The organism is Mycobacterium sp. E1214 (assembly GCF_001666755.1).
In the GTDB taxonomy this organism is placed as follows: domain Bacteria; phylum Actinomycetota; class Actinomycetes; order Mycobacteriales; family Mycobacteriaceae; genus Mycobacterium.
In genome coordinates this window covers 1-43,971 of the sequence record NZ_LZJC01000002.1, presented here as the reverse complement: position 1 = coordinate 43,971, position 43,971 = coordinate 1, and the positions used below count along the sequence as shown (strand labels likewise).

42 protein-coding genes and 3 pseudogenes are annotated in these 43,971 nt (G+C 70.0%); 20 read left to right on the top strand and 25 right to left on the bottom strand.

The window, feature by feature from the left end; translation table 11 throughout:
- Positions 1 to 272: pseudogene (locus A5700_RS00275) on the top strand (SDR family NAD(P)-dependent oxidoreductase); the annotation flags it as partial.
- Positions 273 to 314: 42 nt separating this feature from the next.
- On the opposite strand, the pseudogene A5700_RS24800 reads toward A5700_RS00275, so the two are convergent.
- The 3 genes and pseudogenes from A5700_RS24800 to A5700_RS00265 all read right to left on the bottom strand — a co-directional run.
- Positions 315 to 443 (bottom strand): annotated as a pseudogene (locus tag A5700_RS24800) (short-chain dehydrogenase); the annotation flags it as partial.
- Positions 443 to 1,660 (bottom strand): cytochrome P450, encoded by a 1,218-nt coding sequence (locus tag A5700_RS00270; protein WP_068071735.1) that lies wholly within the window; start codon positions 1,658 to 1,660, stop codon positions 443 to 445. The pseudogene A5700_RS24800 and the gene A5700_RS00270, both read right to left, overlap by 1 nt.
- Positions 1,657 to 2,304 carry a TetR/AcrR family transcriptional regulator gene (locus A5700_RS00265; RefSeq protein ID WP_068071733.1) on the bottom strand — a complete coding sequence of 216 codons (648 nt, stop codon included), beginning with the start codon at positions 2,302 to 2,304 and terminating at the stop codon, positions 1,657 to 1,659. The genes A5700_RS00270 and A5700_RS00265 overlap by 4 nt, the downstream gene beginning before the upstream one ends.
- Positions 2,305 to 2,513: 209 nt before the next feature.
- On the opposite strand from A5700_RS00265, the gene A5700_RS00260 reads away from it, so the two are divergent.
- From A5700_RS00260 to A5700_RS00245, 4 genes are read left to right on the top strand one after another with little or no spacing between them, the layout of a single operon-like run.
- A complete protein-coding gene (locus A5700_RS00260) occupies positions 2,514 to 3,983 on the top strand; it encodes an aldehyde dehydrogenase (protein WP_068071731.1) in 1,470 nt (489 codons plus the stop codon).
- A 17-nt stretch (positions 3,984 to 4,000) separates the two neighbouring features.
- Positions 4,001 to 4,750 (top strand): SDR family oxidoreductase, encoded by a 750-nt coding sequence (locus tag A5700_RS00255; protein ID WP_068071729.1) that lies wholly within the window; start codon positions 4,001 to 4,003, stop codon positions 4,748 to 4,750.
- On the top strand, positions 4,747 to 5,604 hold the full coding sequence (locus A5700_RS00250; protein ID WP_068071727.1) for an NAD(P)-dependent oxidoreductase: 858 nt from the start codon (positions 4,747 to 4,749) through the stop codon (positions 5,602 to 5,604). The genes A5700_RS00255 and A5700_RS00250 overlap by 4 nt, the downstream gene beginning before the upstream one ends.
- Complete coding sequence (locus A5700_RS00245) at positions 5,605 to 6,039, top strand: carboxymuconolactone decarboxylase family protein (RefSeq protein ID WP_068071725.1); 435 nt, start codon at positions 5,605 to 5,607, stop codon at positions 6,037 to 6,039. It abuts the gene before it with no gap.
- 3 nt (positions 6,040 to 6,042) lie between these two features.
- Here the strand turns inward: A5700_RS00245 and A5700_RS00240 are convergent, their stop codons facing one another.
- Positions 6,043 to 7,128 carry an aldo/keto reductase gene (locus tag A5700_RS00240; RefSeq protein ID WP_068071722.1) on the bottom strand — a complete coding sequence of 362 codons (1,086 nt, stop codon included), beginning with the start codon at positions 7,126 to 7,128 and terminating at the stop codon, positions 6,043 to 6,045.
- An 83-nt stretch (positions 7,129 to 7,211) separates the two neighbouring features.
- Here A5700_RS00240 and A5700_RS00235 point away from each other — a divergent pair, with 83 nt between their 5' ends.
- Entirely contained in the window at positions 7,212 to 7,628 is a 417-nt protein-coding gene (locus A5700_RS00235) for a MarR family winged helix-turn-helix transcriptional regulator (protein WP_068071720.1), read from the top strand.
- Positions 7,629 to 7,644: 16 nt separating this feature from the next.
- Positions 7,645 to 8,913, top strand: coding sequence for a phosphoribosylamine--glycine ligase (gene purD / locus A5700_RS00230; protein ID WP_068071718.1), 1,269 nt, complete (start codon positions 7,645 to 7,647; stop codon positions 8,911 to 8,913).
- On the opposite strand, the gene A5700_RS00225 is transcribed toward purD, so the two are convergent.
- Both A5700_RS00225 and A5700_RS00220 read right to left on the bottom strand, forming a co-directional pair.
- The gene (locus A5700_RS00225; protein WP_068071716.1) at positions 8,910 to 10,493 is read right to left on the bottom strand and encodes a gamma-glutamyltransferase family protein; all 1,584 of its coding nucleotides are present in this window, start codon (positions 10,491 to 10,493) and stop codon (positions 8,910 to 8,912) included. The genes purD and A5700_RS00225 overlap by 4 nt on opposite strands.
- A 77-nt stretch (positions 10,494 to 10,570) precedes the next feature.
- Positions 10,571 to 11,488, bottom strand: coding sequence for an alpha/beta hydrolase-fold protein (locus tag A5700_RS00220; protein WP_068071714.1), 918 nt, complete (start codon positions 11,486 to 11,488; stop codon positions 10,571 to 10,573).
- Positions 11,489 to 11,561: 73 nt separating this feature from the next.
- On the opposite strand from A5700_RS00220, the gene A5700_RS00215 reads away from it, so the two are divergent.
- Entirely contained in the window at positions 11,562 to 12,179 is a 618-nt protein-coding gene (locus tag A5700_RS00215) for a TetR/AcrR family transcriptional regulator (RefSeq protein WP_068071712.1), read from the top strand.
- Between the two features lies 1 nt (position 12,180).
- Here A5700_RS00215 and A5700_RS00210 read toward each other — a convergent pair whose 3' ends face one another.
- Positions 12,181 to 12,918, bottom strand: a complete 738-nt coding sequence (locus tag A5700_RS00210; RefSeq protein WP_068071710.1) for a DUF429 domain-containing protein — start codon at positions 12,916 to 12,918, stop codon at positions 12,181 to 12,183.
- A gap of 204 nt (positions 12,919 to 13,122) precedes the next feature.
- Here A5700_RS00210 and purB point away from each other — a divergent pair, with 204 nt between their 5' ends.
- Together purB and A5700_RS00200 are read left to right on the top strand one after the other, a co-directional pair.
- Positions 13,123 to 14,541: an adenylosuccinate lyase gene (purB, locus tag A5700_RS00205; protein ID WP_068071708.1), complete on the top strand. Its 1,419-nt coding sequence runs from the start codon at positions 13,123 to 13,125 to the stop codon at positions 14,539 to 14,541.
- Complete coding sequence (locus tag A5700_RS00200; protein WP_068071705.1) at positions 14,538 to 15,773, top strand: cytochrome P450; 1,236 nt, start codon at positions 14,538 to 14,540, stop codon at positions 15,771 to 15,773. Before purB ends, A5700_RS00200 begins: the two co-directional genes overlap by 4 nt.
- Positions 15,774 to 15,806: 33 nt before the next feature.
- On the opposite strand, the gene A5700_RS00195 is transcribed toward A5700_RS00200, so the two are convergent.
- Entirely contained in the window at positions 15,807 to 16,424 is a 618-nt protein-coding gene (locus tag A5700_RS00195) for a hypothetical protein (RefSeq protein WP_068071703.1), read from the bottom strand.
- A 61-nt stretch (positions 16,425 to 16,485) separates the two neighbouring features.
- Between A5700_RS00195 and A5700_RS00190 the strand changes: the two genes are divergently transcribed.
- Both A5700_RS00190 and A5700_RS00185 read left to right on the top strand, forming a co-directional pair.
- On the top strand, positions 16,486 to 17,391 hold the full coding sequence (locus A5700_RS00190; RefSeq protein WP_068071701.1) for a phosphoribosylaminoimidazolesuccinocarboxamide synthase: 906 nt from the start codon (positions 16,486 to 16,488) through the stop codon (positions 17,389 to 17,391).
- Positions 17,388 to 19,508 (top strand): S9 family peptidase, encoded by a 2,121-nt coding sequence (locus tag A5700_RS00185; protein ID WP_068071699.1) that lies wholly within the window; start codon positions 17,388 to 17,390, stop codon positions 19,506 to 19,508. The genes A5700_RS00190 and A5700_RS00185 overlap by 4 nt, the downstream gene beginning before the upstream one ends.
- Here the strand turns inward: A5700_RS00185 and A5700_RS00180 are convergent.
- Both A5700_RS00180 and A5700_RS00175 read right to left on the bottom strand, forming a co-directional pair.
- Positions 19,505 to 21,124, bottom strand: a complete 1,620-nt coding sequence (locus tag A5700_RS00180) for a DHA2 family efflux MFS transporter permease subunit (RefSeq protein WP_068071697.1) — start codon at positions 21,122 to 21,124, stop codon at positions 19,505 to 19,507. The two genes, A5700_RS00185 and A5700_RS00180, sit on opposite strands and share 4 nt — an antisense overlap.
- Positions 21,125 to 21,243: 119 nt before the next feature.
- A complete protein-coding gene (locus A5700_RS00175) occupies positions 21,244 to 22,857 on the bottom strand; it encodes a DHA2 family efflux MFS transporter permease subunit (protein ID WP_068071695.1) in 1,614 nt (537 codons plus the stop codon).
- 173 nt (positions 22,858 to 23,030) lie between these two features.
- Here A5700_RS00175 and A5700_RS00170 point away from each other — a divergent pair, with 173 nt between their 5' ends.
- Both A5700_RS00170 and A5700_RS00165 read left to right on the top strand, forming a co-directional pair.
- The gene (locus A5700_RS00170; protein ID WP_068071693.1) at positions 23,031 to 23,735 is read left to right on the top strand and encodes a DUF2334 domain-containing protein; all 705 of its coding nucleotides are present in this window, start codon (positions 23,031 to 23,033) and stop codon (positions 23,733 to 23,735) included.
- 45 nt (positions 23,736 to 23,780) lie between these two features.
- Positions 23,781 to 25,448, top strand: coding sequence for an FAD-binding dehydrogenase (locus tag A5700_RS00165; protein WP_068071691.1), 1,668 nt, complete (start codon positions 23,781 to 23,783; stop codon positions 25,446 to 25,448).
- Positions 25,449 to 25,482: 34 nt separating this feature from the next.
- Here A5700_RS00165 and A5700_RS00160 read toward each other — a convergent pair whose 3' ends face one another.
- Complete coding sequence (locus A5700_RS00160; protein WP_068071689.1) at positions 25,483 to 26,121, bottom strand: MBL fold metallo-hydrolase; 639 nt, start codon at positions 26,119 to 26,121, stop codon at positions 25,483 to 25,485.
- Here A5700_RS00160 and A5700_RS00155 point away from each other — a divergent pair.
- The 3 genes and pseudogenes from A5700_RS00155 (at position 26,098) to purQ (ending at position 27,805) form a co-directional block, all read left to right on the top strand.
- A pseudogene (locus A5700_RS00155) lies at positions 26,098 to 26,833 on the top strand (ATPase). The gene A5700_RS00160 and the pseudogene A5700_RS00155 overlap by 24 nt on opposite strands.
- 61 nt (positions 26,834 to 26,894) lie before the next feature.
- A complete protein-coding gene (purS, locus tag A5700_RS00150) occupies positions 26,895 to 27,134 on the top strand; it encodes a phosphoribosylformylglycinamidine synthase subunit PurS (protein ID WP_068071686.1) in 240 nt (79 codons plus the stop codon).
- Positions 27,131 to 27,805 carry a phosphoribosylformylglycinamidine synthase subunit PurQ gene (gene purQ / locus A5700_RS00145; protein WP_068071685.1) on the top strand — a complete coding sequence of 225 codons (675 nt, stop codon included), beginning with the start codon at positions 27,131 to 27,133 and terminating at the stop codon, positions 27,803 to 27,805. Before purS ends, purQ begins: the two co-directional genes overlap by 4 nt.
- Here the strand turns inward: purQ and A5700_RS00140 are convergent.
- The 3 genes from A5700_RS00140 to A5700_RS00130 all read right to left on the bottom strand — a co-directional run bounded on the left by A5700_RS00140 (position 27,772) and on the right by A5700_RS00130 (position 30,684).
- Positions 27,772 to 29,187: a wax ester/triacylglycerol synthase family O-acyltransferase gene (locus A5700_RS00140; protein ID WP_197502876.1), complete on the bottom strand. Its 1,416-nt coding sequence runs from the start codon at positions 29,185 to 29,187 to the stop codon at positions 27,772 to 27,774. The genes purQ and A5700_RS00140 overlap by 34 nt on opposite strands.
- Positions 29,188 to 29,207: 20 nt before the next feature.
- Complete coding sequence (locus A5700_RS00135; RefSeq protein ID WP_068071682.1) at positions 29,208 to 30,023, bottom strand: lysophospholipid acyltransferase family protein; 816 nt, start codon at positions 30,021 to 30,023, stop codon at positions 29,208 to 29,210.
- Between the two features lie 193 nt (positions 30,024 to 30,216).
- Positions 30,217 to 30,684 (bottom strand): YbjN domain-containing protein, encoded by a 468-nt coding sequence (locus A5700_RS00130; protein WP_068071680.1) that lies wholly within the window; start codon positions 30,682 to 30,684, stop codon positions 30,217 to 30,219.
- Between the two features lie 206 nt (positions 30,685 to 30,890).
- Between A5700_RS00130 and A5700_RS00125 the strand changes: the two genes are divergently transcribed.
- Complete coding sequence (locus tag A5700_RS00125; RefSeq protein WP_068071678.1) at positions 30,891 to 31,289, top strand: VOC family protein; 399 nt, start codon at positions 30,891 to 30,893, stop codon at positions 31,287 to 31,289.
- Here A5700_RS00125 and A5700_RS00120 read toward each other — a convergent pair.
- The 8 genes from A5700_RS00120 to A5700_RS00085 all read right to left on the bottom strand — a co-directional run bounded on the left by A5700_RS00120 (position 31,283) and on the right by A5700_RS00085 (position 38,017).
- Positions 31,283 to 31,750, bottom strand: a complete 468-nt coding sequence (locus A5700_RS00120) for a cupin domain-containing protein (protein WP_068071677.1) — start codon at positions 31,748 to 31,750, stop codon at positions 31,283 to 31,285. The two genes, A5700_RS00125 and A5700_RS00120, sit on opposite strands and share 7 nt — an antisense overlap.
- A 3-nt stretch (positions 31,751 to 31,753) precedes the next feature.
- A complete protein-coding gene (locus tag A5700_RS00115; RefSeq protein WP_068071676.1) occupies positions 31,754 to 33,208 on the bottom strand; it encodes an NAD(P)/FAD-dependent oxidoreductase in 1,455 nt (484 codons plus the stop codon).
- Positions 33,209 to 33,248: 40 nt separating this feature from the next.
- Positions 33,249 to 33,938 (bottom strand): haloacid dehalogenase type II, encoded by a 690-nt coding sequence (locus A5700_RS00110; protein WP_068071675.1) that lies wholly within the window; start codon positions 33,936 to 33,938, stop codon positions 33,249 to 33,251.
- Position 33,939: 1 nt separating this feature from the next.
- Entirely contained in the window at positions 33,940 to 34,533 is a 594-nt protein-coding gene (locus tag A5700_RS00105; RefSeq protein WP_068071674.1) for a TMEM175 family protein, read from the bottom strand.
- Positions 34,534 to 34,565: 32 nt separating this feature from the next.
- Positions 34,566 to 35,612, bottom strand: a complete 1,047-nt coding sequence (locus A5700_RS00100) for a zinc-binding alcohol dehydrogenase family protein (protein WP_068071673.1) — start codon at positions 35,610 to 35,612, stop codon at positions 34,566 to 34,568.
- Between the two features lie 87 nt (positions 35,613 to 35,699).
- Positions 35,700 to 36,374 (bottom strand): TetR/AcrR family transcriptional regulator, encoded by a 675-nt coding sequence (locus tag A5700_RS00095; RefSeq protein ID WP_068071671.1) that lies wholly within the window; start codon positions 36,372 to 36,374, stop codon positions 35,700 to 35,702.
- A 6-nt stretch (positions 36,375 to 36,380) separates the two neighbouring features.
- Complete coding sequence (locus A5700_RS00090; protein ID WP_068071669.1) at positions 36,381 to 37,076, bottom strand: TetR/AcrR family transcriptional regulator; 696 nt, start codon at positions 37,074 to 37,076, stop codon at positions 36,381 to 36,383.
- A 68-nt stretch (positions 37,077 to 37,144) separates the two neighbouring features.
- Positions 37,145 to 38,017 carry an alpha/beta fold hydrolase gene (locus A5700_RS00085; protein WP_068071667.1) on the bottom strand — a complete coding sequence of 291 codons (873 nt, stop codon included), beginning with the start codon at positions 38,015 to 38,017 and terminating at the stop codon, positions 37,145 to 37,147.
- A 214-nt stretch (positions 38,018 to 38,231) separates the two neighbouring features.
- Between A5700_RS00085 and A5700_RS00080 the strand changes: the two genes are divergently transcribed.
- Positions 38,232 to 39,920 carry an MOSC and FAD-binding oxidoreductase domain-containing protein gene (locus A5700_RS00080; RefSeq protein WP_068071665.1) on the top strand — a complete coding sequence of 563 codons (1,689 nt, stop codon included), beginning with the start codon at positions 38,232 to 38,234 and terminating at the stop codon, positions 39,918 to 39,920.
- A 4-nt stretch (positions 39,921 to 39,924) separates the two neighbouring features.
- Here the strand turns inward: A5700_RS00080 and A5700_RS00075 are convergent, their stop codons facing one another.
- From A5700_RS00075 to A5700_RS00065, 3 genes are all read right to left on the bottom strand, one after another.
- Positions 39,925 to 40,665 carry an SDR family NAD(P)-dependent oxidoreductase gene (locus tag A5700_RS00075; RefSeq protein ID WP_068071663.1) on the bottom strand — a complete coding sequence of 247 codons (741 nt, stop codon included), beginning with the start codon at positions 40,663 to 40,665 and terminating at the stop codon, positions 39,925 to 39,927.
- A 73-nt stretch (positions 40,666 to 40,738) separates the two neighbouring features.
- Positions 40,739 to 41,536 (bottom strand): family 1 encapsulin nanocompartment shell protein, encoded by a 798-nt coding sequence (locus A5700_RS00070; RefSeq protein ID WP_068071661.1) that lies wholly within the window; start codon positions 41,534 to 41,536, stop codon positions 40,739 to 40,741.
- Positions 41,533 to 42,543, bottom strand: coding sequence for a Dyp-type peroxidase (locus A5700_RS00065; protein WP_068071659.1), 1,011 nt, complete (start codon positions 42,541 to 42,543; stop codon positions 41,533 to 41,535). The genes A5700_RS00070 and A5700_RS00065 overlap by 4 nt, the downstream gene beginning before the upstream one ends.
- Before the next feature lie 95 nt (positions 42,544 to 42,638).
- Here A5700_RS00065 and A5700_RS00060 point away from each other — a divergent pair, with 95 nt between their 5' ends.
- Positions 42,639 to 43,895: a M18 family aminopeptidase gene (locus A5700_RS00060; protein WP_068071657.1), complete on the top strand. Its 1,257-nt coding sequence runs from the start codon at positions 42,639 to 42,641 to the stop codon at positions 43,893 to 43,895.
- Positions 43,896 to 43,971 lie beyond the last annotated feature (76 nt).

The window sequence follows — 43,971 nt, the reverse complement described above, 5'->3', positions numbered from 1 at the left end:
GCGCCCTCGATGCGCGTCGCGTCGAGAAGCTCGCCGACATCGTCGGCAAGATCAACGCCGACGGCGGCGAAGCGGTGGGCTTCCACCTCGACGTCACCGACCCCAACTCGGTGAAAGCGTTTGTCGCGCAGTCCGTGGACGCGCTCGGTGACATCGAGGTGCTGGTGGCCGGCGCGGGCGACACCTACTTCGGCAAGCTGGCCGAGATTTCCACCGACGAGTTCGAGTCGCAGTTGCAGATCCACCTCGTCGGCGCCAACCGCTTCGCCGCCGTCGGCGTTGATCTTGCCGACGATGTCGGCGAGCTTCTCGACGCGACGCGCACCGAGGGCGACCGGGAAGCCGTGCGCGGCCAGCTCGATCGCGGTGGCCTCGCCGATGCCGGAGGAGGCACCGGCGACGATCGCCGGTCGACGGTCGGGTAAGGCTGCGAAGCGGGGCATCAGCGGGTCTCCATGGTGATGGGTAGGTGAGCGAATCCGCGGACGTTGCTGGAATGGACGCGGACGGCGTTGGCCTCGTCGACCTCAAATCCGCGGATTCGCTTGAACAACTCGGTGAGCGCCACGCGGGCTTCCATCCGGGCCAGATGGGCACCGAGGCAGAAGTGCGCGCCGCTACCGAAACTCATGAGTTTGGAGCCGATCTCGCGTCCGATGACGTAGTCGTCGGGATTGTCGAACACCCGCTCGTCGCGATGCGCCGAACCGGGCAACAGCAACAGGACGTCCCCATCGGGGATGGTCGTGTCGTAGAGGGTCAGCTCGCCGGACACGGTGCGCGCCAGGATCTGGCTCGAGGTGTCGTAGCGCAGCGTCTCCTCGACCCACAGCGGCACCAGCGAGACGTCGTCGTAGACCCGCGCGAGCTGGTCGGGGTTTTTGTGCCCCCAAAATGCCGCGTTGGCAAGGAGTTTGGTGGTGGTCTCGTTGCCGGCGATCACCATCAGAAACATGAACCCCAGCACCTCGTCGTCGGTGAGCCGGTCACCGTCGATCTCGGCCTCGAGCAACGCGGTGGTCAGGTCGTCCGCCGGCGTCGTCCGGCGCTCGGCCACCATCTGCTGGTAGTAGACGATCAGGTTGAGCGAGGCCTCGATTGCCTCCGGGGGGACGTCGGTGACGCCCTCCTCGCGGTGCATGACGCCGTCGGCCCAGGCTCGTACCTGCACGCGGTCCGCCTCGGGAACTCCCATCAGCTCGGAGATGACATCCATCGGGAGCTTTCCGGCGAACTCGTCGACGTAATCGACCGTGCCCCCCTGCGCCCCGGCCAGCAGGGCGTCCAAATGCCGGGTCGCGATCTCGGTGACGCGCGGCTCGAGTTCGCGAATCCTCCTGGGCGTGAAGCCCTTCGACACCAGGGTGCGCAGCCGCAGGTGCGCCGGGTCGTCCATCGCGAGGAAGCTCATCGTCTTGCTGGCGTGCGGCCCGCGTGACGCCGGGTCCAGCGACACGCCGAACTTGTTGGAAAGCGTTGTGCTGTTGCGGAACCCCTGCAGCACGTCCCGGTGCCGCGACAACGCCCAGAAGGACAGCTCGTCGTTGCGGTACAGCGGGGCATGGTTGCGCAGCCGCTTGTAGTACGGGTACGGATCCTCGTGGAAGTCGTAGTCGTAGGGGTCGAGAACCAGCTCGTGGTCGCCCGCCTGTACGGTCATCGCTCGCCGTCCTCAATCGGTCGTTCGGCCGTGTTTTCGGCGCCGGTCAGGAGGTGTCGCACCACGAAGGCCAGCCGGTCGGCGACCTCGTGGTAGGTGAACTCGCCGCTGCCCGCCTGAACGAGGGCGCCAAAGAAGGTCATCTCCAGCGCGGAGACGGTGGCCCGGTTGGCGCCCGGCCCGATGGCCGACGCGATGCGGCGGTGGATCTCGGCGCCGATGCGGTCGCGTGCCGCGCGGACCGCCGGGTCGGCGCCGCCGCTGAGCAGCGCCGTGGTGCAGGCCGCGCTGACCTCCGGCTCGTCGGCGACCACCAGGGTGAGGTGGCGCAGCACCTGCTCGACGCGGCTGACCATCGGGTCGTTGACGTCGGTGAAGTAGGGCACCTCACGCACCAGGTCCAGGTAGACCTCGGCGATCAGGTGGTTCTTGGACGAGAAGTAGGTGTAGGCGGTGGCCGGGGCGACCTTGGCGCGGGCGGCCACGGCGCGCACCGTCAGGTCCGCGTAGGACTTCTCGCGCAGCGTCTCGATGCCGGCGGCGAGCACCTTGCGGAAGGTCTCCTCCTGACGGCGATTGCGCGGCGGTGGGCCGGGCGGGCGCTCGCCGTGCGGCGTGATCGCCACCAGGGCATCGCTGGACACCTGTCCAAGCTATCCGATGCCGGGGCCGCGAAGCAAGGCCGGTCGGCAAACAACCTGCTGACTGCGCTATTTTCGGCAACCTGGCGCCGCTGCGCGGGATCGGCTATTGCACGGCGTACAACCCGACGGCTATGGTTCGATCGGACCACACCGGACAACTGTCTATCGGAGCTGATGGATTGGCGTGGCCGCACAGACGGGAGCGGGAAATGGCCTTGTTGGCCGACGGCGTAAGCGAACTCTTCATCGACGGCAAGCTTTCGACCGGCAACGCCGGCACGTTCCCGACGGTGAATCCGGCGACCGAGGAGGTGCTCGGGGTCGCCGCCGACGCCGATGCGCAGGACATGGAACGCGCCATCGACGCCGCGCGCCGCGCCTTCGACGACACCGACTGGTCCCGCAACACCGAGCTGCGGGTGCGCTGCGTGCGCCAACTTCGTGACGCCATGCAAGAGCACGTCGAGGAGCTGCGGGAGATCACCATCGCCGAGGTCGGCGCCCCGCGAATGCTCACGGCGGCCGCCCAATTGGAAGGGCCGGTGGCGGACTTGAGCTTTGCGGCGGATACCGCCGAGGCGTACCAGTGGAGCCAGGATCTCGGTCAGGCGTCGCCGATGGGGATCCCGACCCGGCGCACCATCGCCCGGGAGGCCGTCGGTGTCGTCGGCGCGATCACGCCGTGGAACTTCCCGCACCAGATCAATCTGGCCAAGCTGGGGCCCGCCCTGGCCGCGGGCAACACGGTGGTGCTCAAGCCCGCGCCGGATACGCCGTGGTGCGCGGCGGTGCTCGGCGAGCTCATCGCCTCCCACACCGACTTTCCGCCGGGCGTGGTCAACATCGTCACCTCCAGCGACCACGGCGTGGGCGCGCTGCTGGCGAAAGATCCTCGCGTCGACATGGTTTCGTTCACCGGGTCCACCGCGACCGGCCGTGCGGTGATGGCGGATGCCGCCGCCACGCTCAAGAAGGTCTTCCTCGAACTGGGCGGCAAGTCGGCGTTCGTGGTGCTCGACGACGCCGACCTGGCCGGGGCGTGTTCGGTGGCCGCATTCACCGCGTCGATGCATGCCGGGCAGGGCTGCGCGATCACGACCCGGCTGGTGGTGCCCCGCGCGCGCTACGACGAGGCGGTCGCCATCGCGGCCGGCACCATGGGGTCCATCAAGCCCGGCGACCCCAACAAGCCCGGAACCGTCTGCGGCCCGGTCATTTCCGCGCGCCAGCGCGACCGGGTGCAGAGCTACCTGGACCTGGCGATCGAGGAGGGCGGGACGTTCGCGTGCGGCGGCGGCAGGCCGGCCGACAAGGACGCGGGCTTCTTCATCGAACCCACCGTGATCGCCGGGCTCACCAACGACGCGCGCCCGGCCCGGGAGGAGATCTTCGGGCCGGTGCTCACCGTGATCGCCCATGACGGCGACGAGGACGCGCTGCGCATCGCCAACGATTCACCATATGGCCTGTCCGGCACCGTGTTCAGCGCCGACCCGCAGCGGGCCGCGACGTTCGCGTCGCGGCTGCGGGTGGGCACCGTCAACGTCAACGGCGGTGTCTGGTACTCCGCCGACGCGCCGTTCGGCGGCTACAAGCAGTCCGGCAACGGCCGGGAAATGGGGCTGGCGGGCTTCGAGGAATACCTGGAAATCAAGACCATCGCCACCGCCGTTCAGTGACACCCCGAGAGGACAACATGCGGTTCGAGAACAAAGTCGCCATCGTCACCGGATCGGGCGGCGGCATCGGTCAGGCCTACGCGGAAGCGCTGGCGCGCGAGGGCGCGGCCGTTGTCGTGGCCGACATCAACGCCGAGGCCGCCGAGGGCGTGGCCAAGCAGATCGCCGCCGACGGCGGCACCGCGCTGGCCGTGCCGGTCGACGTCTCCGACCCGGCGTCGGCCAAGGCGATGGCGGACCGGACGCTGGCCGAATACGGCGGCATCGACTACCTGGTGAACAACGCCGCGATCTTCGGCGGCATGAAGCTGGACTTCCTGCTCACCGTCGATCCCGAGTACTACAAGAAGTTCATGAGCGTCAACCTCGACGGTGCGCTGTGGTGCACCCGCGCGGTCTACAAGAAGATGGCCAAGCGGGGCGGCGGGGCGATCGTCAACCAATCTTCTACGGCGGCATGGTTGTACGCGAACTTCTACGGCCTGGCCAAGGTCGGCGTCAACGGCCTGACCCAACAGCTCTCGCGCGAGCTGGGCGGTCAGAACATTCGCATCAACGCGATCGCGCCCGGCCCCATCGACACCGAGGCCAACCGGACCACCACCCCGCAGGAGATCGTCGCCGACATCGTCAAGGGACTGCCGTTGTCGCGCATGGGAACTCCGGCCGACCTGGTCGGGATGTGCTTGTTCCTGCTCTCGGATGACGCCGCCTGGATCACCGGGCAGATCTTCAACGTCGACGGCGGACAGATCATCCGCTCATGACCGAGCAGTTGAGGCTCGGCTACATCGGCCTGGGCAACATGGGCGCGCCGATGGCCACCAGGATGACCGAATGGCCCGGCGGGATCACGGTATACGACATCCGCACCGAGGCGATGACGCCGCTGGTGGAAAAGGGTGCCGGCGTCGCGGACAGCGTGGCCGACGTGGCGACCGCCGACATCGTCCACGTCACGGTGCTCAACGACGCCCAGGTGCGCGACGTCGTCGGGCAGCTGGCCGGGCACGCCAAACCCGGCACCGTCATCGCGATCCACTCGACGATCAGCGACACCACCGCCGTCGAGTTGGCCGCCGAACACAAACCGCGAGGCCTGCACATCGTCGACGCGCCGGTCAGCGGAGGCGCGGCCGCGGCGGCCCGGGGCGAGCTCGCCACCATGGTCGGCGCCGAGCGGGAGGTGTACGAGAGGATCAAGCCGGCGTTCAAGCACTGGGCGTCGCTGGTGATCCACGCCGGTGAGCCGGGCGCGGGCACGCGAATGAAGTTGGCGCGCAACATGTTGACCTTCACGTCCTACGCGGCGGCGTGCGAGGCCATGAAGCTGGCCGAGGCGGCCGGGCTGAACCTGCAGGCGCTGGGCCGGGTGGTGCGGCACACCGATGCGCTCACCAGCGGCCCGGGAGCGATCATGGTGCGCGACGACATGAACGACCTAGCGCCGGACCACTTCCTGTACGAGTCCTTCGTGCACGCCCGCGGCCTGGGGGAGAAGGACCTCAGCCTGGCGCTGGCGTTGGGCGAGGCGATGTCGGTCGAGCTGCCGCTGGCGCACATCGCCTACGAGCGGCTGGCCGCCGGTTTGGGCGTGCCGCACACCGAGGAAGGGCCGTAAATGGACGAACAGCGCCGCAAGGGCCTGCAGAAGATGAACGAGGTCTACGGCTGGGAGATGCCCAACATCGAGGGCGACGCGTATTTCGACCTGACCGTCGACCACCTGTTCGGCAGCATCTGGACCCGCCCCGGCCTGTCGATGCGCGACAAGCGCATCATGACACTGACCGCGGTGACCGCGATCGGGAACCGCGACCTGGCCGAGATTCAAATCAACGCCGCCCTGCTCAACGGCGAGCTCGACGAGACCGAACTCAAGGAGATGGCCCTCTTCCTCACCCACTACCTGGGCTTCCCGTTGGGGTCCGCGCTCAACGGAGCGGTCGACGCGGTGATCGCGAAGCGCAAGAAGGCCGCCGCGCGGGGATCCGGGGAGGACAAGAAGGCCAACGTCGACGCCGCCTTGAAGATGCACGGCGGCGAACGGAAATAGCCGCTAGTAAGGCCGCCCGCCGTCGGGCATCACGTACTCGGAGATCGGTGCCGACACGCCGTTGATCGTCGTGCCGCCGTTGATGATGCCGGGTGCCATCTCGAGCATGTTCGTGGGGAAGCCGAACTCGGGCTTGGTGAGCGCGTCCAGCCGCGCCAGCTCGTCGGCGCCGAGCCGCACATCGACGGCGCGGACATTGTCGTCGAGCTGAGACAGCCGGCGCGCGCCGATGATGACGGACGAAACCCCCGGCTGCGCGCTCACCCAGGCCAACGCGACGCTGGCGACGGTGGTCTCGTGCGCGCCGGCGATGACCTCCAACTCGTCGATCAGGGCGTAGGTGTCCTCGTTGAGGAAGGCGTCGACCAACGCGCCGCGATCGGCGGCGTGCTGGCCGGCGGTGGCGCGGGTGTACTTGCCGCTGAGCACGCCGCTCTTGAGCGGCGACCACGGGGTGATGCCCAGCCCGAATTCCGCCGCCATCGGCGCGAGTTCCTGTTCGATGGCGCGCTCGAGCAGCGAATATTCGACCTGCAGGCCGACGAACGGCTCCCAGCCACGGAATCCCGCAATCACGTTGGCCTGCGCGATCTTCCACGCCGGCGTGTCCGACACACCGATGTAACGGACCTTGCCCGCCCGCACCAAGTCGTGCAGCGCCGCCAAGGTCTCCTCGATCGGGGTGTTGGCGTCCCACATGTGCAGCCAATACAGGTCGATGTAATCGGTTTGCAGGCGCCGCAACGAGTTCTCGCAGGCGCTGATCACTGCTTTGCGGCCGGAGCCGCCGCCGTTGGGGTCACCCGGATACAGGTTGCCGCTGAACTTGGTGGCGATCGCCACGCGATCGCGACGGGCGGGGTGGCGACCGATGTGGTCACCGATGATCTTCTCGGAGTGGCTGCGGGTGTAGAAGTTGGCGGTGTCGATGAAGTTGCCGCCGAGCTCAAGGTAGCGGTCGATGATCTGTTGAGACTCCTCGACGCTGGTGCCCCAGCCCAGGTCCTCGCCGAAGGTCATGGCGCCCAGGCACAGGGGGCTGACACGCAAACCGGACCGTCCGAGTGTCACGTAGTGGTCGAGAGGCATGGCGGCCGCTTTCTGGTAGATTGTTCGAGCATGCGTTTGTTCATACTCAAACTAGTTCACATCTGAACGAGCTGGCAAGTCGAATGTCGGCCGTCGACCCGGCCAGAATCTGGTCGCTGAACTACCGGGTGCTGCTGTCGGTGATCGCCGACGCCGAGGCCGGCATCTGCGCGCTCGGCGTGGAGTCCAAGGAGCTGTTCGTGCTCGCGGAAATCGACGAGCACCCCTATCCGGCCGAGCTCGCGACCACCCTGAGCATGCCGAAGGCCACCGTGACGGCCTACCTCAAGCGGCTCGAGGCCGCCGGCTTCGTGCGCCGCGAGATCGACCCCGCCGACCTGCGCCGGCACCGCCTACTGCTCACCCGCGCCGGGCGCAAGGTCGCCGCCGCGGGACTCGCGCTGCTCTCCGCCGAGTTTGACAAGCGCCTCGAGCGCCTCACCGCCGCGCAGCAAAAGGAGCTGACGAAGCTGCTGGAACGGATCTCCGCGGACGGCTGAGCTAGTCTGACGTCTCGTGCGCGTCCTGGTGATCGGTTCCGGTGCCCGTGAGCATGCGCTGCTGCTGGCGCTGCGCAAAGACCCCCAGGTCGACGGCCTGGCCATCGCGCCCGGCAACGCCGGCACCGCCCGGCTGGCCGAGCAGCGCGACGTCGACGTCACCTCGGCGGAGGAGGTGGTCGCCCTGGCGCGCGACGTGCGGGCGGACCTCGTCGTCATCGGCCCCGAGGTGCCGCTGGTGCTGGGAGTCGCCGACGCCGTACGCGCGGCCGGCATCGCGTGCTTCGGCCCCAGCAAGGACGCCGCCCGGATCGAGGGATCGAAGGCGTTCGCCAAGGACGTGATGGCCGCGGCCGGCGTGCGCACCGCGGCCACGGAGCTCGTGGACAGCCCGGCGCGCCTCGACGCGGCCCTGGATCGGTTCGGGCCCCCGGTCCAGGAGCCGGCCTGGGTGGTCAAGGACGACCGCCTGGCCGCCGGCAAGGGGGTGGTGGTGACCGCAGACCGCGCCGCGGCCCGCGCCCACGCCGCCGCTCTCCTCGAGGCCGGCCACCCGGTGCTGCTGGAGTCGTTTCTGGACGGGCCCGAGGTGTCGCTGTTCTGCGTGGTCGACGGAGAGACCGTCGTTCCGCTGCTGGCCGCGCAGGATTTCAAACGCGTCGGCGACGCCGACACCGGGCCCAACACCGGCGGCATGGGCGCCTACGCGCCGGTGCCGTGGCTGCCCGACGACGTCTATTCCGACATCGTCGGAAACATCGTGGAACCCGTTGCCGCAGAGCTGGTTCGGCGCGGCAGCCCGTTCAGCGGACTGCTCTACGCCGGCCTGGCGATCACCGCCAACGGCCCCGCGGTGGTCGAGTTCAACTGTCGATTCGGTGACCCAGAGACGCAGGCGGTGCTGGCGCTGCTCGAATCGCCGCTGGGTCAGCTGCTCTACGCGGCGAGCACCGGAGCCCTGGCCGACTTCGGCGAACTGCGGTGGGCCGACGGGGCCGCCGTCACCGTGGTGCTGGCGGCGGAGAACTACCCGGCGCGGCCCCGCGTGGGCGACGTCATCGTCGGCTCGGAAGCCGACGGGGTGCTGCACGCCGGGACGGCGCGCCGCGACGACGGCGAGATTGTCTCCGCGGGCGGCCGGGTGCTGTCAGTGGTGGGAGCGGGCGCCGACCTGGCCGCGGCCCGGGCGCGGGCCTACGAGTTGCTCGGCTCGATTCGGTTGCCCGGCAGCCACTTTCGTACGGATATCGGCCTGCTGGCGGCCGAAGGCAAGGTGCGCGTCTAAAAACCGGTGGCCTGGCCGTCGCGGCGCGGGTCGCTGGCCGCGCAGTAGCCGTCGTCCAGGCACCAGATGGCCTGGCAGCTGCCGAAGCTGTTGTAGTCGTCGACGGCGACCAGGTCATGGCCGCGCTGGGCGAGCTCGTCGAGCGTCGTTGCGGGAAAGCCGTCCTCGCAGCTGACCTGCAGGCCCTGCACCCAGCGGAAGCGGGGCCCGTCGCACGCCGCCTGGGGATTCTGGCCGTGGTCGGCGATGCGGGCGAGCACTTGCACGTGACCCTGCGGCTGCATCGCGCCGCCCATCACCCCGAAGCTCATGACCGCGGCGCCGTCCTTCGTGACGAAGCCCGGGATGATGGTGTGGTAGGGGCGCTTGTTCGGGCCCACCTGGTTCGGATGCCCTTCGTCGACAACGAAATTGGCACCGCGGTTCTGCAGCGAGATCCCGGTCCCGGGCACCACGACGCCCGAGCCGAAGCCCATGTAATTCGACTGGATCATCGAGACCATCATCCCGTCGCCGTCGGCGGCCGTCAGGTACACGGTGCCGCCGCCGGGCGCGCCGGCGGACGCGGGCCTGGCGTGCCGGGGGTCGATCAGCGCCGCGCGTTGGCGCAGGTAGTCGGGGTCCAGCAGCCGTCGCGGGTGCATCGGCATGTGGTCCGCGTCGGCGACGTAGGCCTGGGCGTCGGCGAAGGCGAGTTTCAGCGCCTCGATCTGCAGGTGCACGGTGTCCGCCGAATCGGCTGGGTGCGAGGCCATGTCGAACTGCTCCAGGATTCCCAAGGCGATGAGCGCGACGATGCCCTGCCCGTTGGGCGGCAGCTCGTGCAGGGTGTAACCGCGGTACCCGCCGGAGAGGGTGTCCACCCAGTCGGCGCGATGCTCGCCGAGGTCGGTGGCCCGCAGCGCGCCGTTGTGCGCGGCGGCGTGGGCCTCGAGCTGCGCGGCCAGCTCGCCGCGGTAGAACGCCTCGCCCTTGCTGGCCGCGATCTTCTCCAGGGTGGCCGCGTGTGCAGGGAAGGTGAACAGCTCGCCCGGCCGCGGGGCGCGGCCCCCGGGGAGGAACGCGTCGGCGAAGCCCGGCTGTTCGGCGAAAAACGGCACCTGCGCCGCCCACTGCGCGGCGACCGTGGGCGACACCAGAAAGCCGTTGCGGCCGTAGGCGATCGCGGGCTCGAACAGCCGCTCGAACGGCAGCCTGCCGAACTTGGCGTGCAGCTCGGTCCAGGCCGACACCGCGCCGGGCACCGTCACCGCGTCCCAGCCGATCATGGGAACGGCTGCGCCGCCGAAGTATTCGGGGGTCCAGGCCGCCGGGGAGCGGCCCGACGCGTTGAGTCCGTGCAGCTGCCGGCCGTCCCACACGATGGCAAACGCGTCCGAACCGATGCCGTTGGACACCGGCTCCACCAAGGTCAGGGTGACGGCGGTGGCGATCGCGGCGTCCACCGCGGTGCCGCCCTCGGCGAGCATCCGCAGACCCGCCTGCGCCGCCAGCGGTTGCGACGTGCACACAACGTTGCGGGCCAGCAGCGGCTTTCGGGGCCAGGCGTAGGGAAGGTTCCAGTCGAACGGTGCGCTCATTGTTCCGAGCGTATCGCGGTTTCGCGGGTGATCCCCGTGTCGCGGCGCGACTCCCGCGAGCGATTAGTTCTCACGCGCTAGGCGATCAAAAGCGGAGCCAACCACGTCAGCTCGGCCGGCAACTGGGAGCTCCAGTACTGCGGGTCGTGCCCCCCGGGCGAGAAACCGCCCGCGGGCGGCGTCGGCAACTGCGCGATGAATTGCTTTGTCGCACCGTAGAAAGGATCGCTGTCGCCGCAGTCCACCCGGATCGGGATCGATCCGAGCGCCGGCATCCCGAACACGGAGTTCGCGGCGAAGTCGTCCGGCCCGTCGAACGCGCCCGGCGCGGCCGCACCCGAGGACAGCCACAGCGCGGGGCTCACCGCGCAGATCGCCGCGGTGCGCCCCGGGCCCAGCCGGCCGCCGAGCAGCAGCGCGCCGTAGCCGCCCATGGACCAGCCCAAAAACGCCACCCGCGACGTGTCCAGCCCCTGGCCACCGAGCATCGGGATGAGCTCGTCGAGCACCATCGCGCCGCTGTCCTCGCCGGAAGACCTCTTATGCCAATAACCGCCGCCGCCGTCGACGGCGACGACCGCAAACGGCGGCAGCCCCGCGTTGACCGCCTGCGCCAGACCCTGCTCCACGCCGCCGGCCATCACGGTGGCCGCGTCACTGCCTTTGCCGTGCAACGCGATTACGGGCCGCAGCGGCTTGGTCTGGCCGGGCGGCCGCGCGATGGCCCAGTTGGTGCTGATGCCGCCGCGGGCGGCTGAGACGAACGAACCGGTCACCATCGTCGGCGCCGCGGGGCCGGCGGGCGCCGGCTCGACGGGCACGGGTCGCGGCGGCGCCAACGGGGGCTGCGTGCCGGCCGCGGGCGGCGGCGTCGCGTGAGATGTGCGCGGTTTGAACAACATGTCGAGCCCGTAGGCGCCGACCGCACCGGCGGCCGCGCCGGTGCCGAGGCGCAGCACGGCGCGGCGGCTCAAATCGGGCATGCGGGCCATCATGCCATGTCCGCGCGGCGGGTCGTTTGGCCGAAATGGCAATGCAGTACCACTTTGGCTGGCACGATGGCTACTCGTGACTGCAGCGGTTACTCCGAAAGGAGAACGTCGACGGTATGCGCTCGTGAGCGCTGCCGCCGAGCTGCTGGCCGAGGGCGGCTTCGAGGCGGTGCGGCACCGGGCGGTGGCGCGGCGCGCCGGATTGCCGTTGGCTTCCACCACTTATTACTTCTCCTCCCTCGACGATCTGATCGCCCGCGCCGTCGAGCACATCGCCATGATCGAGGTGGCGCAGCTGCGGTCGCGGGTCACCGCCCTGTCCCGCCGACGCCGCGGACCGGAGACCATCGCCGAGGTGCTCGCGGACCTGCTCGTCGGTGACGTGTCCGGGGAGGGGCTCACCGAACAGTTGATCTCTCGCTACGAGCGACACATCGCGTGCACCCGGTTCCCGGCGTTGCAGGAGACGATGCGGCGCAGCCTGCGGCAGCGCGCCGAGGCGGTGGCCGAGGCGATCGAACGATCCGGCCGGTCGGTGCACATCGAGCTGGTGTGCACGCTGCTCTGCGCCGTCGACGGTTCGGTGGTCTCGGCGCTGGTGGAGGGCCGCGACCCACGGGCGGCGGCGCTGGGCGCGGTCGCCGACCTCATCGACGTGCTGGCGCCCATCGACCAGCGGCCCGTCCGGATCTGAGCTAGGTGCGCGGCGGCAGCGACGGCGTCACGATGCACCCGGTGGCGGGGTCGCCGTAGATCGTCACGTCGGCCGGGCTGCGCTGCGCGAACAACGCGACGTAGGCGCACACGACGGCGTCGACCGGGTCCTCGGCGCGGCGCAGGGCGCTCTTGCGTTCCGCCGCGATCACCCCCCGGCGCAGTGCCGCCCACCCGGGATGGGCCGCGACGTGCAGTGGCACCGCGGCTCGCGACAGCCGCTCGACGCCGTCCATCAGAACGAGCAGTTCGGCCTTGAGCCCGGCCACCGTGCGGCCCGGCTTGGCCTTGTATTTCAGCGTGCGCTCGAGGCGGAACAACGCGACCGTCGCGGCGTGCGGGTACACCTCGATGGCGCGCCTGGCCGCCGCCGAGCGGGGGTCCAGCTCCAGGCCGAGCGCGCGCGCCAGGCGCCCGCCACGGGCCCCGTGCGCGAACTCGGGTTTTCCGGTGTTGGCCGGGTGGGCACCGGCCTCGAACCTGCGGAAGTCGCGGTTCAACGCGGCCTCCGCGGGACGCTGCCCGGTCGGGTTGGTCACCACCAACGGCGCGTCGAAGGCGACCAGGCAGTCGCCCCGCGTGTACGGCCGCAGCGCGGCGAGGATCTCCTCGTCATCGCGGACCGCGGACACGCTCACCAGCGACCCGTCCGCGTCGACGACGGCCAGACCGGTCGGATTGCGCCCCGCCCAGGCGAGGTCCACCCCGGCGAAGTACATCCGGATAGGTTAGGCGGCCGGAGCGAGTCACACCGGCCCCACCGGTCCCTGGCACCGGGGGTGGGCGATGTGCCCGCCTCACAGCGACACCGCGGGGGACCGCGGTTCTGTCGCTGCGAGGCGGGCACTTTGCCTGTCACCCCGGAAACCGGGAGGGAAGTGACGGGAGGGGCCGACCGTAAGCTGTGTGTTCGTGAGGACCAAGTGAGCATTCCGAACGTGCTGGCCGCCCGCTACGCCAGCCCCGACATGGTCGCGATCTGGTCGCCGGAGGCCAAGATCGTCGCCGAGCGCCGCCTCTGGCTGGCGGTGCTGCGGGCCCAGGCCGAGCTGGGCGTCGCGGTGCCCGACGGTGCGGTCGACGACTACGAGCGCGTCCTGGACACCGTCGACCTGCCGTCGATCGCGGCCCGCGAACGGGTGCTGCGCCACGACGTCAAGGCCCGCATCGAGGAGTTCAACGCCCTCGCCGGTCACGAGCAGGTGCACAAGGGCATGACCAGCCGCGACCTGACCGAGAACGTCGAGCAGCTGCAGATTAAGCGGTCACTCGAGCTGGTATTCGCCCACGGGGTCGCCGTGGTGGCGCGGTTGGCGGAGCGGGCCGTGGCCTACCGCGACCTGGTGATGGCCGGGCGCAGCCACAACGTCGCGGCGCAGGCCACCACCCTGGGCAAGCGGTTCGCCTCGGCGGCCCAGGAGACGCTGGTCGCCCTGACCCGGCTGCGGGAGCTGATCGACCGCTACCCGCTGCGCGGCATCAAGGGGCCGATGGGTACCGCGCAGGACATGCTCGACCTGCTCGACGGCGACACCGCCAAGCTGGCCGAGCTCGAGCGTCGGGTCGCCGAATTCCTGGGCTTCACAACGGTATTGACCAGCGTCGGGCAGGTCTATCCGCGCTCGCTCGACCATGACGTGACCTCGGCGCTGGTGCAACTCGGCGCCGGGCCGTCGTCGCTCGCGCACACCATCCGGCTGATGGCCGGCCACGAACTTGTCACCGAGGGCTTCGCGCCCGGGCAGGTCGGTTCGTCGGCGATGCCGCACAAGATGAACACCCGCAGCTGTGAGCGGGTCAACGGCTTGCAGGTGGTGCTGCGCGGTTACGCCTCGATGGCCGCCGAACTTGCCGGTGCGCAATGGAACGAGGGCGACGTCTTCTGCTCGGTGGTGCGGCGAGTCGCGTTGCCGGACAGCTTCTTTGCGATGGACGGGCAGATCGAGACGTTCCTGACCGTGCTCGACGAGTTCGGGGCGTACCCGGCGGTGATCGACAGGGAGCTCGATCGCTACCTGCCGTTCTTGGCCACCACCAAGGTGCTGATGGCGGCGGTGCGCGCCGGTGTCGGACGCGAGGCTGCGCATCACGTCATCCGCGAGCACGCGGTCGCGACGGCGTTGGCCATGCGCGAGCGCGGCGCCGAACCCGACCTCCTCGACCGGTTGGCCGCCGACGAGCGGCTGCCGTTGGACCGGGCGGCGCTGGACGCGGCGCTGGCCGACAAAAAGGCGTTCACGGGCGCGGCCGCTGACCAGGTGGACGAGGTGGCCGCGGCGGTGGACGCCCTCGTGAGCCGCTACCCCGACGCGGCCAAGTACGCACCGGGCGCAATCTTGTGACCCTCGCGGGCCTCGACCTCACCGATCTCGACAATTTCGCCGACGGCTTCCCGCACGAGGTGTTCGCCGTGCACCGCCGCGAGGCCCCGGTTTACTGGCACGCCCCGACCGACAACACCCCGGATGGCGAGGGCTTCTGGTCGGTCGCCACGTACGCCGAAACCCTTGCGGTGCTCAAGGATCCGGTGACCTACTCCTCGGTCACCGGGGGCCGGCGGCCGTACGGTGGCACGTTGCTGCAGGACCTGGCCATCGCCGGTCAGGTGCTCAACATGATGGACGACCCGCGGCATGCCCAGATCCGCCGCCTGGTCAGCTCGGGGCTGACGCCGCGGATGATCCGGCTGGTCGAGGACGATCTGCGGGCCCGCGCGCGGCGACTGCTGGACGCGGTGATGCCGGGCGAGCCGTTCGACTTCCTCGTCGACGTGGCGGCCGAGCTGCCCATGCAGATGATCTGCATCCTGCTGGGAGTGCCGGAGTCGGAACGGCATTGGCTGTTCGAGGCGATCGAGCCGCAGTTCGACTTCGGCGGTTCCCGCAAGGCGGCGCTGGCGCAGTTGTCCGAGGCCGAAGCGGGGTCCCGGATGTACGCCTACGGCCAGCAGCTCATCGCCGCCAAGCGCGCGCAACCCACCGAGGACATGCTGTCGGTCGTCGCCAATGCGGTGGTCGACGACGCCGAAGCCCCCGCGCTGTCGGATCTCGAGCTCTATCTGTTCTTCAGCCTGCTGTTCAGCGCCGGCGCCGAGACGACCCGCAACGCGATCGCGGGTGGGCTGCTCGCGCTGGCCCAGCATCCGGAGCAGTTGCGGGCGCTGCGTGCCGATCCCGCCACGCTGCCCACCGCCGTCGAGGAGATGGTGCGGTGGACGGCGCCCTCGCCGTCCAAGCGGCGCACCGCGACCCGCGACGTCGAGCTGGGCGGACAGCCGATCCAGGCCGGGCAGAAGGTCCAGATCTGGGAGGCCTCCGCCAACCGCGACCCCGCGGTTTTCGAGCGACCCGACGAGTTCGATATCACCCGAAAACCTAATCCGCACTTGGGATTCGGTCAAGGTGTGCACTACTGCCTGGGCGCCAACCTGGCCCGCCTGGAGTTGCGGGTGCTGTTCGAGGAGCTGTTGTCGCGGTTCGCCGGCGTGCGGGTGGTGCGCGACGTCGAGTGGACGCGCAGCAACCGCCACACCGGGATGCGGCACCTCGTGGTGGCGCTGCACGAGCAATCGTGACGGTCCGGCTGCCGCGGTCGCGGCGCGGCGCGGTCAGCCGGTCCTGATCCGGATCCCGGCGGCCCGCAGTTCCAGCGCGGCCAGTCTGTGGATGGTCACGGGATCCTCGCGCCGCCACGCGCCGACCGGGTCGGCGCTCACGGCCGCGAGCTTGCCCGGCGACCGGTTCGTCATCGCCCGCAGAGCCAGCAGCTGCTGTCCGGCCGGCGTGGCGGCCAGGGCGGTCACCGTCCATTTGCGGCGGAAGAACCGCAGCCGCAGGAACAGCCACGGCATGGTGACCGCCAGGATCGGCGGCGCGGCGACGGCCATCCCGAGCAACACGGCGAGCCAGCCGGCCGTGGAGTTCAGGCTGTGCCCGGCGCCCGCGATGTCCATGGCCGCGTCGCTGGCCGCGGTGAGCGGCTTGCTCACCGCGTCACCGACCAACGGGATCTGCTGCGCCTCGTGACCGGCCGAGGCCATGCCGCCGGCGATGCCCTTCGAGCCGTTCTCCAGCTCCCGCCCCGCGTCGCCGATGGTGGCGATGGCGTCGTGTACCGCCAGGCCGGTGAACCCCCAGATCACCGTCCACAGCGAGACGACGACGTCGCTGATCAGTTGGCCGAACAGGCGAAGGGGTCTGGTCGAGTAGGGCAAGAACCGCGTCATACCTCCGATACCAGCACAGCTCGCGCCCGGGCGCCGCAAGGTTGCCCGATAGGCTGGCCCGATGCGTCCCGCATTGTCCGACTACGAGCATCTGGCCAGCGGCAAGGTGCGCGAGATCTACCGCGTCGACGACGAGCACCTGCTGCTGGTCGCCAGCGACCGGATCTCGGCGTTCGATTACGTCCTCGACAGCACGATCCCCGACAAGGGCCGGATCCTGACGGCCATGAGCGTGTTCTTCTTCGGGCTCGTCTCGGACCTCGCTGCGGCCCCCAACCACCTGGCCGGGCCGCCGGACGACCCGCGAATCCCCGACGAGGTGCTGGGCCGGGCGCTGCTGGTGCGGAAGTTGGACATGGTTGCGGTGGAGTGCGTGGCCCGCGGTTACCTCACCGGCTCCGGGTTGCTCGACTACCAAGCGACCGGTGAGGTCTGCGGCATCGCGCTGCCGCCCGGGCTGGTCGAGGCCAGCAGGTTCCCCGAGCCGCTGTTCACCCCGGCGACAAAAGCGGCGCTGGGCGACCACGACGAGAACATCCCCTTCGCCCGGGTGGTCGAGTTGGTGGGCGAGGCGCGCGCGGCCGAGCTGCGCGACCGCACGCTGCAGATCTACGGGCGCGCCGCCGACCACGCGTTGCGTAGGGGAATCATCATCGCGGACACCAAGTTCGAGTTCGGCACCGACGGTGAGGGCAACCTGGTGCTGGCCGACGAGATCTTCACCCCCGACTCGTCGCGGTACTGGCCGGCCGCCGACTACCGGGTCGGTGTCGTGCAGGCCAGTTTCGACAAGCAATTCGTCCGCAACTGGCTCATTGGTCCGGAGTCCGGTTGGGACCGGCACGGCGACCAACCGCCACCACCGCTGCCGGACCACGTCGTCGCGGCCACGCGGGACCGTTACATCGAGGCCTACGAACGAATCTCGGGATTGAGCTTCGGCGACTGGATCGGCCCGGGCGCATGAGCGAACCCCAGGCGCCCGTGCCGCCCACCGCCAAGCGGGTCGAGCACCGGCGCGAACACCACGGCGACGTCTTCGTCGACCCGTACGAATGGCTGCGCGACAAGGCCGATCCGGAGGTCATCGCCTACCTCGAGGCGGAGAACTCCTACGTCGACCGGATGACCGACCACCAGGAACCGTTGCGGCAGAAAATCTTCGACGAGATCAAGGCGCGCACCAAGGAGACCGACCTGTCGGTGCCGACCCGTCAGGGCGACTGGTGGTATTACGCCCGCACCTACGAGGGCAAGCAATATCGGGTGCAGTGCCGCTGCCCGGTGAGCGATCCGGCCGACTGGGACCCGCCGACCCTCGACGAACACACCGACGTACCCGGCGAACAGATCCTGCTCGACTCCAACGCCGAAGCCGAGGGCCACGAGTTCTTCTCGCTGGGCGCCGCCGCCGTCAGCCTGGACGGGCACCTGCTGGCCTACTCCGTCGACACGGTGGGCGACGAGCGTTACACGTTGCGTTTCAAGGACTTACGCACCGGTGAGCTGTATGCCGACCAGATCGCCGACATCGCGGCCGGGGCGACGTGGGCGGCCGACAACCGGACGGTGTACTACCTGACCCTCGACGCGGCGCACCGCCCGGACAAGGTGTGGCGCTACCAGGCGGGCTCCGGCGCCGCGGCGGAGCTGGTGTATCACGAGGCGGACGAACGGTTCTGGCTCGGCGTCGGGATGACCCGCAGCGAGCGTTACGTGTTCATCGGCTCGGGCTCGTCCATCACCTCCGAGATCCGCTACGCCGACGCCGCCGACCCGCGGGCGGCGTTCACCGTCGTGCTGCCCCGGCGCGAAGGGGTGGAGTACTCGGTGGAGCACGCCGTCGTCGGCGGGCACGACCGGTTCCTGATCTTGCACAACGACGGCGCGGTGAACTTCACGCTCGCCGAAGCCCCGGTCGAGGACCCCACACGGCAGCGCACGCTGATCCCGCACCGCGACGACGTCCGGCTGGACGCCGTCGACGCGTTCGCCCGCCACCTGGTGGTGAGCTACCGCCGCGAGGCGCTGCCCCGCCTGCAGTTGTGGGGCATCGGCGCCGACGGGAATTACGGCGAACCGGAGGAACTTTCGTTCGACTCCGAGCTGATGTCCGCGGGCGCCGCCGGCAACCCCAACTGGGACGCGCCCAAGCTCCGGGTCCGGGCCGGTTCGCTGGTCATCCCGGCGCGGGTGTACGACATCGACCTGGGCACCGGCGAGCGCACCCTGCTGCGCGAGCAGCCCGTGCTCGGTGGCTATCGACCCGCGGACTACGTCGAGCGGCGCGACTGGGCGATTGCCGACGACGGCACCCGCATCCCGTTGTCGATCGTGCGCCGGGCCGGCATCGAAGTCCCGGCTCCCGCACTCCTCTACGGCTACGGCGCCTACGAGATCTGCATCGACCCCAGCTTCTCGATAGCGCGGCTGTCGCTGCTGGACCGCGGCATGGTCTTCGCGATCGCCCACGTCCGCGGTGGTGGCGAGATGGGTCGGTTGTGGTACGAGGACGGCAAGCTGCTGCACAAGAGGAACACGTTCACCGATTTCGTCGCAGCCGCACGGCATCTCGTCGACACCGAGGTGACCCGGCCCGATCGGCTGGTGGCGCTCGGCGGCAGCGCGGGCGGGCTGCTCGTCGGGGCGGTGGCCAACCTGGCGCCCGAACTGTTCGCCGGCATCGTGGCCCAGGTTCCGTTCGTCGATCCGCTGACCACCATCTTGGACCCGTCGCTGCCCCTGACCGTCACCGAGTGGGACGAGTGGGGAAACCCGTTGGCGGACAAGGACGCCTACGACTACATGAAGTCCTACTCGCCTTACGAGAACGTCGACTCCAGGAATTACCCGGCGATCCTGGCGATGACCTCGCTCAACGACACCCGGGTGTACTACGTGGAACCCGCCAAATGGGTTGCGGCGCTGCGCCACGCCAACGGCGGCGGCCGCGGGATCCTGCTGAAGACCCAGATGAACGCCGGGCACGGCGGCGTCAGCGGCCGCTACAAGGCGTGGGAGGAAGCGGCCTTCCAGTACGCCTGGGTGCTCGACACCGTGGGCGGCACGGACGGCGGCGGCTAGGAGTCCTCCTGGCCCGGCGGCCGGGCCGGCTTTTTCGGCAGGAACGACGCCGGGATGATGGTCACCGACACCAGCACGACGGCCAGCACGAACACCACCGTGTAGGCGTGCGCCAGGTGATGCGACGCGGTGACGGCCAGGTCGGCCGCGCCCTGCCGCGTGCCGGCCACGGCGTCGGGCGGCGCCCCGCGGCGTCCGCCGCCAGGGTGCCCGGCCGCCAGCTCGCTGGCCGCGAGCAGCGGCTGGTCGCGATTGAACTGGTTGGTCAACAGGACCGCCATCATCGCGGCCCCGATGGACCCCCCGATCTGTTGGTTCACGCTGATCAGCGTGGTCCCGCGGGCCACCTGATGCGGCGCGAGTGCCTGCATCAGCGCGGCGGACAGCGGCGTCGTCGTGCACCCGATGCCCAGCCCCGTGATCGCGAGCCCGGCCAGCTGGATGGGCTGGTACGGCGCCTGGGTGGCGACCCCGTAGGTGAAGACGCCCAGGCCCACCGCCATCAGCGGGAGGCCGAACAGGACGATCTTGCCCGGCCCGCGCCGGTCCATGAACGCCCCGCTGAGCGGCATCGTCAGCACGGCGCCCACGCCGACCGGCAGCATGTGCAGCCCGGCCTGCATGGGCGTCTCGTGCTGCGCGATCTGGAAGTAACTGGGCACCGCCAGCCCGGTGCCCACCGAGGCGGCCCCGAAAACCAGCAGCGTCGCGTTGACCTCGGTGACCACCCGATTCTTGAACAGCCGCAGGTCGATGAGCGGGTGGTCGGTGCGATACAGCGCGTGCAGGACGAACGCGGCGATCAGCGCCGCGCCGAGGAGCGCGGGAAGCAACACGTACGGGTCGGTCAGGACGTGGCGGCCGGGGATGGACGACACCCCGCAGAGGAAGACCGCCACCCCCGGCGACAGCAGCAGCATGCCGGTGACGTCGAGCGCTTCGGAGGGGGCGGACCGGTCCTTGGGGAACAGCACCGCCGCGAGGGCGCAGGCGGCCAGCCCGATCGGCAGGTTGACCAGGAAGATCCACTTCCAGCCGTACGCGCCGATCAGCCAACCGCCCAGGATGGGGCCGCCGATGGGACCCAGCAGGATCGGGATGCCCCCCACCGCCATCAGGCGGCCCACCCGCTTGGGCCCGGCCTCGCGGGTCAGGATGACGAAACTCAGCGGCAACAGCATGCCGCCACCGATGCCCTGCAGGATCCGGAACAGGATCAGCAGCACGATGTTCGGGGCGATCGCGCACAGCAGCGAGCCGAGCGTGAACACCAGGACCGAGGCAATGAACAGGCGTTTGGTGCCGAATCGGTCGGCCGCCCAGCCGGTGACGGGGATGACGGTCGCGAAGGCCAGCATGTAGCCGGCGATCGTCCACGAGACGACCGTCGGGGTGGACCCGAACTGGCGAATGAAGGTGTTCTGGGCGACGGCGACGACCGTGCTGTCCAGAACGGCCATGACGCAGGCCAGGCCGCAGACGCCGGCGATGCGGAACAGCGCGGCGTCGAGTTTGTCGGGGTAGCCGTTGTCGGCCGCATCCGGATGCCCGGCGGCAGCGCTGAGCATTGTGGCGGAGGGTACGGATTGCGCCTTGTCCATGGCGGTGCTGAGCATATCCACCCGGCATGGACTGCCGGGACCGATTGCGGGAGTTCGCGGTGAGTTCGTTGTCCAACCGTTGACGGATCAGCGCCGGATCGTGGCCCGGGCGGTGTCGACGAGGCGGGGGTCGGTTACTCGGGCGGCGGTTGGCTGACCGGCCGCTTCGGCAGAAACGCCGCCGGGATGAAGGTACAGACCACGAGCACGACGGCGATGGCGAAGACCGCCGCGTAGGCGTGCGACAGGTCGTGCGCGAGATCGACCCGGAAGTCCGGCGCGTAGGTCTGCGGCGGTATGGCGGAGCGGTCGACCGGGGCGCCGCTCACGGCGGCCTTCTGTTGCAGCGCCGCGAGCTTCTTGGCGGCGAGGATGTTGTCGCTGCGATTGAAGTGGCTGGCCAGGATCACCGACATGACGGCGGTGCCCATCGAGCCGCCCACCTGGTGGTTGACGCTCATCAGCGTCGTGCCGCGCGCGATCTGATGCGGGGCGAGCGCCTGCACCGACGCGACGTTGAGCGGCATCATGGTGCAGCCCATCCCCAACCCCATGATGGCCAGGCCGACCAGCAGTGCGGGCAGGTACCCGGCCTGCCGGGCCACGCCGAAGGCGAACGTCCCGAGCCCGGCGGTGAGCAGCGCGATGCCCACCAGCAGGATCTTGCCCGGACCCTGCCGGTCGACGAGCGGGCCGGTGAGCCGCATCGTCAGCATGGCGCCGAGGCCTTGGGGGATCATGTGCACGCCCGCCTGCATGGGCGTCTGGTGCAGCACCTGCTGGAAGTAGCTGGGCAACAACAGGCCGGCCCCGAAGAAGGCGGTGGCGAACACCAGCATCGTCACGTTGGCCAGCGTGAGCACGTGATTGCGGAACAGCCGCAGGTCGATCAGCGGATGGTCGACCCGGCGCCAGGCGTGCGCGATGAACCCCGCGATCAGCGCCAGGCCCACCACCAGCGGTATCAGCACCCGGCGATCGGCGACGGTGCCACGGCCGGGAATGGACGACACCGCGAACAGGAAGGTCGCCAGGCCGGGCGAGAGCAGCAGCATGCCCACGACGTCCAGGGTCTCCGATTTGGCCGGGCGGTCCCCGGGGAACACCAGCGCCGCCAGCGCGACGGTGACGACCCCGATCGGCAGGTTGATCAGGAAGATCCAGCGCCAGCTGGAGGTGTCGATGAGCCAGCCGCCCAGGATGGGACCGCCGATCGGGGCCAGCAGCATCGGGATGCTCAGGATCGACATCAGCCGGCCGAGCCGCCGCGGACCCGCCTCGCGGGTCAAGATCATGAAGCTCAGCGGCAGCAACATGCCGCCGCCGACACCCTGGATGACCCGAAACGCGATCAGTTGCACGATGTTCGCCGCCAGGGCGCACAACAGCGAACCCAGGGTGAAGGCGAGGACGGAGCCCATGAACAGCCGCTTGGTGCCGAACCGGTCGGCCGCCCAACCGGTGATCGGGATGACGCTGGCCAGGGCCAGCGTGTAGCCCGTCATGGTCCACGCGACGACGGCCTGCGACGACGAGAACTGGTCGATGAAGGTGCGCTGCGCGACGCTGACCACGGTCACGTCCACGATGGCCATCACCGTGGCCAGGATGCACACGCCCGAGACGCGCAGCAGCTCCGCGTCCAGCCGGTCGGGATAGTCCCGTTCGTCGGCGCCCTGCTGCGACCCGCAGGGCAGCGGGGTGTCGGCCGACGCGTACAGGGCCTCATCCATGACGTTGCTTAGCATATCGAACTGACCCGCGCGGTCCGAGGTCGCGATCCGATCCACCGAGGCCCCACCGGGTGCGGGCGCCGGATCCGCTTGGCGCACAGGCACCGCCCGTCGCAACGGCCCCGATGGACGCTTGCCGTCTGCGTGTCCTTCACTGTCCCGAAACCTGAGGTCGGCAAACTGCGGGTGTGTCTGGAAAACTGATCGTCTCGGTCTCGGGCATCGGCGAACGGACCCTGCCCGACGTCGAGGCGTTCTGTGCACAAATGGACGCCCGCAAGGTGCCGGTGTCGCTGCTCGTCGCCCCGCGGCTCTCCGGTGACTACCGGCTCGACCGCGACCCGGTCACCGTCGACTGGTTGGCCGCGCGCCGGGCCGGCGGCGACGCGATCGTGCTGCACGGCTACGACGACGCGGCGACCAAGAAGCGCCGCGGCGAATTCGCGATCCTGCGGGCGCACGAGGCCAGCCTGCGCCTCAAGGCCGCCGACCGGGTGCTCGAACACCAGGGATTGCGGACCCGGTTGTTCGCGGCCCCCGGCTGGGTGGTTTCGCCCGGTGTGGTTAAAGCGTTGCCCGACAACGGGTTCCGGCTCCTGGCCGACCTGCACGGCATCACCGACCTGGTGCGCCACAGCACCGTGCGCGCCCGGGTGCTCGGGATCGGCGAAGGCTTCCTCACCGAGCCGTGGTGGTGCCGCATGGTGGTGCTGTCCGCGGAGCGGATCGCCCGCCGGGAGGGCGTGGTGCGGGTTGCGGTGGCCGCCAGGCACCTGCGTAAGCCCGGCCCGCTGCAAGCCATGGTCGACGCGGTCGACCTGGCGTTGATGCACGGCTGCGCGCCCACGGTGTATCGCTGGCGGCGGGACGCCGCGGTCCTGGACGCCGCCTGACCCGGCAACGGCTGTCGCGGGGCCCGGGGCACTACCCTGTGCCACATGAGCGATTCTTCGGTTGCGGGCTTCGGCGCTGACGCCATCATCGTCGGGGCCGGGCTGTCCGGCCTGGTGGCCGCCTGCGAATTGGTGGACCGCGGCCAGCGGGTGCTGATCGTCGATCAGGAGAACAGCGCGAACCTGGGCGGTCAGGCGTTCTGGTCGTTCGGCGGTCTGTTCTTCGTCGACAGCCCGGAGCAGCGCCGGCTGGGCATCCGGGACAGCCACGAGCTCGCGCTGCAGGACTGGCTCGGCACGGCCGGGTTCGATCGGCCCGAGGACTACTGGCCACGCCAATGGGCGCACGCCTACGTCGATTTCGCGGCCGGGGAGAAGCGCAGCTGGCTGCGCGCCCGCGGGCTCAAGCTGTTCCCGCTGGTGGGCTGGGCGGAGCGCGGCGGCTACGACGCGCTGGGACACGGTAATTCGGTGCCCCGGTTCCACATCACCTGGGGCACCGGCCCCGCGTTGGTCGACATCTTCGCGCGCCAGCTGCGGGACCGCTCGACCGTGCGGTTCGCGCACCGGCACCAGGTCGACGAGCTGATCGTCGAGGGTGGCGCCGTGACCGGGGTGCGGGGCACGGTGCTGGAGCCCTCGACCGCCGCCCGGGGCGTCGCGTCGTCACGAAAAGCCGTCGGCCAGTTCGAGTTTCGGGCCAACGCGGTGATCGTCACCAGCGGGGGTATCGGCGCCAACCATGAACTGGTCCGCAAGAACTGGCCCCAGCGGATGGGCCGCGTCCCCGAGCAATTGTTGAGCGGGGTGCCGGCGCATGTCGACGGGCGGATGATCGGCATCACGCAGCAGGCCGGCGCCCGGGTGATCAACCCCGACCGGATGTGGCATTACGTCGAGGGCATCACCAATTACGATCCGATCTGGCCGCTGCACGGCATCCGAATCATTCCCGGCCCGTCGTCGCTGTGGTTGGACGCCAACGGCAAACGGTTGCCGATCCCCCTCTACCCGGGGTTCGACACCCTGGGAACGCTGGAGTACATCACCAAATCCGGGTTCGACTACACTTGGTTCGTGTTGAACGCCCGGATCATCGAGAAGGAGTTCGCGCTCTCCGGGCAGGAGCAGAACCCCGATCTGACCGGACAGAGCGTGCGCGAATTGCTGCGCAACCGGGCCAGCTCGGGGCCGCCAAAACCGGTGCAGGCGTTCGTCGATCGGGGCATCGACTTCGTGAGCGCGGACTCGCTGCGCGAGTTGGTGACCGCGATGAACAAGCTGCCCGACGTGCAGCCCCTCGACTACGCCACGGTGGAGGCCGAGGTCACCGCGCGAGACCGCGAGGTGGCCAACAGGTTCAGCAAGGACGGCCAGATCACCGCCATCCGGGCCGCCCGCGGCTACCTCGGTGACCGGCTGGGCCGGGTCGTTGCCCCGCACCGGCTGACCGACCCGAAGGCCGGCCCGCTGATCGCGGTCAAACTGCACATCCTGACCCGAAAGACGTTGGGGGGCATCGAGACCGACCTGGCCGGACGGGTGCTCACCGAGGACGGGACGCCGCTGGCCGGTCTGTACGCCGCCGGCGAGGCGGCCGGGTTCGGCGGCGGCGGGGTGCACGGCTACCGCGCGCTGGAAGGCACCTTCCTGGGCGGCTGCGTCTTCTCGGGCCGCGCGGCCGGCCGCGGCGCCGCCGCCGACATCGCCTGACCGCGCCTCGCACCGCCAAGCTGGGGAACGCCGCTCAGAAGGCGACGGCGCTCTCCTCGGGCAGCACCTGAAAGTCCGTGTCGGTCATCTCCGAAAGCCGGCCGTAGTAGATGCCCCGCGCGTCGGGGGCGATGATGCCCTGGTGGATCGGGACCGCCCGCGTGGGTGCCACTGCGCGCAGGTAGTCGACGGCCTCGGAGACCTTCATCCACGGCGCGGCGGCCGGCGTGGCCAACACGTCCACCGGTTCGTCGGGCACGAACAGCGCGTCGCCGGGATGCATCAGCCGGGCGCGATGCTGCGCGTCACCCACCAGGAACGAAATGTTCTCGATCACAGGGATTTCCGGGTGGATGGTGGCGTGCACGCCACCGACGGCCCGGACCGTCAGTTCGCCGATCTGCAACTCGTCGCCGACGTGGACGTCCCGGCACGGCGAACCCAGCTGCGCCGCGGTCTGCGGGTCGGCGTACAGCGCCGCCCCCGGATTGCCCTCCAGCAAGGCGGGTAGCCGGGTGACGTCGACGTGATCGGGGTGCTGGTGGGTGATCAGGATGGCGGTCAAACCGGTGATGCCCTCGAATCCGTGGGCGAAGCTGCCCGGGTCGAAGAGCACTCTGGTGGTGTCGAACTCGGCAAGTAGGCAGGAATGGCCGAAATGCGTCAGTTGCATATCTACGATTGTGCCTCGAAGGGGAAGGGTGCCGATGCGCGTGATGCTGGCCGCGATCCTGGTCGCCGGCGGCCTGACCGTCGCCCTGGTCGTGGTCGCGCCCGCCCACGCCGAGCCCGAGACCTGCCCCACCACCTGTGACCGGATCCCAAACACGGCGTGGATCGAGCAGCGGGCCGTGCCGCTGGACGCGGTGTACCACTGGCCCGCCTTCTCCGGGGTGGCGGTGCCGCTCACCGGAGCGATGCCCGGGCCGCGGTTTAGGTTCGAGGAGCTGTGCGGCGCGCCGGCGTCCGGGCAGGACCCGCGCGACTCGGCGGTCACGTCCCGCGCCACCGTCGCCCACCCCGACGGGCAGTGGCAGCTGCAGGTGCAGGTGCTGCACTGGCGCGGCGACACCGCGCGCGGCGGCCCGACCGCGGCCGACGTGTTGCGCGCCGCCGTCGCCGCCCTGCGCGGTTGCCAGCAGCGCGCGCCGCAGGAGTCGCCGTCGATCACCGACGACGCGCCGAACCGGGTGGCGGCGGTGATCAGCGGTCCGGTCGTCATGCACACCTACCTGATTGCGCACGTGGCCAGCAGCACGATCAGCGAGCTCACCCTGTGGTCGTCGGGGCCGCCGCAGGTGCCGTGGCCGGCGATGGCGGACGACCCGGTGCTGGGCGCCATGACCGCGCCCCTGTGTGACGCCTACATCGCCTCGTGCCCGTAGCCCCTGGCTGCGGTTTCGCCGGTAGACTCGGCGCCGACAGCCTGACTGAGGAGGAGCGCCGGTGGCCCGGGTGATCGTCAACGTGATGCCCAAAGCGGAGATCCTGGACCCGCAGGGTCAGGCCATCGTCGGCGCGCTCGGGCGGCTGGGCCACCCAGGGGTCGCCGAGGTCCGGCAGGGCAAGAGGTTCGAACTGGACGTGGACGACACGGTCGACGACGCGGTGCTGGCCGAGATCGCCGAGACGCTGCTCGCCAACACCGTGATCGAGGACTGGACGATCAGCCGGGAGGCGCAGTGACGACGCGGATCGGCATCATCACCTTCCCCGGCACGCTCGACGACGTGGACGCGGCCCGGGCGGCGCGGCGGGTGGGCGCCGAGGCGGTCAACCTGTGGCACGCCGACGCCGACCTGCGCGGCGTGGACGCCGTGGTGGTGCCCGGCGGCTTCTCCTACGGCGACTACCTGCGCGCCGGCGCCATCGCCCGATTCGCCCCGGTGATGGGCGAGGTGGTGGCCGCCGCGCGGCGCGGGATGCCGGTGCTGGGCATCTGCAACGGGTTTCAGGTGCTGTGCGAGGCGGGGTTGTTACCCGGCGCCCTGACCCGCAACGTCGGCCTGCACTTCCTGTGCCGCGACATGTGGCTGCGGGTGGCGTCCACGTCGACAGCGTGGACGTCGCGGTTCGAGGACGGCGCGGACCTGTTGGTGCCGTTGAAGTCCGGTGAGGGGCGCTACGTGGCCCCGGCGGACGTGCTCGACGAGCTCGAGGGCGAGGGCCGAGTGGTGTTCCGCTACCACGAGAACCCGAACGGATCGCTGAACGACATCGCCGGCATCAGCTCGGCCAACGGCCGCGTCGTCGGGCTGATGCCACATCCGGAGCACGCTATCGAGGCGCTGACCGGCCCGTCGGACGACGGCCTGGGCCTGTTCTACTCTGTCCTCGACTCGGTGCTCGCGGTCTGACCGGAAACGCTTGCGGCGGCGCATAATTCGGCGAACGATTCGCTGATCGCGTCGGTCGCCTCGTGCGGGTCGCGAAAGGTCTGGTCGTCGGTGAGGACCGCCACCCCGAGCCGGTCGACGTAGCTCCACACGGTGATGTTGACCGGGGCGCCCGGCGACAGCACCCCCGTGGAGTAGATCTCGGTGACCGCGGCGCCGCCGAAGTGACCGCGCTCCCGCGGCCCGACGACGCTTGACACCGCGACGTTCATCAGCTTGTTCGGCGCATCCCGCACGCCCAGCCACCGGAACGCGGCCGGGGCGATCGCCGTCGGCAGGTAGGCCATCAGTCGCCCGTAGAGTTCGGGGCCCAGGATCTCGTGGTCCTCCTTGGCGATCGCGGTGGCCAGGGCGACCAGCCGGACGCGCTCGGCCGGGTCGGGCACGTGCACCGGCAGCGAGACGGACAGCCCGGAGATCTCGTTGCCGCTGATCCGGTCGGACTTGTCCGTGGCCGTCGGCACCGAGGCGATGATCGGCCGGTCGGCGGCCCCGTCGTAGGCCAGCAGCAGCTCGCGCAGCGCGCCGGCGACCGTCGCCAGCACCAGGTCGGTCATCGTGATGCCGAGGGCCTTGGCCGCGGCCTTGGCCTGCGGCAGCGGCAAGGGGGTGGTGGCGAAACGGCGCCGTGGCGACACCACGTGGTTCAGAAACGTCGGCGGGGCGGCGAACGCGTCGGCGAGGTCGGGGTGCTCGCCGCGCTCCTTGGACCGGCGGTGCACCCGCACCATCCCCACGGTGGTGTCGCGCAGCAGCCCCGGCAGCCGGGCGAGTTGGCGGGCGTGGTCGCGGGCGGCCGCGCGCAACAGGTCGGCCGTCGACGTCGTGACGCCCGCCTCGTCGTTGTCGCGTTCGTCGGTGGCGCCGTCCTTGAGGTCCATGGCGCGGGCCAGCAGGTTCACCGACGCGACACCGTCGGCGAGCGCGTGGTGGATCTTGCCGATCAGCGCGAACCGGCCGCCGGACAGGCCCTCGGCGAAGTGGAACTCCCACAGCGGGCGGCCGCGGTCCAGCGGGGTCGACGCCACCTCCCCGATGACGCGGTCCAATTCGCGGCGGCCCCCCGGCGCCGGGATCCGCGCCCGCCGCAGGTGGTAATCCAAATCGACCTCGGCGTCCTCCTGCCACATCGGGTGGTGCAGGTGCCAGGGAATGTCAATCAGCTTGTAGCGCAACGGTTCCAACAGGTGCAGGCGGCGACGGACGTGATGGCGGAACGCGTCGAAGCCGAAGTCGCCGGGGCCGTCGGTGGGGTCGATGACCGCGACCTTGAGGGTGTGCGTGTACAGGTTGGGCGTCTCGCTGTAGAGCAGCATCGCGTCCATGCCGTTGAGTCGTCTCACGCGCCACGTCCCCGCCCGAGTCAACCCAGGATGGGCAGCCGGCGCTCGCCGGCCAACCGGTGCAGCGCGGCCGCCATGACGCCCCGCACGTGGGCGTCCACCTCGTCGATGTCGGGGTGCTGGCCGAAGCGGGCGGTCACGTCGATCGGCTCGAGCACCTCGGTCACGATCTTGGCCGGCAGCGGCAGGTTGGGCGGGAAGATGACGCTCAGGCCGAAGGGAACGCCGACGCTGACCGGCAGGATGTCCATGCGTGCCTTGGTCAGGCCCAGCTTGCGGGCCAGCCAATTCCCCCGGGTCAAAAACAGCTGCGTCTCCTGGGCGCCGATCGAGACGGCCGGCACGATGGGCACGCCGGCTTCAATCGCCGTCCTGACGTAGCCGGTGCGGCCGTTGAAGTCGATGGTGTTCGCGCGGAAGGTGGGCCGGTAGGAGTCGTAGTCGCCGCCGGGAAAGACCAGCACGACGGCGCCGGAATGCAATGCTGCAGCGGCGTTTTCCCGGCTCGCCTCGATGACGCCGACCCGCCGCAACCACCCGTCCAGCGGTCCGATGAACAGCCCGTAGTGGCCGAGCGTATACACCGGCCGGTCGTAACCGAAGGCCCGGTAGAACGCGGGGGAGAACACCAGCACGTCCGGCGTCAGCATGCCGCCCGAGTGGTTGGACACCACCAGCGCGCCGCCCGTCGCGGGGACGTTGCGGATGTTGCGGACCTCGGCGCGGTGCCAGCGGCGCACCGCCGGTCCGATGGTCTCGACGATCCGTTGGGTGAAGGCCGGATCCCACTTGGCGGTCTCGTGGTTCGTCGCCGCCTCAGCACCGTTGCCCGTCATGGTTCCCCGCTGTCGTGTTCCTGGCGCAGTGGTTGCCGGTGTGACGCCGGTCTCAAACATCCGCCCCGACGGCATATCTTACTCTTCGATTAAGAGAATGCGATATCCGCGTTGGACCGGGCGCGCAACACGGGGGTCGGGACCGAAAGGGTGCCCGTCACACGGGGATTGGAGCCGCGACCCCGGTGGTGAGTCAGCCGGCGTCGCGCAGCAGCGGCTGGTCGACCCGCGGGGCCTCCTCGGCCGGGCCGGCCTCGCCGAAGAGTTCGGTCGCATCGGCGACGGCGCGGTCCACAAGGCCGGCGAAGTCGTCGAAGGACACGCCCTTGCGGATCCACTGCGACCGGCGGGCCATCACGCCGATGCGCTGCGGGTCGCACGAGCCGTGCACGATCGCCGTCACCTGGCGCTCTTGCCGGTTCCACCTGTCGCACAGGTAGGTCAGCCAGGGCCGGTCGGCCGCGGGAAAGTAGCGGCCGGGGGTGACTCGGATGATCAGCACGTCGTCGTGGGCCGGTGAGATTTCGAGGTGGACGTGCAACGACCCGGGGTGGGTGCGCAGCACGAAGAAATAGTCACCGTCGTGGTGACCGCGGAAATAACGTCGCCCGCGGGTGCGCAGGTAACGTTCGACGAGGTTGGCGCACAGGGGTTCGGTCATGACACCAATGGTGCGGCCGTCGACTTTGGGAACGCTTTGAGTCGGGCCATGGGTCAGCCAAGAATCAGTTGAGAATCAGCTGAGCGGGACACCGACCGGCGTGCGCGCCGGACGGGCACGCGCCGCCGTCGACGGCCGCGGATTATCCTGATGACGAAGGGGATTCGTTCACGGCTGCGTGGGCGCACCGGTCAGGAGGGTCAGCGGTGGCAATCACGGTGGAGCGGTTCGACCACATCGTCATCAACTGCGCGGACGTCGAAACCACCGCGGCGTGGTACGAGCGGGTGCTCGGCATGCGGCGGGAAACGTTCGGCCCCTCGAAGCGGACCGCCCTGCGTTTCGGGCAGCAGAAGATCAACCTGCGCCCGATCGGCGCGCTGGCCGACGACCCCGCCTGGTTCACGGGGGCCGTCGAGGCGGCCGGCTCGGAAGACCTGTGTTTCATCACCACCAGCAGCCCGGACGACGTGCGGGCGCACCTGATCGAGTGCGGCGTGCGGATCGTGTCGGGGCCGGTGACCAAGAGCGGTGCCCTGGGCGACATGACGTCGCACTACTGCCGCGATCCCGACGGTAACCTCGTCGAGATCGCCGTCTACTGAGCGTCCTCGAGCGGATACAGTTCGGGCAAGTTGACCACGATGGCCTCCTGGGTGCTGCGGGCGATCACCACCTCGGCGGGCGTGCTCGGGTCCGGGTTCTCCTCGCGGTGCGGCAGGAACGGCGGGATGAACACGTAGTCCCCGGGCGCGGCGCAGATGCGGACCTCCGCCACGCCGTCGTGAAACACGAAGTGCGGGTTGCCGCTTCGCACGTAGATCGCGGTCTCGGAGTCACCGTGGTGATGGTTGGCCGAGGCGGACCGCGGCGACGCGTGCGTCTCGCCCATCCAGAGCTTCGCCGCGCCGACCGATTGACCGGAGAGCGCCGCGAAGCGCCGCAAGCCCTCCGACTGCGCGGTGTCGGCGCTGATCTCCGACGCCCTGACGTGGCGCACCCGCGTGCGCCCCACCTGCGTCGTGGAGTCGTCGAAGTCGGGGTGGAATCCGTCCGCGGTGGCCATCGCTCAATTATGCGCGGACGCGTCGCGGTAGGCCTCGAGCAGTCTGAGCCACAGTTCGCTGATGGTCGGGAAGCACGGCACGGCGTGCCACAGCCGGTCGACGGGGACCTGGCCGGCGACGGCGATGGTGGCCGAGTGCAGCAACTCGGCGACGCCCGGGCCGACCAGTGTGACGCCGAGCGGGCAACCGCTGTCGAGGTCGACGACCATCCGTGCGCGGCCCGTGTAGCCGTCGGCGTAGAGCTTGGCCCCCGTGACGACGTCACCGATCTCCACGTCGACCACGCGGATGCGGTGACCGGCTCGCTCGGCCTGCTCGGCCGTCAATCCGACGGATGCGGCTTCGGGGTCGGTGAAGAAGGCCTGCGGCACCGCGTGGTGATCGGCGGTGGTGGCGTGCGCACCCCACGGGCGGGTGTCCAGCGGTTCGCCCTTAGCGCGGGCGCCGATGGCCGATCCGGCGATGCGGCCCTGGTATTTGCCCTGATGGGTGAGCAGCGCCCGATGGTTGACGTCCCCCGCGGCGTACAGCCAGCCGTCCTCGACGGCACGCACGCGGCACGCGTCGTCGACGTCGAGCCAGCTGCCCGGCTCCAGCCCGATGGTCTGTAACCCGATGTCGTCGGTCAGGGGAGCGCGGCCGGTGGCGAACAGGATCTCGTCGACCACCAGTCGGCTGCCGTCACTGAGCTCCACCACCACCTCGCCGCCGTCGGTTCGGTGCAACGCACCGACCGAGACGCCGACGCGCACGTCGACACCGGCGTCGGCGAGGCCGCGGTGGATCATCTCTCCGACGAACGGCTCCAGTCGCGGCAACAACCCCGAGCCACGCGACAGCAGAGTCACCTCGGCGCCCAGACCGCGCCACGCCGTGGCCATTTCGACACCGACGCCGCCGGCACCGACGACGGCGAGCCGGCGCGGAACGGCACTGCTGTCCGTCGCGCGCCGGTTGGTCCACGGGTGCGCCTCCTTAATGCCGGGCACGTCGGGAAGCACTGCCCGGCTGCCTGTGCAGATCACGACCGCGTGGCGGGCCGCCAAGGTCAGCCGCGCGCCGCCGGGCGCCTCGACGGCGACCCGTCGCGGGCCGGTCAACCGGCCGTGGCCCCGGACGAGGGTCGCGCCGATGTTCTCGAGCCAGTCGGCCTGGCCGGTGTCGTCCCAATCGGTGACGTAACGATCCCGCCGGCCGAAGACCCCGGCCGCATCGAGGTGACCGCTCACGGCCTCGCGAGCGCCGTCGACGCGGCGCGTGTCCGCGAGCGCGATGACGGGGCGCAGCAACGCTTTGCTGGGCACGCACGCCCAGTAGGAGCATTCGCCGCCGACGAGCTCCCGCTCCACCACGGCCACGCGCAGGTCCGCGGCGCGGGCGCGTTCGGCCGCGTTCTGCCCAATGGGTCCGGCGCCGAGGATCACGACGTCGTACTCGTCATCAATGTCTGCTGGCATGTCTGCTGGCATCGCCACGTTCCTGTCGGTGATTACGGGGTCACTGTGTTCGCGTGTCGACGAGACGGTGCGCCAATTCGCGGATGTCGCCGACCACCAGGCTCGGCTGCGCCAGCCCGTCGACCGACAGCGGCGGATTGCCCGGCCGGGTGATCAGGGCCGAGCTGTAACCGACGTGCTGGGCGCCGAGCACGTCCCACACGTGCGCCGCCACCATCATGCACTCGCCCGGCGCGACGCCGAGTGTGTCGCAGACGTAGCGGTACACCACCGGGGCGGGCTTGAAGGCGCGGCATGCGTCGACGCTCAGCTGGTGCTCGAAGAATTCACCCAGGCCGGAATGTTGCAGGGCCGTCGGCCCGTCGGGGTTGGGCGGCGAATTGGTGAGCGTTATCAGTCGAAAACCGTTGTCGCGCAGCAATCTAAGCCCATCTGCGACATCGGGGTGCGCGGGCATCGTGAGCAGACCGGTCTTCAGCCGGCGCTGGTCGTCATCGCCGAGGCTCACCGAGTGGGCGGCGCCCACCATGCGTAGCACGCCTTGGGCGAGGGTGGCGAAATCCACGTAGTTCTGTGTAAACGTCGCGGTCATCGAGTACATGACCAGCTGGGCGAACCACTCGCGCAGCACGCGTTCGTCGCCGAACCATTCGCCGAAAAGTGGTGCCAGCGAGCCGATGTCGAGCAGCGTCTCGTTGACGTCGAATACCAGGATGGACGGGGCGGCCATGTCAGGGACGAACCTCCTTCGGCTCCGGCACGTCCGGCCGGAGATACCCCGCCAGGCACAGGGCAATCAGCGCCATCCCGGCAGCAGGCCAGCGCAGCGCGACGACCGCCGCGGCCGCGAAGATCCCGACCGTGAGGAAGGACCGCATCCGCAGCAGCCGGCGCATGCGCTGCGTCACGTCGTCGTGGGCCGGGCGATCCACGACCTCCTGGCACAGCGCGAGGTAGGTGATGTTGACGAGCACGAACACCGACGCGTACAGGGCCACCGGCGCGGCGGCCAGCCGGCTGTCGGCGATCCACTCGGTCGTGAACGGAATCAGCGACACCGAGAACAGGTGCGCGAAATTGGACCACACGAGCCGCGGCGTGGCCTGCTGCGCGTAGCCGAACAGGTGGTGATGGTTCACCCACACGATCGCGATGAACAGGTAGCTGACGACATAGCTGACGCCCGTGGGCCATTCGGGCAACAGGGCGCTGAAGGTGAACGTCTTCGGCGGCTTGAGCTCCAGCACCAGGATCGTGATGAGGACAGCGAAGACGCCGTCGGAGAAGGCGCCCAACCGGTCCGGGCTGGCCCTGCGTACCGCCATGCCTGCCTCCCCGGCGCGTTCACGTCTGGGCGTCACTGCACCACGACGACCATCTTGCCGTCGGCCTCTCCGGCCTCCATGACCCGGTGGGCCTCGTGGATCTGGTCGAAGGAGAAGACGCGGGACGGCGTCGCGTCGATACGGCCCTGCGCGACCTGGCCGGCGATGTCTTGCAGGGGCACGTCCGAGAGCGGGAAGCCCGGGGTGCCGAAGACGAAGCTGCCGAAGAAGTTCCAATTCACCCCGCTGGGCATGCGCAGCAGCGGGTTGAACCCGTCGATCGGCTGCAGGCCGCCCAGCCAGCCCGCCAAGCAGGCCGTGCCGCCGCGACGCAGCATGTCCAGGGAGTCGAGAATGGTGGAGTTGCCGACGAGGTCCAGGACCGCGTCGACCTGTTTGGTTTCGGCGAGGTGCGCGGCCAGGTCGCGCCGCTCCAGCTCCACCCGGGCGGCGCCCAGCGCCTCGAGCGCCGCGAAGCGGTCGCGACTGCGCGCGGTGGCGATGACGCGTGCGCCCGCCGCTACCGCCATCTTCAGCGCGGCCCGACCGAACGACGATGTCGCGCCGCGCAATACGAGCGTCTGCCCGGATTTCAGATCGAGGTTGCGGAACAGGCAGGTCCAGGCGACGGCGTAGGTCTCGGGCAGCGCCGCGAGGTGCGCCCACCCGAGATCGGAGTCGATGCGGGCGACGTTCGCCGCGCGGACGCGGGTGTACTGCGCGTAGCTGCCGTTGATGGTGCGTCCCAGACCGCCCATCAGGGCCGCGACCTTGGCGCCCTCGGGAAACTCGCCTCCCGGGCACGAGTCGACGACGCCGACGCATTCGATGCCGCTGACCTCCGCGGCCTCAGCCCACTCACCCCTGCGCATGTGTAGCTCGGCGTGGTTGAGGCCGAACGCCCGCACCTCAATGACCACTTCGCCAACCCTGGGCAACGGCTTGGGGATCTCGGTGTACACCAAGCGGTCAAGGCCGCCGAACCCGGTCAACACGATCGCGCGCATCGTTGGGCCGCCGGGCTTTTCGCGTACCACCGCGGGCGCGGTCGGCAGCCGGGGGGAATCGGTGACGGACACGGCGCTCCCACTTCCTGGGCGGATCGGCGTTCTGGGCCAGGCAACCCATTATTGGTCTCGGGGGCTCGGATGTCCAGCCCGCCGCCGTCAGGAGCGGGCGCGCCGCGGGCGGGGTCGCCCGGTCAGGGGGCGCGTCGGCGGCGCGAAGGACCGCACGTACTCGACGCCGGCGGTGACGGCCGCGCGCAACGGTTCGGCATCCCCGGTGACGTAGGTGAGCATGGCGCCGCCCTGGTGGGCGATCACCAGCGACACGGCCAGATGCCGAGGGTCCGCCTCCGGACGCAGGTCACCGCGGTCCCGCATGGCGGTCAGGCCGGTGCGCAGGAGCTCGATCCACTGGTCGTAACCGGCGGACAGGTCGCGATGGATGTCGTCGTCGCCTTCGATCAGCTCGCCGGCCAACGAGCCGTACACGCAGCCGCCGACGCGGTACACGGTGTCGATGTCGGCCACGCACGCGTCCGCCCACGCCTGGAGGGCGTCGAAGTCGTCGAGCCCGCCGAGTCGCGGCTGCGTGTGGAAGGCCCGCAAGTCGTGGTGGCGGGCGCCTATCACGTGACGGGTCAGCTCCCGTTTGTCGCGGAAGTAGTGCGCGATCTGCGACCCGCCCACCCCCGCCGCGCGCCGCACCTGATCGATGCTGGTGTTGGCGACGCCCCGCTCGAAGATCAAGCGCGCCGCGGCGTCGACGATGCGGCGGCGCGTCGCCAGCCCCTTCACGGTGAGGGACGAGGGGTGGGTTGTGTCGTCTTCGGGCACGGACGATCAGCCGGCGGCGGCGGGCGGGCGCCGCCCGCGGGGCCGGCGCGGTGGGCGGGGGACGCGCTCCTCGGGATCGGCGGCGAACATGCGCAGATAGTTGACCGCGAACCGGGTCGCGTCGGCGTGCGGCCAGTCCTGTCGATAGGTGAACGTCAACGTGCCACCGCCCTGATGCGCACCGACGATCACCAAAGCCAAGCGCCGCGGATCGGCCTGCGGCAACAGCACACCGGCGTCCTGCATGTGCGCAATGGCGTTCTGCAGCAACGTGATCCACTGCTGGTAGCCGTCCGACAGGGCCGCGCGGACGTCGGCGTCCGACTTCGCCAGCTGGGCGGCCAGCGCGTGATAGGTCGGCGTGCCGTGGTAACCGATACGGCGCAGGTAGCGCATGTTCAAGTCGATCCACCGCTCGAAGTCGTCGAACGAACGCAGCCCCCGCAGCCGAGGCTGGCGGTGGAAGTCCAGCACCACCCCGATCTGGCGTCGGATCACCGCGCGGATCAACGCGTTCTTGTCGGCGAAGTAGTGGGCCAGCTGGGAGCCGCTGACCGACGCCGCGCGCCGCACGGCTTCGAGGTTGGCCGCCGACAGGCCCTCGGTGACGATCAGCTGCGCGGCGGCCTGCACGATGCGGTCCCGGGTGGCGCGCCCCTTGGCGGTCAACCGTTGTTCGCACTGAACATCGGGATGGGCCATCGCCCCAGGTTAGCTGGCGGCCGCGCCCGGCCAGCGCATCCGCAGTCAAGCCCGCGCGCCGGTGTCGATCACGGCACCGGGATGTGGTTGCCCAGGAAGCGGCGGATCAGTTCGGTGACCTCGTCGGAGGCGGACTCCAACAGGAAGTGGCCCCCGTCGAGCAGGTGAATCTCGGCGTCCGGCAGGTCGTCGGCGAACGCCGTGGCACCGGCCGGCCCGAAGATCTGGTCGCCACGGCCCCACACCGCCAACAGTGGCACCCGGCTCGCGCGGAAGTAGTCGTGCAGCCGCGGGTACAGCGGCGCGTTGGTGGCGTAGTCGCGAAACAACTTCAGCTGCACCAGGTCGTTGCCCGGGCGCGAGATCAGGGCGTAGTCGTGCAGCCAGGACTCCGGGTCCACCAGCGTTTCATCCGGCACGCCGGTGAGGTACTGCCAGCGCGTGGCGTCCAGGGTGAGGAACTGCCGCACCGCCGCTTCGGTCTCGGGGCTCTGGTCATCCTGATAGGCCCACACGGTCTTCCAGAAGCTTTCGACGAATCCCGCGTCGTACCCGTTGCCGTTCTGGGTGACGATGGCGGTGATCGCCGCCGGGTCGCGCAACGCCAGCCGCCACCCGATCGGCGCGCCGTAGTCCTGCACGTACATGGCGTACCGCTGCACGCCGAGCGTGTCGAGCAGCCCGGCCGTCAGCTCGGTCAGCCCGTCGAAGGTGTAATCGAAGGCTTCGACCGGCGGGGCGTCGGAAAGGCCGAAGCCGAGGTGATCCGGCGCGATCACGTGGTAGCGATCGGCAAGGGCGGGCAGCAGGTCGCGAAACATGTAGGAACTGGTGGGAAATCCGTGCAGCAGCACCACGGCGGGCGCCGCGGCGTCACCCGCTTCCCGGAAGAACAGCCGATGGCCGTCGACGGTCGTGTAGCGATGATGAACAGCCGGCATGACGCCCCTTATTTTTGGGATGACTGACCCATTATGCACGCGGATGCCTGTGGGCGACAGCCCCAGATCCGGCCGAAGGCAGCGGTTGCCGCCCGCATCGCGCAGGCCTAATGTGGGCCGCGCAGCGCAGCTTCGCTCGCTCGAGTGACGGTGCCGCCGCGTTGCGGCGGTGGCAACGGCCCGGCTGGGCTCCGGATCAGGTCGAGGTGACGCGGTGAGCAAGCTGTTGTCGGTGAACGTGGGCAAGCCTAAAAACGTTGCGTGGCATGGCAAAAACGTCTTCACCGGCATCTGGAAGACACCGGTGCAGGGGCCGGTGATGGTGCGCCGCCTCAACATCGACGGCGACGGGCAGGGCGATCTGGCCGGCCACGGCGGGGAACAGCGCGCGGTGATGGTCTACCAGAGTGAGTCCTACGACTTCTGGAAAAACTACCTGGGCCGCGACGACCTGGCGCCAGGCCATTTCGGGGAGAATTTCACCGTTACCGGCCTGCCCGACGACGAGGTGTGCATCGGCGACCGGTATCGCATCGGCGAGGCGGAATTCGAGGTCACCCAGCCGCGCGTCACCTGCTTCCGGGTCGGGCTGCGCCTGGGTGCCCCCGAGATGCCTAATCTCCTTGTGGCGCAACATCGCCCGGGATTCTACCTCCGAGTCATCACCGAGGGTCACGTGCGGGCCGGCGATGACATCGTGCGGACCCGTCGCGGGCGCCACGAACAGAGCGTCGCCGCCGTCGACGCGCTGCTCTACCTGCCCGGCGGTGACCGCGCGCGGCTGCGCGAGGTCGTCGACATCCCGGCGCTGAGCCCGGGCTGGCAACAATCCTTCCGCGACATGCTGGCCCGGCAGGACGCGGCGCCCGCCGCACCCGCGCCGGCGTGGACCGGTTTTCGCCCCCTGCGCATAACGGCGATACACCGGGAGAGCCCCGACGTCGTGTCGTTTCGGCTGGCGGCCGACGACCACGGCGCGCTTCCGGCGGCGCTGCCCGGCCAGTACCTGACCCTCAGGGTGCCCGGGGCGGCTGAGCCGGCGCCCCTGCGCAGCTACTCGCTGTCCGGTGACCCGCAGGACTACCGCATCAGTGTCAAGCGCGAGGACCGCGGTGTGGTGAGCCGCTGGCTACACACCCACGCCCAGCCCGGATCGGTACTCGAGGCCGCCGCCCCGCGGGGCAACTTCCATCTGGCCGACGGCAGCGGGCCCGTGGTTCTGATCTCGGCGGGGATCGGCATCACCCCGGTGCTGGCGATGCTGCGTGCGCTGTCGGCGGCCGGCAGTGACCGCGCGCTGTGGTGGTTGCACGTTACGCGCAACCGCCAGACCCAAGCCTTCGCCGACGAGGTCGCCGCACTCATCGCGACGCTGCCGCATGCCGTGCAGCGGGTGTTCTTCACCGAGGCCGACGGGCGCCCGGACCCCCGGGTGATCGAGTCACTCGGCCTACCTGCCGAGGCCGCCGCATACGTCTGCGGCCCAACCGGATTCATGATCGACGTCCGCGCCGCGCTGATCGCCGCCGGCCTGCAGGACTCCAGCATTCACACCGAACTTTTCGGCGCCCTGCCACCGGTCAACCCCGGCGTCGTCGACGCCGCGCCGCGCACGCCGCCCCACCCGCCGGCCGGAGCGCCGGGGACTGGCCCGTCGGTCACCTTCGCCCGCAGCGGCCTCACCGTCAACTGGTCCGCCGGTTACGGCACCATCCTGGAATTCGCCGAGGCGTGCGACGTGCCGACCCGGTTCTCCTGCCGCAGCGGCGTATGCCACGTGTGCGAGACGGGCGTCGTGGCCGGTGCCACCACCTATGTGCAGCCGCCGCTGCAGCCGCCGGACGCAGGGACCGTCCTGATCTGCTCGGCCGCCCCGGCCGGTGACCTGGTGTTGGACCTGTAGACCGTCACGCGGCGATCGAGCGTTGCCCACCGGTGGCGTGCAGCACCGCGCCGTTGACATAGCTGGCGTCGGGCGAGGCGAGAAACGCTGCGGCCTTGGCGATCTCGGCCGGATCCGCCGGGCGTCCCAATGTCGTACTGGCGGCCACGGACTGCAGCAGCCCGGGGACGACCGCCACACCGGGCGTGTCGGTCGGCCCGACCGCGACGGCGTTCACCCGCACCCCCGTGCCGCCGAATTCGTCCGCCCAGACGCGCGTCAGCTGTTCCACGGCGGCCTTGCTGGCGCCGTAGATGCCGGCCCCCGCGCCCGCCACCGACGCCACGACCGTGCTGATGTTGACGACGGTGCCGCCGCCACGCTCGACCATGCCCGGCACCAGCTGCTGAACCAGGATGTAGGGGGCGCGCACGTTGATGTTGAAGTGCTCGTCGAACGTCGCGTCGTCGGTCTCGGTAGTCGCGCCGAATTCGTAGATGCCGGCGTTGTTGATCAGGATGTCGACCGGGCCGGCCTCGCTGGCCAACCTGCGTACGTCGTCGGCATCATTGAGGTCGGCGGCGACGAAACGCGCTGTGCTGCCAGCGTTTTCGATGTCGCGGACGGTTTTCGCGCCGCGCTCGGCGCTGCGTCCGTGAACCACGATTTCGGCGCCGCGAGCCGCCAGTTCCCTTGCGATCGCGTATCCGATTCCCGAAGTGGCGCCGGTCACCAGAGCGGTGGCACCGGCCAGGGTCTCTGCCATCGAAAGCCTGCCTTCAGCGAGTGAGGTTCGATCAATTACCCCACGCTCAGCAGCGGCCCGGCGGCGTTTATTCCTAGGGGTTGAGCGGGACGGCGGCCTCCGCGGTGTAGCACAGGAAGGTCAGCGTCTCTTGCAGATACAGCTGCACCGTGTCGGCGTCGTGGCTGGTGTAGCCGATCGACACGTCGGTCCCCAGCTGCAGGTCGAAGTCGCCGCCGCGGGTGGTCAGCACGAAGGCGCCGTCGATGGCCGGCGCCCAGATGATGTCGCCGGGAACCAGGCGGTCGATGTGTTCGAGGATCGGATAACCGTGCTCGGTGGTCTCGCTGACTTTGGTGTACACGTCGGCCGAGAGCAGCACGGAGTACGGGCCGTCGACACCGGCGAGGCGCAACTCGGAGATCGCCTGGGTGATGACGTCGGGAATCTCGCGAGGGTCGGCCGGCAGGGTCAGCGACTTGTTCGAGCTGGCCGAGCGGATGCCTTCGATGGACGCCGCGGCGTAGCCCTCGAAGATGGCCCGGTCTTCGACGAACGCCAGCTTTTTCGCGGCGTCCTTCACCGGATCCCAGTCGGCGTCTTGCGCGCCGCGCTCCACATTGTCGATCTCGGTCCGCGACAACGTGAACGGAACCCGAAGCCGCACAAGCGGTTTGCTGGCCCGCAGCTGCGCGACCACGCCCTCGGTGGGTGCTTGGACGTCCACCAGCCGACCGGTGCTGACCGCCGCGGTGACCGGCCCGCCGGGTTCGCTGACGTCGACGACGCGTCGCCCGGCGATGTGCCGCTTGAACGTTCGCGTCGCCTCTTCCTCGATCTCGTCCCAGGCGGCGTCGGTGACCGGTGCCAGTTCGCGGTACAGGTTGTTCATGACGGGGATCCTTTCAGGCTGCCGATCGACAGTGAGCCATCCGGGGCAGCGGCTGGTGCTGTCGCCGGCGGGACGGGCAGGGGCGGCGGGTCGTCGAGGAAATCGACGGTGGGGGAGAAGAACAGCCCGCCGGTGACGGCGGTGGAGAATTCGAGGATGCGGTCGGTGTTGCCGGGCGGGTCGCCGAGGAACATGTTCTCGAGCATGCGCTCGGTCACCGTGGGGGTGCGCGAGTAACCGATGAAGTAGGTGCCGTACTCGCTTTTGCCGAGCTCGCCGAACGGCATGTTGTGCCGCACGATCTTGAGCTCGGCGCCGGTGTCGTCTTCGATCACGTTGAGCGCGATGTGCGAGTTCGGGGGTTTGGTCTCGTCGTCGAGCTCGAGGTTTTCCAGCTTGGTGCGGCCGATCACGAGTTCCTGTTCGTTGACCGACAACGAATTCCACCCGGTCATGTCGTGCACGTACTTCTGCACGTGGACGTAGCAGGAGCCGGCGAACTCGGGGTCTTCGTCGCCGATGGCGGTGGCGCTGACCGCCAGCGGGCCGTCGGGGTTCTCGGTGCCGTCGACGAAGCCGAGCAGGTCGCGGTTGTCGAAGTAGCGAAAGCCGTGGACCTCGTCGACGACGGTGACCGCGCCGGCCATCGACCGCAAGATCCGGTCGGCCAGTTCGAAGCAGACGTCCAGGCTCTCGGCGCGGATGTGGAACAGAAGGTCCCCGGGAGTCGCGGGCGCGGTGTGTCGCGGGCCCTTGAGCTCGACGAATCGGTGCAATTGGGCGGGGCGCGGCCCGGAGAACAAGCGGTCCCAGGCGTCGGAACCGATCGACGCGATCGCGGACAGCCGTTTGGGGGGTTCGCGGAAACCGATGGAACGCACCAGCCCGGACACGTCGGGCAGGGCGTCGTGCACGGTCGCCTCGCCGCCGTCGTTGATGGTCAGCACCACGAAGATGGCCGCAGGCGTGAGCGGCTCGAGGATGGGTTGGGGCTGCACCGAAGGCACATGGGCGACCCTAGCGTGGCGACGGTGAGCGCCGAAAGCGGCGCGAGCGTCCAGCCGCCGCGCAGGCGGCCGCGTCGACCGGCGATGATGGTTCCATGCCGGCCAGCGCTGCAGGACTCTGCGCATTCATCGACGCGTCGCCGTCGCCGTTTCACGTGTGCGCCACCGTGGCGGCCCGGCTGACCGAGGCCGGCTACACCGAACTCAGCGAAACCGACCGGTGGCCCACCGAACCGGGCCGCTACTTCGTCGTGCGCGCGGGCTCGCTGATCGCGTGGAATTCCGCCGGCCCCGCCGGCCCGTTTCGCATCGTCGGCGCCCACACCGACAGCCCCAACCTGCGCGTCAAGCAGCACCCGGATCGGTGGGTCGCCGGTTGGCGGGTGGTCGCGCTGGAGCCCTACGGCGGCGCGTGGCTCAACTCGTGGCTGGACCGCGACCTCGGGCTGAGCGGCCGGCTGTCGGTGCGCGCCGGCGCCCGCGTCGAGCACCGCGTGGTGCGGATCGACGAGCCCCTGCTGCGGGTGCCGCAGCTGGCCATCCACCTGGCCGAGGACCGCAGATCGCTCACGCTGGACCCGCAGCGCCACGTCAACGCGGTGTGGGGCGCCGGCGGCACGCAGCAGCCCTTCGTCGACCACGTCGCGCGGCGCGCCGGGGTGGCGCCGGGCGACGTGCTGTCCGCCGACCTGATGACCCACGACCTGACGCCGTCGGCGGTGATCGGCGCCGACGCCGACCTGCTGAGCGCGCCGCGGCTGGACAACCAGGCCAGCTGCTATGCGGGCCTGGAGGCTCTGCTGGACGCCGAGCCGGCGGGCTACGTGCCCGTGCTGGTCCTCTTCGACCACGAGGAGGTGGGTTCCACCTCCGACCACGGTGCGCAGTCCGATCTGCTCGGCACGGTGCTGGAGCGGATCGTGCTCGCGCGCGGCGGCGACCGGGAGGACTTCCTGCGCTCGCTGCCCGACTCGCTGCTGGCCTCGGCGGACATGGCCCACGCCACCCACCCGAACTATCCGGAGCGCCACGAGCCCGGTCACCTGATCGAGGTCAACGCCGGGCCGGTCCTCAAGGTGCACCCGAACCTGCGGTACGCCACCGACGGGCGCACCGCCGCGGCCTTCGCGCTGGCCTGCGAGCAGGCCGGCGTGGCCCTGCAGCGTTACGAGCACCGCGCCGATCTGCCCTGCGGTTCGACCATCGGGCCGTTGGCGTCGGCGCGCACCGGCATCCCCACCGTGGACGTCGGCGCCCCGCAGCTGGCCATGCACTCCGCCCGCGAGTTGATGGGCGCGCGCGACGTCACGGCCTACGCGGCCGCGATGCGGGCGTTCCTCGCGCCGGCCTGACGCGCGGGCGGACGCGCCGGGCCGCGCCACCCTAGACTGTGAGCCGTGACTGTGTCCGGGACGAGCGCGCCCACCC

Excerpts from the sequence above, each read along its gene's own strand:
- A5700_RS00270 (WP_068071735.1), bottom strand. The coding sequence starts at position 1,660 with ATGACCGTACAGGCGGGCGACCACGAGCTGGTTCTCGACCCCTACGAC.
- A5700_RS00260 (WP_068071731.1), top strand. The coding sequence starts at position 2,514 with ATGGCCTTGTTGGCCGACGGCGTAAGCGAACTCTTCATCGACGGCAAG.
- A5700_RS00255 (WP_068071729.1), top strand. The coding sequence starts at position 4,001 with ATGCGGTTCGAGAACAAAGTCGCCATCGTCACCGGATCGGGCGGCGGC.
- A5700_RS00250 (WP_068071727.1), top strand. The coding sequence starts at position 4,747 with ATGACCGAGCAGTTGAGGCTCGGCTACATCGGCCTGGGCAACATGGGC.
- A5700_RS00245 (WP_068071725.1), top strand. The coding sequence starts at position 5,605 with ATGGACGAACAGCGCCGCAAGGGCCTGCAGAAGATGAACGAGGTCTAC.
- A5700_RS00240 (WP_068071722.1), bottom strand. The coding sequence starts at position 7,128 with ATGCCTCTCGACCACTACGTGACACTCGGACGGTCCGGTTTGCGTGTC.
- A5700_RS00235 (WP_068071720.1), top strand. The coding sequence starts at position 7,212 with ATGTCGGCCGTCGACCCGGCCAGAATCTGGTCGCTGAACTACCGGGTG.
- A5700_RS00225 (WP_068071716.1), bottom strand. The coding sequence starts at position 10,493 with ATGAGCGCACCGTTCGACTGGAACCTTCCCTACGCCTGGCCCCGAAAG.
- A5700_RS00220 (WP_068071714.1), bottom strand. The coding sequence starts at position 11,488 with ATGATGGCCCGCATGCCCGATTTGAGCCGCCGCGCCGTGCTGCGCCTC.
- A5700_RS00210 (WP_068071710.1), bottom strand. The coding sequence starts at position 12,918 with ATGTACTTCGCCGGGGTGGACCTCGCCTGGGCGGGGCGCAATCCGACC.
- A5700_RS00195 (WP_068071703.1), bottom strand. The coding sequence starts at position 16,424 with ATGACGCGGTTCTTGCCCTACTCGACCAGACCCCTTCGCCTGTTCGGC.
- A5700_RS00190 (WP_068071701.1), top strand. The coding sequence starts at position 16,486 with ATGCGTCCCGCATTGTCCGACTACGAGCATCTGGCCAGCGGCAAGGTG.
- A5700_RS00185 (WP_068071699.1), top strand. The coding sequence starts at position 17,388 with ATGAGCGAACCCCAGGCGCCCGTGCCGCCCACCGCCAAGCGGGTCGAG.
- A5700_RS00180 (WP_068071697.1), bottom strand. The coding sequence starts at position 21,124 with ATGCTCAGCACCGCCATGGACAAGGCGCAATCCGTACCCTCCGCCACA.
- A5700_RS00175 (WP_068071695.1), bottom strand. The coding sequence starts at position 22,857 with ATGCTAAGCAACGTCATGGATGAGGCCCTGTACGCGTCGGCCGACACC.
- A5700_RS00165 (WP_068071691.1), top strand. The coding sequence starts at position 23,781 with ATGAGCGATTCTTCGGTTGCGGGCTTCGGCGCTGACGCCATCATCGTC.
- A5700_RS00160 (WP_068071689.1), bottom strand. The coding sequence starts at position 26,121 with ATGCAACTGACGCATTTCGGCCATTCCTGCCTACTTGCCGAGTTCGAC.
- A5700_RS00135 (WP_068071682.1), bottom strand. The coding sequence starts at position 30,023 with ATGACGGGCAACGGTGCTGAGGCGGCGACGAACCACGAGACCGCCAAG.
- A5700_RS00130 (WP_068071680.1), bottom strand. The coding sequence starts at position 30,684 with ATGACCGAACCCCTGTGCGCCAACCTCGTCGAACGTTACCTGCGCACC.
- A5700_RS00120 (WP_068071677.1), bottom strand. The coding sequence starts at position 31,750 with ATGGCCACCGCGGACGGATTCCACCCCGACTTCGACGACTCCACGACG.
- A5700_RS00115 (WP_068071676.1), bottom strand. The coding sequence starts at position 33,208 with ATGCCAGCAGACATTGATGACGAGTACGACGTCGTGATCCTCGGCGCC.
- A5700_RS00110 (WP_068071675.1), bottom strand. The coding sequence starts at position 33,938 with ATGGCCGCCCCGTCCATCCTGGTATTCGACGTCAACGAGACGCTGCTC.
- A5700_RS00105 (WP_068071674.1), bottom strand. The coding sequence starts at position 34,533 with ATGGCGGTACGCAGGGCCAGCCCGGACCGGTTGGGCGCCTTCTCCGAC.
- A5700_RS00090 (WP_068071669.1), bottom strand. The coding sequence starts at position 37,076 with ATGGCCCATCCCGATGTTCAGTGCGAACAACGGTTGACCGCCAAGGGG.
- A5700_RS00085 (WP_068071667.1), bottom strand. The coding sequence starts at position 38,017 with ATGCCGGCTGTTCATCATCGCTACACGACCGTCGACGGCCATCGGCTG.
- A5700_RS00075 (WP_068071663.1), bottom strand. The coding sequence starts at position 40,665 with ATGGCAGAGACCCTGGCCGGTGCCACCGCTCTGGTGACCGGCGCCACT.
- A5700_RS00070 (WP_068071661.1), bottom strand. The coding sequence starts at position 41,536 with ATGAACAACCTGTACCGCGAACTGGCACCGGTCACCGACGCCGCCTGG.
- A5700_RS00060 (WP_068071657.1), top strand. The coding sequence starts at position 42,639 with ATGCCGGCCAGCGCTGCAGGACTCTGCGCATTCATCGACGCGTCGCCG.